The organism is Desulfosporosinus cupriresistens, from assembly GCF_001707885.1.
Classification (GTDB): domain Bacteria; phylum Bacillota; class Desulfitobacteriia; order Desulfitobacteriales; family Desulfitobacteriaceae; genus Desulfosporosinus.
In genome coordinates, this window is record NZ_MASS01000007.1 from 57672 (window position 1) to 109602 (window position 51931).

48 protein-coding genes, 1 riboswitch and 1 other annotated feature (1 of these 50 running past the window's edge) are annotated in these 51931 nt (G+C 41.8%); of the genes, 28 read left to right on the forward strand and 20 right to left on the reverse strand.

Annotated features, from left to right (window positions below):
* The 14 genes from hisZ to hisIE all read left to right on the forward strand — a co-directional run.
* Window positions 1–912, forward strand: partial view of an ATP phosphoribosyltransferase regulatory subunit gene (gene hisZ / locus DSBG_RS04390; protein ID WP_068963009.1) — the 3' portion only. 237 nt of this gene lie to the left of the window's left edge; only the last 912 of its 1149 coding nucleotides appear in the window; the start codon falls outside the window, past its left edge; the stop codon is at window positions 910–912.
* A gap of 422 nt (window positions 913–1334) precedes the next feature.
* Window positions 1335–2411 carry a 6-phosphofructokinase gene (locus tag DSBG_RS04395; RefSeq protein WP_068963010.1) on the forward strand — a complete coding sequence of 359 codons (1077 nt, stop codon included), beginning with the start codon at window positions 1335–1337 and terminating at the stop codon, window positions 2409–2411.
* A gap of 23 nt (window positions 2412–2434) precedes the next feature.
* A complete protein-coding gene (locus DSBG_RS04400) occupies window positions 2435–2917 on the forward strand; it encodes a type I restriction-modification system subunit M N-terminal domain-containing protein (RefSeq protein WP_068963011.1) in 483 nt (160 codons plus the stop codon).
* Window positions 2918–3053: 136 nt separating this feature from the next.
* Complete coding sequence (locus tag DSBG_RS04405) at window positions 3054–4229, forward strand: HD-GYP domain-containing protein (protein WP_083236725.1); 1176 nt, start codon at window positions 3054–3056, stop codon at window positions 4227–4229.
* A gap of 197 nt (window positions 4230–4426) precedes the next feature.
* Window positions 4427–5110 carry an ATP phosphoribosyltransferase gene (gene hisG, locus DSBG_RS04410; protein WP_068963012.1) on the forward strand — a complete coding sequence of 228 codons (684 nt, stop codon included), beginning with the start codon at window positions 4427–4429 and terminating at the stop codon, window positions 5108–5110.
* Between the two features lie 56 nt (window positions 5111–5166).
* The gene (hisD, locus tag DSBG_RS04415) at window positions 5167–6447 is read left to right on the forward strand and encodes a histidinol dehydrogenase (protein ID WP_068963013.1); all 1281 of its coding nucleotides are present in this window, start codon (window positions 5167–5169) and stop codon (window positions 6445–6447) included.
* A 20-nt stretch (window positions 6448–6467) separates the two neighbouring features.
* The gene (hisC, locus tag DSBG_RS04420) at window positions 6468–7553 is read left to right on the forward strand and encodes a histidinol-phosphate transaminase (protein ID WP_068963014.1); all 1086 of its coding nucleotides are present in this window, start codon (window positions 6468–6470) and stop codon (window positions 7551–7553) included.
* Window positions 7554–7616: 63 nt separating this feature from the next.
* Window positions 7617–8201, forward strand: coding sequence for an imidazoleglycerol-phosphate dehydratase HisB (gene hisB / locus DSBG_RS04425; RefSeq protein ID WP_068963015.1), 585 nt, complete (start codon window positions 7617–7619; stop codon window positions 8199–8201).
* 26 nt (window positions 8202–8227) lie between these two features.
* Entirely contained in the window at window positions 8228–8857 is a 630-nt protein-coding gene (gene hisH / locus DSBG_RS04430) for an imidazole glycerol phosphate synthase subunit HisH (RefSeq protein WP_068963016.1), read from the forward strand.
* Window positions 8835–9605, forward strand: coding sequence for a 1-(5-phosphoribosyl)-5-[(5-phosphoribosylamino)methylideneamino]imidazole-4-carboxamide isomerase (gene hisA / locus DSBG_RS04435; RefSeq protein ID WP_068963017.1), 771 nt, complete (start codon window positions 8835–8837; stop codon window positions 9603–9605). The genes hisH and hisA overlap by 23 nt, the downstream gene beginning before the upstream one ends.
* A 1-nt stretch (window position 9606) precedes the next feature.
* A complete protein-coding gene (gene hisF / locus DSBG_RS04440; protein ID WP_068963018.1) occupies window positions 9607–10371 on the forward strand; it encodes an imidazole glycerol phosphate synthase subunit HisF in 765 nt (254 codons plus the stop codon).
* Window positions 10368–10529, forward strand: a complete 162-nt coding sequence (locus DSBG_RS22860) for a hypothetical protein (protein ID WP_176716167.1) — start codon at window positions 10368–10370, stop codon at window positions 10527–10529. The genes hisF and DSBG_RS22860 overlap by 4 nt, the downstream gene beginning before the upstream one ends.
* 140 nt (window positions 10530–10669) lie before the next feature.
* Window positions 10670–10861, forward strand: coding sequence for a hypothetical protein (locus DSBG_RS22865; RefSeq protein ID WP_176716168.1), 192 nt, complete (start codon window positions 10670–10672; stop codon window positions 10859–10861).
* A gap of 83 nt (window positions 10862–10944) precedes the next feature.
* The gene (hisIE, locus tag DSBG_RS04445; RefSeq protein ID WP_068963019.1) at window positions 10945–11616 is read left to right on the forward strand and encodes a bifunctional phosphoribosyl-AMP cyclohydrolase/phosphoribosyl-ATP diphosphatase HisIE; all 672 of its coding nucleotides are present in this window, start codon (window positions 10945–10947) and stop codon (window positions 11614–11616) included.
* A 184-nt stretch (window positions 11617–11800) separates the two neighbouring features.
* On the opposite strand, the gene DSBG_RS04450 is transcribed toward hisIE, so the two are convergent.
* Window positions 11801–12088 carry a hypothetical protein gene (locus DSBG_RS04450; RefSeq protein ID WP_068963020.1) on the reverse strand — a complete coding sequence of 96 codons (288 nt, stop codon included), beginning with the start codon at window positions 12086–12088 and terminating at the stop codon, window positions 11801–11803.
* Window positions 12089–12368: 280 nt separating this feature from the next.
* On the opposite strand from DSBG_RS04450, the gene ilvB reads away from it, so the two are divergent.
* Together ilvB and ilvN are read left to right on the forward strand one after the other, a co-directional pair.
* Window positions 12369–14054 carry a biosynthetic-type acetolactate synthase large subunit gene (gene ilvB, locus DSBG_RS04455; protein ID WP_068963021.1) on the forward strand — a complete coding sequence of 562 codons (1686 nt, stop codon included), beginning with the start codon at window positions 12369–12371 and terminating at the stop codon, window positions 14052–14054.
* Between the two features lie 5 nt (window positions 14055–14059).
* Window positions 14060–14539 carry an acetolactate synthase small subunit gene (gene ilvN, locus DSBG_RS04460; protein ID WP_068963022.1) on the forward strand — a complete coding sequence of 160 codons (480 nt, stop codon included), beginning with the start codon at window positions 14060–14062 and terminating at the stop codon, window positions 14537–14539.
* A gap of 137 nt (window positions 14540–14676) precedes the next feature.
* On the opposite strand, the gene DSBG_RS04465 is transcribed toward ilvN, so the two are convergent.
* Window positions 14677–15108 carry a universal stress protein gene (locus tag DSBG_RS04465; RefSeq protein WP_068963023.1) on the reverse strand — a complete coding sequence of 144 codons (432 nt, stop codon included), beginning with the start codon at window positions 15106–15108 and terminating at the stop codon, window positions 14677–14679.
* Window positions 15109–15403: 295 nt separating this feature from the next.
* Window positions 15404–15630: a binding site (T-box leader), on the forward strand.
* A 164-nt stretch (window positions 15631–15794) separates the two neighbouring features.
* Here DSBG_RS04465 and ileS point away from each other — a divergent pair.
* Window positions 15795–18896, forward strand: coding sequence for an isoleucine--tRNA ligase (gene ileS / locus DSBG_RS04470; protein ID WP_068963024.1), 3102 nt, complete (start codon window positions 15795–15797; stop codon window positions 18894–18896).
* A 292-nt stretch (window positions 18897–19188) separates the two neighbouring features.
* Here the strand turns inward: ileS and DSBG_RS04475 are convergent, their stop codons facing one another.
* The 4 genes from DSBG_RS04475 to DSBG_RS04490 form a co-directional block, all read right to left on the reverse strand.
* Window positions 19189–19731, reverse strand: a complete 543-nt coding sequence (locus tag DSBG_RS04475; protein ID WP_068963025.1) for a DoxX family membrane protein — start codon at window positions 19729–19731, stop codon at window positions 19189–19191.
* 383 nt (window positions 19732–20114) lie between these two features.
* Complete coding sequence (locus DSBG_RS04480) at window positions 20115–20963, reverse strand: MetQ/NlpA family ABC transporter substrate-binding protein (protein WP_068963026.1); 849 nt, start codon at window positions 20961–20963, stop codon at window positions 20115–20117.
* Window positions 20964–21079: 116 nt separating this feature from the next.
* Complete coding sequence (locus DSBG_RS04485; RefSeq protein WP_068963027.1) at window positions 21080–21766, reverse strand: methionine ABC transporter permease; 687 nt, start codon at window positions 21764–21766, stop codon at window positions 21080–21082.
* A complete protein-coding gene (locus DSBG_RS04490; protein ID WP_068963028.1) occupies window positions 21756–22781 on the reverse strand; it encodes a methionine ABC transporter ATP-binding protein in 1026 nt (341 codons plus the stop codon). Before DSBG_RS04490 ends, DSBG_RS04485 begins: the two co-directional genes overlap by 11 nt.
* 89 nt (window positions 22782–22870) lie before the next feature.
* A riboswitch (SAM riboswitch) is annotated at window positions 22871–22969 on the reverse strand.
* Window positions 22970–23552: 583 nt separating this feature from the next.
* Here DSBG_RS04490 and DSBG_RS04495 point away from each other — a divergent pair.
* From DSBG_RS04495 to DSBG_RS04515, 5 genes are all read left to right on the forward strand, one after another.
* Window positions 23553–24278, forward strand: a complete 726-nt coding sequence (locus DSBG_RS04495; protein ID WP_068963029.1) for a metallophosphoesterase family protein — start codon at window positions 23553–23555, stop codon at window positions 24276–24278.
* A gap of 58 nt (window positions 24279–24336) precedes the next feature.
* Complete coding sequence (locus DSBG_RS04500) at window positions 24337–25125, forward strand: YdcF family protein (RefSeq protein ID WP_068963031.1); 789 nt, start codon at window positions 24337–24339, stop codon at window positions 25123–25125.
* A 77-nt stretch (window positions 25126–25202) separates the two neighbouring features.
* Window positions 25203–25739, forward strand: a complete 537-nt coding sequence (locus DSBG_RS04505) for an HD domain-containing protein (RefSeq protein ID WP_068963033.1) — start codon at window positions 25203–25205, stop codon at window positions 25737–25739.
* A gap of 404 nt (window positions 25740–26143) precedes the next feature.
* Complete coding sequence (locus tag DSBG_RS04510; protein WP_491005704.1) at window positions 26144–27667, forward strand: IMP dehydrogenase; 1524 nt, start codon at window positions 26144–26146, stop codon at window positions 27665–27667.
* A gap of 152 nt (window positions 27668–27819) precedes the next feature.
* The gene (locus DSBG_RS04515) at window positions 27820–28338 is read left to right on the forward strand and encodes a DUF2179 domain-containing protein (protein ID WP_068963035.1); all 519 of its coding nucleotides are present in this window, start codon (window positions 27820–27822) and stop codon (window positions 28336–28338) included.
* A gap of 73 nt (window positions 28339–28411) precedes the next feature.
* Here DSBG_RS04515 and DSBG_RS04520 read toward each other — a convergent pair whose 3' ends face one another.
* The 10 genes from DSBG_RS04520 to DSBG_RS04565 all read right to left on the reverse strand — a co-directional run bounded on the left by DSBG_RS04520 (window position 28412) and on the right by DSBG_RS04565 (window position 41017).
* Window positions 28412–29704 (reverse strand): aminotransferase class I/II-fold pyridoxal phosphate-dependent enzyme, encoded by a 1293-nt coding sequence (locus DSBG_RS04520; protein WP_068963036.1) that lies wholly within the window; start codon window positions 29702–29704, stop codon window positions 28412–28414.
* A 429-nt stretch (window positions 29705–30133) separates the two neighbouring features.
* Entirely contained in the window at window positions 30134–30829 is a 696-nt protein-coding gene (locus tag DSBG_RS04525; protein WP_242877403.1) for an ABC transporter ATP-binding protein, read from the reverse strand.
* Complete coding sequence (locus DSBG_RS04530) at window positions 30826–31563, reverse strand: ABC transporter ATP-binding protein (RefSeq protein ID WP_068963037.1); 738 nt, start codon at window positions 31561–31563, stop codon at window positions 30826–30828. The genes DSBG_RS04525 and DSBG_RS04530 overlap by 4 nt, the downstream gene beginning before the upstream one ends.
* 15 nt (window positions 31564–31578) lie before the next feature.
* Complete coding sequence (locus tag DSBG_RS04535; RefSeq protein ID WP_068963038.1) at window positions 31579–32553, reverse strand: branched-chain amino acid ABC transporter permease; 975 nt, start codon at window positions 32551–32553, stop codon at window positions 31579–31581.
* Window positions 32554–32569: 16 nt separating this feature from the next.
* Entirely contained in the window at window positions 32570–33448 is an 879-nt protein-coding gene (locus DSBG_RS04540; RefSeq protein ID WP_068963039.1) for a branched-chain amino acid ABC transporter permease, read from the reverse strand.
* 69 nt (window positions 33449–33517) lie between these two features.
* Entirely contained in the window at window positions 33518–34762 is a 1245-nt protein-coding gene (locus tag DSBG_RS04545; RefSeq protein WP_068963040.1) for an ABC transporter substrate-binding protein, read from the reverse strand.
* 362 nt (window positions 34763–35124) lie between these two features.
* Window positions 35125–37071, reverse strand: coding sequence for a sodium/solute symporter (locus DSBG_RS04550; RefSeq protein WP_068963041.1), 1947 nt, complete (start codon window positions 37069–37071; stop codon window positions 35125–35127).
* Window positions 37072–37265: 194 nt separating this feature from the next.
* Window positions 37266–39215: a sodium/solute symporter gene (locus tag DSBG_RS04555; protein ID WP_068963042.1), complete on the reverse strand. Its 1950-nt coding sequence runs from the start codon at window positions 39213–39215 to the stop codon at window positions 37266–37268.
* A gap of 36 nt (window positions 39216–39251) precedes the next feature.
* On the reverse strand, window positions 39252–39530 hold the full coding sequence (locus DSBG_RS04560; RefSeq protein ID WP_068963043.1) for a DUF485 domain-containing protein: 279 nt from the start codon (window positions 39528–39530) through the stop codon (window positions 39252–39254).
* Between the two features lie 302 nt (window positions 39531–39832).
* Window positions 39833–41017, reverse strand: coding sequence for an SAM-dependent methyltransferase (locus DSBG_RS04565; RefSeq protein ID WP_068963044.1), 1185 nt, complete (start codon window positions 41015–41017; stop codon window positions 39833–39835).
* 497 nt (window positions 41018–41514) lie between these two features.
* On the opposite strand from DSBG_RS04565, the gene DSBG_RS04570 reads away from it, so the two are divergent.
* The 3 genes from DSBG_RS04570 to DSBG_RS04580 all read left to right on the forward strand — a co-directional run bounded on the left by DSBG_RS04570 (window position 41515) and on the right by DSBG_RS04580 (window position 45218).
* Entirely contained in the window at window positions 41515–43392 is a 1878-nt protein-coding gene (locus DSBG_RS04570) for a DUF294 nucleotidyltransferase-like domain-containing protein (RefSeq protein ID WP_068963045.1), read from the forward strand.
* Window positions 43393–43418: 26 nt separating this feature from the next.
* Window positions 43419–44120, forward strand: coding sequence for a 3'-5' exonuclease (locus DSBG_RS04575; RefSeq protein ID WP_068963046.1), 702 nt, complete (start codon window positions 43419–43421; stop codon window positions 44118–44120).
* Between the two features lie 426 nt (window positions 44121–44546).
* Window positions 44547–45218 (forward strand): acetate uptake transporter, encoded by a 672-nt coding sequence (locus tag DSBG_RS04580; protein ID WP_068963047.1) that lies wholly within the window; start codon window positions 44547–44549, stop codon window positions 45216–45218.
* A 164-nt stretch (window positions 45219–45382) separates the two neighbouring features.
* Here the strand turns inward: DSBG_RS04580 and DSBG_RS04585 are convergent, their stop codons facing one another.
* Both DSBG_RS04585 and DSBG_RS04590 read right to left on the reverse strand, forming a co-directional pair.
* Window positions 45383–46303 carry a SufB/SufD family protein gene (locus DSBG_RS04585; protein WP_068963048.1) on the reverse strand — a complete coding sequence of 307 codons (921 nt, stop codon included), beginning with the start codon at window positions 46301–46303 and terminating at the stop codon, window positions 45383–45385.
* Window positions 46284–47036 (reverse strand): ABC transporter ATP-binding protein, encoded by a 753-nt coding sequence (locus DSBG_RS04590; protein WP_068963049.1) that lies wholly within the window; start codon window positions 47034–47036, stop codon window positions 46284–46286. The genes DSBG_RS04585 and DSBG_RS04590 overlap by 20 nt, the downstream gene beginning before the upstream one ends.
* A gap of 247 nt (window positions 47037–47283) precedes the next feature.
* Between DSBG_RS04590 and DSBG_RS04595 the strand changes: the two genes are divergently transcribed.
* Window positions 47284–47895, forward strand: a complete 612-nt coding sequence (locus DSBG_RS04595; protein ID WP_068963050.1) for a D-Ala-D-Ala carboxypeptidase family metallohydrolase — start codon at window positions 47284–47286, stop codon at window positions 47893–47895.
* A gap of 30 nt (window positions 47896–47925) precedes the next feature.
* Window positions 47926–48261 (forward strand): L,D-transpeptidase, encoded by a 336-nt coding sequence (locus tag DSBG_RS04600; RefSeq protein ID WP_068963051.1) that lies wholly within the window; start codon window positions 47926–47928, stop codon window positions 48259–48261.
* Window positions 48262–48539: 278 nt separating this feature from the next.
* On the opposite strand, the gene DSBG_RS04605 is transcribed toward DSBG_RS04600, so the two are convergent.
* Window positions 48540–49601: a cytochrome c3 family protein gene (locus DSBG_RS04605; RefSeq protein WP_083236727.1), complete on the reverse strand. Its 1062-nt coding sequence runs from the start codon at window positions 49599–49601 to the stop codon at window positions 48540–48542.
* Window positions 49602–49802: 201 nt separating this feature from the next.
* On the opposite strand from DSBG_RS04605, the gene DSBG_RS04610 reads away from it, so the two are divergent.
* Window positions 49803–50318 carry a cytochrome c3 family protein gene (locus tag DSBG_RS04610; protein WP_242877406.1) on the forward strand — a complete coding sequence of 172 codons (516 nt, stop codon included), beginning with the start codon at window positions 49803–49805 and terminating at the stop codon, window positions 50316–50318.
* A 579-nt stretch (window positions 50319–50897) separates the two neighbouring features.
* Here DSBG_RS04610 and DSBG_RS04615 read toward each other — a convergent pair.
* A partial coding sequence (locus DSBG_RS04615) for a S1C family serine protease (RefSeq protein ID WP_068963053.1) occupies window positions 50898–51931 on the reverse strand: 1034 nt, incomplete at its 5' end.

Sequence of the window (51931 nt, forward strand, 5' to 3'; positions counted from 1 at the left end):
CCTGAGCTAACAATGTCGATTGCCCGCCTGGTCAGCACACGCATGCGCGGTGGGGATTTTCCACTCCGTTTGTGTTACGGTGCTGATGTCTATCGAAATACCGCTGTTAGGCATAGAGAATTCCGCCAAGTGGGTGTGGAGCTCGTCGGCTCTGACCAGGAACTGGCCGATGCAGAAGTGATCGCCCTTGCTGTTGAAGCAATTGCGGGTTTGGGCTTGAAAAACTATCAGTTCAATCTTGGGCACATGGGGATTTTTTCAGGGCTTATGTTGGAAGCAGGGGTTGATGAGGGACTTCAATCTAAGCTGGAAGAAGCGTTGGCCCGTAAGGATATGGTAGGCGTGGAAAGGTGGGTCAGCCAAAGTCGATTACCTACGCGCGTGCAGGAGCTCTTGCTTCGTTTACCACATTTTCACGGGGGAGAGGAAATTCTCGATGAAGTTCTTGACTGGAGTGAACGACCGGCGATTCAGGAAGCTGTTGAAAGGTTAAGAAAAATTTATCGGTATTTGAATTATTTCGGAGTTCAAGAAAATGTGTCCTTAGATTTAGGAATATTACGAGGTTTTTCCTATTATACTGGGGCAGTTTTTGAGGGGTATGTTCCAGGTATGGGCTTCCCAGTGGTTGAAGGTGGACGTTATGATACGTTATACTCGGACTTTGGCGTTTCGTTACCAGCTACAGGATTCGCCATTCACCTGGGAACTTTGTTAGAACAATTTCCGCTTTCCTCCACGGAGAGTGCCGATATTTTGGTGTACGGATCTGATGCAGAGCAGGTCATTCGTCAGTGTCAAGCATTACGAGCTAAGGGAAAACGGGTAGAAATGGTACTCGGGAGGATAGAGAGCGACGTTGCTCAGAAAATGGCCTTTCAAAAACATATTCCGGAAATCTTATGTGTGTGAGGAAGTGTCTTAGCCCGTTCGCACACGCTGCATTGCTATTCGCTTGAGGCTAAAGCTAAAACGCAAAACCTATAGGTTGTTCTGCATGTGAACCGTTGCGTTTCTTAACGCTTTATCCTCTGCGCTCATTGACGCAATTCCGCTAAAGCGCTCACTAAGCTAAGAAACTTCCTCTGAGCTTGGGTCGACGGAATTTGGTACCACGGTGGTGTGCATGCAAGTAGGGACGGTTCTTGCTTGCATCATGTAGAGCAGTTTGCGGTTTGATGCAAATATGCCGATTTGCTTGTTCTCTAAGCATACATGTATTGCTGTTAATGTGAGGAATTTTCTTAGGCATGTATCTCGCTTTAGATGCTTATACTTTTGGGCAAAGGACTATAATAAGGTAATGCTACTATATAGAGGAAAGGAGTGTTAACATGAAAATCGCAGTCCTTACTGGTGGAGGGGATTGTCCGGGGCTTAATGCCGTGATTCGGGCTGTTGCTAAAAGCGCGCATCAAAATGGGATTGAAGTGCTTGGTATTAAAGATGGCTTTCGCGGAGCGGTAGAAGGGGATTTCATGCCCCTTTCGATAAGTGATGTCTCGGGTATTTTGCCGCGGGGCGGCACAATTCTTGGAACAACGAATCGAGACAATCCCTTTGCGTATGAAACGAAACTAAATGGAGTTACTAAGACAATGGACCGATCGGACGATGTCCTGCGAAATTTAAAAGAACATGGAGTCGATGTTTTAGTAGCGATTGGTGGAGACGGAAGTTTAAATATCGCGCTTAAATTTGCGAATAAAGGTCTTTCTGTTATTGGAATCCCTAAAACGATTGATAATGATTTAATGGCTACTGATCAGACGTTTGGTTTTCAAACGGCTGTGGAAACAGCGCAAGAGGCACTTGACCGTCTGCATACCACAGCGGAATCTCATCACCGAGTCATGGTTCTTGAACTGATGGGGCGCTATGCTGGATGGATTGCTTTGTATGCGGGTGTTGCTGGAGGTGCAGATGTCATCCTGATTCCGGAAATACCGTATAATTTAAATCGAGTAGCTCAATCCATCCAGCGACGAGCAAAACAAGGGAAGAAGTTTAGCATTATTGTTGTAGCAGAAGGTGCTAAACCTATGGGTGGAGAAATGGTGGTAGAACGCATGGTCGCGGGGCGATTTGACCCGATCAAATTGGGAGGCATTGGTGCTAAAATAGGCAATGATCTCGAAGAACAGTTTGGAATGGAAACAAGAGTGACGGTGCTTGGACATCTTCAGCGAGGAGGTTCTCCCAATTCGTATGATCGAGTGCTATCTTCCCGCTATGGCGTTGCTGCAGTTGATGCCGTATTAGAAAAGGAGTTTGGTATTATGGTCGCCCTTCAGGGCAGAGATATTGTACGTGTTCCCCTCCATCAAGCGGTCGATAAGCTTAAGCTTGTGCCATTAATTGATCCTCTGTTGTTAACGGCGCGTTCTCTTGGAATTGAGCTAGGAGATTAACCATTTGATAAGGAGAATGAATAATGAGTGATAAATTATCTCTAGCAGAATTTGAGAGTTTCTTAGATGAGACCTGCGATACTTTACGTGGTAATAGGGATGCCGCTGAATTCAAAGAATATGTCATTGCAATACTTTTTTTAAAGCGCTTAAACGATAGATTTAATTTAGAGCGAGAGGTTAGGCGAAATAAGCTCATAGCTAAGGGTTTATCTCCAAGTCAAATAGAAGAAGATTTAGAAAGAAGAGAGGTCTATCGCCTATTTGTACCTGAAATCGCCCGTTGGGAAAAATTGAAACTGAAAAAAGAAGATTTGAACTCATACCTAATGAAGGTTTTTGCGGAGACTGACGAAAAGAATAGGGGTTGCCTGGGTGCATTAAACGATATAGACTTTAATAAGACCTCTGCAAACGGAGAAAATTTTATTACTAATAGTGATTTAGTTGAGTTGATAAAAAAATTTGATAAAATGAAGTTGACGGATGAGGACTTAGATTTTTAATTTACTTGATTCTGCATAGGACTTCACTACTAAGAGACAAGCCTATCAATAAGGCTTGTCTTTTCTTTAGTACAAAAAAATAAACTATTGCTATTTGAGGATTGTGCTTGGATTTGAGATGGGAGATTGATCAAAGTTGAGTAATAATACTAAGGAGAAAATCTATGATCGCAATGAACTACTTCACGCCCTTTCTTTGGCTCTCGACTTAGCAGAGGGCCAGCCGTTTCATCATGCCACCCGAACAGCGTATACTGCTTTGCAGATATCGAGATCCCTAGAGCTTTCAGAAGAACTGGTTGAGAATATCTATATTGCTGCCTTTCTGCATGATATTGGCGCGACCGAATCACTGCGGAATGCATCTCCGAAGGATAGCAGTGTTTGGAAACACTCTGAGATTGGCCGAGAACTGATGAGATTAATGCCCTTTTCAATGCAAGCAGCAGAATTTGTTCTGTGGCATCATGGGTCGTGGGAAGGACAGAGTGAGGCTTGTAAGGGAGAGGCGCCGTTAGGTGCGCAAATTTTGCAGCTTGCCGATCAGCTGGAAACTCGTCATGATCGTCGCCAAAATTATTATGAGCAACGTTTAGAAATATGGAATTGGGTGCGAAAGCGAAAAAACCATTGTTTTTCTCCTGTAGTGGTCGAAGCGTTTCTCGAGGCTAGTGCCAAAGAAAAATTTTGGCTTGACCTTATCAACCCCAATCTAAAAGGTATACTAACAGAGATCCAACCGAATCTTACCGCTCAGATTAATCAACAAGAAGTGGAGCAAATTGCCAACGTTTTTGCGGCAATTATTGATAGCAAAAGTTCTTATACATATTGTCATTCCAAAGGGGTTGCGGAGATTATGGAACGTTTAGCCCCTCTATTTTTAGATTCAAAGGAAGATGTTTTTCAGCTTAAGATCGCTGCTCTACTTCATGATTTAGGTAAATTGGCGGTTCCCGGAGAAGTACTCGACAAACCTGGACGGCTTACACCTCAAGAGTTTGAAAAAATTAAAGCCCATCCATATTATACAAAAATGATTTTAGGGCGCGTACGGGGGTTTGAAGTTATTAAAGAGTGGGCTGGAAACCATCATGAAAATATCGACGGAGGTGGGTATCCCGAACGCAAAGCGGATTTATCGGTATCTGAACGTCTAATGGCCGTAGCGGATGTATATCAAGCTTTAACGGAGAAACGACCTTATCGTGGTTCGATGAGTTCAAAAGAGGCTATTCGGATAATGCAGGGAATGGTCCGTGAGCTAAAACTATGTCCTGCTGGTGTGACGTTGATTCAACAAGTAATTTAGAAAATCCTGTAAAGAATTAACCGGGCAGAGTAGCCTTTATTTTCATAGGGGGGTTGCCAGAGTAAAGGGGCATTGTTATAATATTAATAGATTAATGCTTTAACAAGATAAAGTGATAAATAGTTAAGGAATAATTGACTCGAGGGTGAAACATCTCTTGATTAAGATTAAACGGGTTAAGTGGAAGGGGATGCCTAGTGGAGAAAGATTTTTTGACGATTGCGTTGCCTAAAGGGAAGTTGCTTATTGACTCCATCCAAATATTAAGTCGCATAGGGATCGAATGTAGCCATGTTAATGAAGATTCCCGCAAGCTGTTTTATGATCTTCCCGATAGTAAGGTTAAAATCATTATTTGCCGCGCCACTGATATTCCAACGTTTGTTGAATATGGGGCCGCAGATCTGGGCTTTGTAGGTAAGGACACTCTGTTGGAAGAAAATAAAGATGTGGCCGAGTTACTGGACCTTAAATTCGGATATTGCCGGTTTGTGGTTGCGATGCCGGAGGCTAGCGTCCCACCCAAACTTTCGAATGGAGAGTATGATTTAAGTGGGCTTAATCATCAACGAGTGGCCACGAAGTTCCCTAGGGTTGCTGAAACTTTTTTTAGTGGGCTGGGCATGCAGGTTAGCCCCATTAAACTGCATGGGAATATTGAGCTTGCGCCATGCGTTGACCTAGCAGAAATGATTGTAGATATTGTTTCAACTGGAAAAACGCTTAAGGAAAACCACCTGGTCGAAATCGCGCCGATTCTTGAAGCGACTTCTCGTTTGATCGCGAACCGTGTGGCCTATCGCCTGAAATACGAACGAATTCGAAACCTAGTCGAGCGGTTGCGTGAAGATGTACAAGCGGACGTATTGGTCAGAAATTAGATAGAGATTATTAACAGACTTATAGAGTAAGATGAACAGAATGAGGTGCGAAATTCATGAAGGTTGAGAATCTGAAAGACATCGATTTAAGTCGTCTCACCCGTAAATCGTATGGAGACGATGAAACGCTGGAGCAGCGTGTTGCAGCAATCCTCAAGCGAGTCCGTGAGCTTGGGGAAGAGGCTATCTATCAATTCACTGAGGAATTTGATCACGTCAACCTGCGACAAAGCGGGTTGAGAGTATCTAACGACGAGATTCAAGAGGCCTACCACGAAGTGGGGGAAGAGTTTCTTCAAGCTTTGCGGACAGCTAAAGGAAATATCTTGCGGTATCATGAAAAGCAGAAACGCATCTCATGGTTGGAACCAGATCCTGATGGGAGTATTCTTGGCCAACTCCTGCTCCCACTCAAGCGCGTGGGTATTTATGTGCCAGGGGGAACAGCTTCTTATCCATCGTCGGTCTTGATGAACGCCTTACCTGCTGTTGTCGCCGGGGTTCAAGAAATTGTTATGGTAAGTCCACCCAGAGCGGACGGTACGCTTCTGCCTGAAGTTTTGGTAGCGGCTGCTGAAGCTGGGGTGACCGAAGTTTACAAAGTGGGAGGGGCTCAAGGGATCGCTGCGTTAGCCTATGGAACGGAGACTATTTCTCCCGTGGATAAAATAACCGGACCTGGGAACATTTACGTGACCTTGGCTAAAAAGCAAGTTTTTGGAACGGTCGATATTGATATGTTAGCCGGACCAAGTGAGATTCTAATCTTAGTTGACGAGAGTGGACGACCGGAAGAATTGGCTGCGGATTTGCTTTCCCAGGCTGAACATGATCGTTTAGCTTCGGCAATTTTAGTTTCGCCCTCTCGCCGACTCTTAGATGAGACTATAGCAGAAGTGGAGCGGCAGCTTGAAGACTTACCTCGCGCAGAAATTGCCCGAGCGTCCTGGGAAACCTATGGGGCTGCGATTTGTGTGTCCGATCTCCAAGAGGGAATGGATTTAGCCAACAAAATTGCTCCGGAACATTTTGAATTGGTGGTGGAGGATCAGTATTCCTGGTTAGGACAAGTGCGGAATGTCGGTGCTGTTTTTCTAGGACGTTATTCTCCAGAACCAGTTGGAGATTATTTTGCAGGACCGAATCATGTCTTGCCGACTGGAGGGACGGCGAGGTTTTATTCTCCTCTCAATGTCGATACGTTTATGAAAAAGGTCAGTGTGATCGGGTATTCGGAAACCGCCCTTAAGCGAGATGCCAGGCAAATCGCCTTACTTGCTCGCAGCGAAGGGTTGGAAGCACATGCCCGTGCAGTAGAGGTGCGACTTAAATCATAGTCGCGGAAGGAGAGAAAGAGATGGAAACTAGGTTATGTAAACCCACGAGTTTCGTTCGGCCTGAAGTTCGTCAGCTCGTTCCTTATGAAGTGAAACATATGCCTGAGTGTGTTAAACTCGATGCCAATGAAAACCCCTTTCCCTGGCCTGTGGGAATGCGCGAGGATTTGTTCTCTGAAAAACTAATGTTTAATCGTTATCCAGACGGAATGGCTCAAGACCTTAAAAATGCTATTGCAGAATATACAAGAATTTCATCGGCAGGAATTCTTGTTGGCAATGGATCGGACGAACTGATCCAACTCATCTTACTCACTTTTGGCGGTTTAGGAAAATCGATGATTATTCACCCTCCGACGTTTGGCATGTACCAGATTTCCGCTCATCTTACGGACACCGCAGTAGTGGAAGTTCCTTTGTTAAACGGCCTAGATCTGAACACTGAGCAGATGTTAAAGGCGGCCCTTTCCCCGGAGGCCCACGTGGTTATAATTTGTAATCCCAATAATCCTACCGGTACGCTGTTCTCCAGAGAAGAAATTCTTCAACTTGTACGGGAAAGCGGTAAAATCGTCGTTGTTGATGAGGCGTACGCTGAGTTTTCCGGGGAAACCCTGATTCCTGAGATTGAAAATTACCCCAACTTGGTGATACTTCGGACGTTCTCCAAATCTTTTGGAATGGCTGGCCTCCGCTTGGGGTATTTGCTAGGACAACCAGAGACCATTGCCTGGATCAATCGAGCTCGACCGCCATTTAATGTCAATTCGTTTAGTCAAAAAGCAGGGATTTTGGCCTTAGGTTATTTAAGTGAGTATCAAGTGCAAATTCAGAGTATTAAAGCCGAGACGCAAAAACTCTACGAGGGCTTAACTCAGGTTGCGGGTGTTGTGGTTTATCCTACGAAGGCGAACTTTATCCTCTTTAAACCGGGTGATCCCGACAGTTGGGCAGAGGAGTTGTTAAAAAGAGGGTTCCTTGTCCGTAACATGGGTGTGCTCCCCACTATAGGGAAATGCTTGCGTATCAGTGCCGGATTGCCGGAGGAAAATGACAGGTTTCTACGAGCAATTAGAGAGATTAGCATGGGCGTTACAGGCGTTTAATCTTGGTTGGTCTTTCAAGGTTAGAAATTATTCTTGGTACTATCGTTTCGAGAGGAGACCAGCATGAGAGAAGCTTATATTGAACGTAAAACAAAGGAAACCGAGATTCGTGTTCGTTTAAACCTTGACGGAACCGGTGAGGCTCAAGTCCAAACAGGGATAGGTTTTTTTGATCATATGCTGACTGCCTTTGCTCGCTTTGCCTATCTAGATCTTATCCTTGAGTCCAGTGGCGATCTAGAGGTAGATACTCATCATACGATCGAGGATTGTGGTATCGTTTTGGGGCAAGCTCTGCGGGAAGCATGTGGTGATAAAGCAGGGATCGAACGGATTGGTGAGGCCCTTCTTCCCATGGATGAGGCTCTTGTACAAGTAGCTTTGGATATTTCCAATCGCCCTTATCTAGTTTGGGATGTTCAGTGTCCAGATGGTATGGTCGGCGAGTTTCCGGTTGAGATGGCGGAAGAGTTTTTCCGGGCTCTGGCCGTGCAGAGCGGACTCACTCTGCATATTAGGTTATTTTCCGGAAGAAATCGTCATCATATTTTGGAAGCTGCTTTTAAAGGAGTTGGGAGAGCCCTTGGTCTGGCCTTACGCCTGAATACTCGGTATAGCGGTATCCTTTCGACCAAAGGGGTTTTATAAATAATCGAGTTCCAGGAGGAATGAAAGTGATTGGCATTGTAGATTATGGACGAGGAAACTTAAGAAGTGTTGAGAAGGCTTTGGAAAAGGTCGGGTTTGAGGCTTTGATTATGACGTCCCCAGAGGAACTGGCTAAAGTAAATGGAGTCATACTTCCAGGAGTTGGGGCCTTTGCCGATGCGATGGCGGCGTTAAATAGTGGCGAGTGGATTGAGCCTATTATCCAGTTTGCTCGCTCCGGACGCCCTTTTCTGGGAATTTGCTTAGGGATGCAGGTTCTCTTTGAGGTTGGAGAAGAACATGGTGAGCACGCTGGATTAGGACTCTTAGCAGGTCGAGTTGTTAAATTTCCGCCTGGCGGCAAAGTTCCACATATGGGTTGGAATAGTTTGAAGTTGGAACAACCTTCCCGTTTATTAGAAGGGATTCCGAATGAATCCTACTTCTATTTTGTGCATTCGTATTATGCAGAGCCCAGTGAGAAGAAGGATATTATAGCGACTAGTGATTATGGGGTCGTATTTCCGGCAGTCGTAGGCAAGGACAATGTCTGGGGAGCACAATTTCACCCGGAAAAATCTAGTCCTTGGGGACTTCAACTCCTGACGAACTTTGGAAAGTGGGTGAATGACGATGCTACTTTTTCCAGCCATTGATCTGAAAGAGGGGAAAGCGGTGCGCCTTTTACAGGGACGGATGGAGGATTCCACAGTTTACGCCGACAACCCTGTTGAAGTAGCGAAGGATTTTGAGAGTCAAGGTGCAGAATATTTACATGTCGTCGATCTGAACGGCGCCTTTACCGGAGAACCGGTGAATGATGAGACGATACGCAAGATTGTAGGGAGCGTCTCTTTGAAAGTTCAAGTGGGTGGTGGAATCCGTTCTATGGAGCGGATTACGGAACTATTAGAGTTAGGAGTCGAAAGGGTTATTCTAGGGACGATTGCTGTTAAAAACCCGGGATTGGTCGCTGAAGCAGCACGCAAGTACGGGAAACGGGTTATCGTTGGTATTGATGCCAAGGACGGTTTGGTTGCAGTCCAAGGTTGGGCAGAAACAACAGAAATGTTGGCTATCGATTTAGGTAAAGCCATGAAAACCGTAGGAATCAAAAGCGTAGTCTTTACAGACATCTCACGCGATGGAATGCTCCAAGGCCCTAATATCAAAAGTACCGTACAAATGGCTCAGGAAACTGGCCTATCAGTTATTGCCTCAGGTGGAATTTCTACCTTAGCCGACTTGAAAAACTTGCAGATGGAGTCGTTAAAAGGGGTCTCCATTGAAGGTGCTATTACAGGGAAAGCGCTCTATAGCGGGGCATTTAGCCTGAAGGAAGCCTTGGAGGCTGCTCGTTCAGAGGGGATTGACGAGAAAAATAATAGGAACGGGGGGGAATGATATGTTAAGTAAGAGGATCATTCCCTGTTTAGACGTCCATGATGGGCGCGTGGTCAAAGGAACCAACTTTGTGCAGTTGCGTGATGCAGGCGATCCGGTGGAACTTGCTGCACTCTATGACAGAGAAGGCGCCGATGAGTTAATATTCCTGGATATAACCGCTTCATCGGATAAACGAGAAACCATGGTAGATGTGGTACGTCGTACCGCTGAACAAGTCTTTATTCCCTTCACGATTGGCGGTGGATTGCGGACCATTGAGGATATCCGTCGAATGCTCCGGGCTGGAGCAGACAAAATCGCACTTAACACCTCTGCCGTTCAGAATCCGCGGCTAATTCAGGAAGGGGCTCATGCCTTCGGAAGCCAGTGTATCGTGGTAGCCATTGATGCCCGGAGCACGGCCCCGGGGAAATGGGAAGTGTATATTCACGGGGGTAGGACGGCGACCGGCAAGGATGTCTTGGAATGGGCTGAGGAAGCGGAATCTCTCGGTGCAGGTGAGATCCTCTTAACCTCCATGGACCGGGATGGAACCAAGGCTGGTTATGAGTTGGAATTGACGAGAGCTGTGAGTCGGGCGGTCTCCCTACCTGTCATTGCGAGCGGCGGGGTAGGAACTCTACAACATTTAGCGGAAGGTCTAACTCTTGGAGAAGCGGACGCCGTCTTAGCGGCTTCGATCTTTCATTACAAGGAGTACAGCATAGAGGAAGCTAAACGCTACTTGGCAGAGCAGGGGATTTTAGTTAGAGGACTTGTGTGAGGGACTTGTGTGACACCGCGCTCGGTCTTACGACGCAGAGCAAACTAACCGTTCAAGCTCCTTCTCTGGGGAGCGGGGTTCATCCTACGCCGGAAAGTATTCCTTTCGGGATCTCGGCTTCGGCGATACTAATCCTACGGCGCAAAAGTGTACGTTAATGGCTCTGCGCCTTCGGCGATAGTCTCCACTGGAGACTATCGTGCCAAAAGCGCCATCCGCTGGCCCACGAAAACACTGTTTTCGCACGGATTACCCTTCTAACAGACACGGTCTTCGCACGAATTAGCCTTTCTTGCAGATGGCGAGAAGGGACCTTGTGCGCTGCCCCGTATCTGGGGTTGGTCGCTTGAACGGAAGTTTGCTGGTCTGCTTACGTAAAGACGTCGCGCTCGTGTCACACTGCGTCCTGGGCTTGGGTCGAGGGGAACGGAAGAGCGGGGGGGGACGGCACATTACATGTGCACCGTCTGGCTCTGCTAGAGGGATTTGAGTGCAAGTCAGGGACGGTTCTAACTTGCACAACTAAGAACTATCCGCACTACACGAACTACGATATGGAAGGTAGAGATATAGATGGATGCAAATCAAATAGAAACCTTAGATTTAACAGGAATTAGCTGGGATTCTCGGGGGCTTGTTCCCGCGATTGTTCAGGATGTGGAGACCAAAGATGTTCTGATGCTTGCGTATATGAATGAAGAGTCTTTACGCCGAACGCTTCGGGAACGCAAGGCCTGTTATTATAGCCGGAGTCGGCAATCTCTGTGGTTGAAAGGGGAAACTTCTGGTCATTTTCAAGAGATTATTGATATCAAGTTTGACTGTGATCAGGATGCATTGCTCTTGACTGTAAAACAAACGGGGATGGCTTGCCATGAGAACCACTTTTCGTGTTTCCACTATGATTTGACAAGTGATGGATTTAAGGTCACTGGAGAAGCTGAAGTAAGGCCCGAGCCACCACTTGGGAGGACCTTAGAGCTGTTGACTGATGTGATTCATTCTCGAAACCTGGAGCGGCCGGAAGGGGCTTATACGACCTATCTGTTCGAAAAGGGAATTGATAAGATTCTCAAAAAGGTCGGGGAAGAGAGCGCAGAAGTTATTATTGCTGCTAAGAATGCTGATCCAGAGGAGATCAAATGTGAAGTGTCCGATTTGTTCTATCATGTGCTAGTGATGTTGGAAGAGCGCGGGGTTGGTGTTGGTGAGATTGCTAAGGAACTCCTGGCTAGGCAGAAGTGAGGGAGTTTAGATAATAATAATCGAGAAAACAAGGCTGGAAGTACTAGTGATCCAGCCTTTTTTCTATGTCACCACCTGAATTTAATACTGTAAATAGAGAAACAAGGTTAGAAGTCTAAAGCTTCCAACCTTGTTTCTCTACGTCAACTTAATTTTTATTAAAAAACTACTTATTCTTATATAATTACAGCCTTTCAAACTCACCGTTGGTATTCAGATATTGGATATCAATACAACCATAATACTCGCCATACATATCTAGCGGGTCAAAGCCACTTTTACGAGTGCAGTCATCCGAGTAGCCGATAAAGTAGACTTCTTGGTCTTGGTCTCGCATTCTGAATTTGAACTGTGGTTCAGACTCGAATTTTTTAACCAATTGTTCGAATTCCTCAGAACCTTTCTTGGCATCTGAAGTGAAGTATTCCGTCATAGATTTATTTTCTAGGCAATTCTCAGTTATTTTAAACATATAATAACCACCTTCACGTTAGTATTTTGATATTCTTCATAGCATTTATCATAACATAAATTTACCTAGGAGACCGTATCCAAATGGAATTCAGCATCAAGTTTAAATATAATGTAATTAAAAATTTTTTCTGAATAAACTGAAATTTCTTTCTTTTGAAGGAAGGTATAAATTGGATTTCGGCGAATTACGATCTAAAGACCATTTCGGGCCCTTGCCTGTGTCAATCGCCATGAAATGGACAACGACTAGATAAGTTAGGAGGGGGAGAGAGATAAGTATGAATGAAGGAAAAAAGAGATTAAAAGGGGCAACCATCTTATTAGAGGCCTTGGAAAAGGAAGGCGCTGACGTGATTTTCGGTTATCCAGGTGGAGTATTGCTTCCGCTGTATGATGCACTGCTTGACAGTCCTATCCGACATATACTTGTACGTCATGAACAAGGGGGAGTGCATGCAGCCGATGGTTATGCACGAGTAACTGGAAAAGTGGGGGTATGTCTAGCCACGTCGGGTCCCGGTGCCACGAATCTAGTCACAGGTATTACCAATGCCTATATGGATTCCATTCCTTTAGTTGTTTTGACTGGTCAGGTCGTTACCAGTCTGCTCGGAACAGACTCCTTTCAGGAAGCGGATATCACAGGGATCACCACGCCAGTTACTAAGCACAATTATTTGGTAAAGGACGCACGAGAGATTCCTCGGATTATCAAAGAGGCTTTTTATCTCGCTGGGACAGGTCGGCCAGGTCCTGTACTCATCGATCTTCCAAAGGACATTTTAGCTGCAGAAATCGAACCCTTTTCTGCTGATATGGACTTGAAAGGGTACCATGTACCTAGCAAAGGAGACAGTGATAAGATCGCTGAAGTTGCTAAAGCAATATCAAAATCTCGCAGACCAGTAATTTATGCTGGGGGTGGAGTGATTACGGCAGGAGCTGGAGGGGTCTTACGACAGTTGGCAGAAAGATCCTCCTTACCAGTGGTCACGACGTTGATGGGAATTGGGTGCCTCCCCTCTGGACATCCCAATCTCTTAGGGATGGTAGGATTGCACGGTGCTGTAGCGGCGAACTATGCCGTGGATGATTGTGATTTGCTGCTCGCCGTAGGGGTTCGCTTTGATGACCGTGTGACAAGCGGTCTGGGACATCTTTTTGCAACCAAAGCAAAGATTGTTCATATTGACATTGATCCTGCGGAGATTGCTAAAGTAGTAAGGACGCATATTCCCATCATTGGAGATGCTCGTTTGGTTCTGGAGGAACTGTCGAATGCCCTCGAGGGATATACTGTTGCTCAAGTGGGAGACTGGTGGGATCAATTGCGTGCTTGGAAAAAGGGTTACCCTATAAAGTATGACAAGGACAGACTAACCCCGCAGATGGTAATTGAATGTGTCGGGGAACTTGCCAACGAGGATACGATGGTAATTACTGATGTAGGACAGCATCAAATGTGGGCTGCCCAAGTTTATCCGATCATGAAGTCACGTAATTTTGCGACCAGTGGTGGGCTTGGAACGATGGGCTTTGGTCTTCCGGCTGCAATGGGTGCCCAAATAGCTCGTCCCGACGATATAGTTGTTTTGATCACTGGAGATGGTTCTTTTCAGATGTGTATTCAGGAACTGGCGACAATTGCTCATAATAAACTTCCGATTAAAATGGTACTTCTTAACAACGGAGTCTTAGGTATGGTTCGTCAATTGCAGAAATATTTTAGCGGCGAGCGGTATAATCAGATCGATCTCCAGGGCAATCCGGATTTTATCAAAATAGCGGAGGCCTATGGAATTCGAGGAATTCGTGTTGATTCTTTGGAACAGGTACGTGGCAGTATTTCGGAAGCATTTAAACATCCAGGCCCTGTTTTGTTAGAGTTTGCGATCTCTCCGAACGATGATGTTTTGCCGATAGTTCCACCGGGAAAACCAATTACTGAAATGCTAGGGAGGTAAAAAACATGTTGCATACACTTGCGGCTCTTGTAGAGAACCATCCTGGTGTTTTAACCCGGGTGGCTGGATTATTTGCTCGCAGAGCATATAACATCGATAGTCTTTCAGTTTGTCAAACGGACGATCCCAAGCTATCGAGAATGACCATTGTTGTTAATGGCGATGCTCAGATTATTGAGCAAGTTAGAAATCAACTCAATAAACTAGTAATCGTTCACTCAGTCACAGATTTGACTGCCGAGAGTGTTGTTGACCGAGAGCTGGCGTTAATACGTATTAAAGTAAGCTCGGAAACACGAGCTGAAGTACTCCAGACGGTCGATATTTTTCGAGGACGGGTTGTGGATATGGGGAGAACCAATCTTACAGTCGAATTAACGGGAGACGTTGAAAAAGTTGATGGGTTTGTCAAGGCGATCCGCCCATACGGGTTATTAGAGTTGGTTCGAACCGGAAAGATTGCTATTATGCGATCGGAAGTATAAATGGAAACAACTCATTTACATTCCCTATTGAACGTGCAAATGAGTATACATGGCCAGCGCATCAATGCTACTAAAGCTGGCGCCTTCATCAAGACTTGGCGAAGGCGCCAGCCAAGTTTTCTTTACCTATATAAAGTTTAATTTCTGCCATTTACAACTAGTACAGGGCATTGGGCATGGGCTAATACGCGTTGAGTGACACTCCCTAAAATTGCTCCAGCTATAGCTCCGTGACCACGGGTGCCCATAACTACCAAGTCAAATTCTCTTTTGATTTCGTCTATGATACTACTTGCCGGGTAGCCGGATGCATGTTTCTTTGATAAGGGCACGTTTTCGATATCAATGTCTCGCAAGGTAGTTTCGAATACAAACTCAGCGGTTTTTTCAATTTGCTCCGGAGTAAGGATAACGCTATATCCTACTCCTACACTGTAGGCTTCAAAGGTTGGGGTTACGTGGAAAAGCTCTATCTCTGAATTAAACTTCTTGGCTAGTTCCAGTGCATTGACAAGGGCATAACGTGAGGGGTCTGAGCCATCTGTAGGTACTAAAATTCTTTTGTACATTGTTTTCATCCTCCTTGTTGCTATGAGAACGTATTCAAATTTGGACAGTAACCGCAGGATAAGAGATATACATATTTCTGATTTAAATTGTTATCTAATTATACCAAAAACCTAGTGCTCATACGGTTTTATTTATTATTCTTTTGGGTTTGAAATTTTGAGACTATTATATTACCATATAATATATCTTGGATGAGAGACGTTGTATTTTAATTAGGTCCTTGACAATCTTCGTTTAACTGGAATATAATAATACTATTAAGGTTTAAGCTCGTGAACATTGGTTAAAATATTTACAACAACTATGAAAAGGATAGTAATAAAAAATCTGGTTTTAAGAGACATAATCCTCGGCTGAAAGATTGTGACGAAGGTTTTTTATGAAGATCACCTTGGAGTTGGGTAGCTGAAATTATCTAAGCTGCTCCGTAGGCATACGTTACATGTTTTAAGCGATTAATGGAGTGTATTAGAGCTATCCATTAATAACAAGGGTGGTACCGCGGATAATCCGTCCCTAAGTCATTGACTTGGGGATTTTTGTGTTATTTGTACTATAACAGAAAGTATAACTTCGTTACATACTTTCTGGAGCATAAGAGCAACTAAGGCGGCCGCCTGCGCAAGCTTGGCGCCAGCCAAGTTTTCTTTACCTGACATTAACTCAACGCGAAAGGAAGATGATTATGTCTATCTTTAAATCACTATCGGATCTACCGGTAGCAAAAAAGGAAAGTGAAATAGCCGATTACTGGGACGGAAATGAGATACTAAATAAAAGTATCGAAATCAGAGAGGGTAAAACACCCTTTGTATTTTATGAAGGACCTCCTACGGCTAACGGCAAACCGGGAATCCACCATGTCATAGCTAGAACCTTAAAGGATTCAGTTTGTCGCTATAAGAGCATGCAAGGTTATCAAGTCAAGCGAAAGGCCGGATGGGATACCCATGGTCTTCCAGTAGAAATCGAGGTTGAGAAACAACTCAAACTATCCAGTAAACTGGAAATTGAGGCTTATGGGATTGCGGATTTCAATCAAAAATGTCGAGAATCTGTATTCAGCTATGAGAAGCAATGGCGGGAAATGACCAAGCGAATGGGCTATTCGATCGATTTAGATCATCCATACGTCACCCTCGATAATAATTACATTGAAAGTGTCTGGTGGATTTTAGATCAGTTTTTTAAACAAGGTTTGATTTATGAAGGACACAAAATCTTGCCTTATTGCTCACGATGCGGAACAGGATTAGCCTCCCACGAAGTAGCCCAGGGCTATAAAGAAATAAAGAGTAACACCGTCGTTGTTAAGTTTAAGCGCAAGGATGCTGAAGAGTACTTTCTAGTCTGGACGACGACGCCTTGGACCCTGCCATCAAATGTGGCGCTGACTGTGAATCCTCAAGAAGTTTACTTGAAGGTTAGACAAAATAATGAGATCTACTATGTTTCTAAGACTTTGGCTCATAAAGTCTTAGGTGAAGAGTTTGAAGTCTTGGAAGAAATTAAGGGAAAAGATCTGGAGTACGTAGAATATGAGCAGTTGATGCCTTTTGTAAAAGCAGATAAGAAGGCCTTTTTCGTTACGGTAGGAGATTATGTAACGACAGAGGATGGAACGGGAATTGTTCATACTGCTCCAGCCTTTGGTGAGGATGATTATAATACGGGGCGTAGGTATAACTTGCCGGTGCTTCAGCCTGTCAATGAAACAGGGAAATTTGTAACCACACCCTGGGAAGGTAACTTTGTCATGGATGCAGATCTAGATATCATCAAGTGGCTGCATAGGGAAGGAAAACTCTTTAAAAAGGAAAAGATGGAGCATAATTATCCTCACTGTTGGCGATGTCAGACCCCACTCCTTTATTATGCGAAACCAAGTTGGTATATTGAAGTTACTAAATTCAAAGACAAATTAGTGGAAAACAACAATCGTGTTGAATGGTATCCTGATTATGTCGGAGAAAAAAGGTTTGGCAATTGGTTGGAAAATGCCAATGACTGGGCTTTGTCCAGAAGCAGATATTGGGGAACGCCACTAAATATCTGGAGATGTGAATGCGGGCATACCACATCTATAGGCTCTAGAAAAGAGTTGGTAGAAAACGCAGTCGAAACGCTGGATGAAACGGTTGAATTGCATCGACCCTATGTTGATGATATTCACATCAAATGTACAAAATGTGGAGCAGCGATGACCAGAGTGACGGATGTCATTGATTGCTGGTTTGATAGCGGCTCGATGCCTTTTGCCCAGCATCATTATCCCTTCGAAAATAGCGAAAATTTTGATCAACTCTTTCCCGCTGATTTCATCTGCGAAGGCATTGATCAGACCAGGGGTTGGTTCTATTCTCTAATCGTTATTTCAACCTTTATCAAAGGAGTTGCTCCCTATAAGCGAGTACTGGTAAATGATCTGATCCTGGATAAGGACGGGCATAAGATGTCCAAGTCTAAAGGAAATACGGTGAACCCCTTTGAACTGTTTGATCAATATGGAGCAGATGCTTTAAGATGGTATTTACTCCATGTTTCTCCGGCCTGGACTCCTACTAAATTTGACATTGAAGGGCTCAAGGAAGTTCAGAGCAAATTCTTCAGTACTATGAGAAATGTCTATGCTTTCTTCTCCTTGTATGCTAATACAGACCAGCTGGACCCAAGGACCTTCTTTATTGATTACCCGGATCGACCAGAGCTTGATCGATGGGTGCTCTCCAAGTATAACAGTCTTCTAAAAGGGGTTGAGTTAGATTTAAGCGTCTTTGATCTAACTAAAGCAGTGAGAAAAATTCAGGAGTTCGTCAATGAGGATCTTTCGAATTGGTATATAAGACGGTCACGCAGACGCTTCTGGGGCACAGAACTCACTGATGACAAGAAAGCAGTCTACAATACTACCTATGAAATACTTGTGGGACTGTCCAAGTTGGTGGCTCCTTTTGCCCCCTATATATCCGAAGAACTCTATCGAAGCTTGACCGATGAGCTATCAGTCCATCTCGCAGATTACCCGGTCACTAATTCATTGCTGATCGATAGTGAGTTGGAAATGAGAATGGACCTGGTAAGAAATCTCGTGGGCCTGGGCAGAGCGGCAAGGGAACAGGTCAAAATTAAAGTACGACAGCCTGTCCAACAGATCTTAATTGACGGTAAATACGAACAGCTGATAGATTATATGCTTCCTTTAATTCAGGAGGAGCTTAATGTTAAGGCAGTTGTGTTTGCCAAGGACTTAAGCCAGTATATGAACTTTAGCTTAAAGCCTAATTTTAAGGTAGTGGGATCTATCTTTGGACCCAAAGTAAAATCTTTCGGCAAAGCACTGGCAGCACTTGACGCTGCTTCCGTTGTGCCTAGATTAGAAGCTGGGGAAACACTTTCGATTGAGGTGGAGGGTGAACACTTAGACCTGGTTAAAGATTATGTAATCACCACTATCGCGGCTAAAGAAGGCTTTACAATGACCGTCGAAGATAATTTGTTTGTCATACTTGATACAACGCTTACTAAAGCGTTGATCAATGAAGGATATGCAAGGGAGTACGTTTCCAAGGTACAGCAAATGAGAAAAAATAATGGCTATGAAATGATGGACAGGATCAAAATATACTTTGATGGAGATGAGGAAATAGTTGAAGCAGTCAAAGTGTATGAGGACTATATAAAGAAAGAGACTCTAGCAGACTCAATTGAGAGAATCAACGATGCTAGCTTGGAAAAGCAGAATCTTAACGGTCATGAAACAGGTTTGAAGCTAGAAAAATTGGCATAATGTTCTGGAGGCACAGCTAAAGGGCGCTCAATTTTATATTAAGAGAGAAACAAGGGGATGTGTGAAAACTCAGTCTCCAAAATTTCAAGTGGTTACAACAATCAATAAGCGTCCTCATTTCACTATTAAAGTGGAGTGAGGACGCTTGTGTTTTGGCGATATAGAAGCAAAAGTGGGGATGTGAAAAATATAGTAACAAGTTTTAGTACATCCCCTTGTTAGTGTTATGATGGTAATTAGTTCGTGGTAACTCCCCTTGTTAACAATGGGCAGGGCATATGTTAAGTGATAGCTATTGTTCGACTGGAAAAGGAGTACGAAGCCAGCCTTTATTGAGGGATGGAAATGACGATGTAAGGTTCTTCATGAAGAACCGATCTATGCCAATTTCATAAGCAGCTGCCCCAAGGGAAATGATAATCAGAAACCCTAGGACCATTGGAGGATTGGTTGAAATGGTACCAGTTAATAAGAAGGCAAAGTTCATCGTCATCCCAAAAAAAGCGGCTAGAGTTGTAAAACAACCTAAAATCAATCCTAACCCAATGAGGACTTCGCCACTTTTAACAACTAAAGATAAAATCCCTGCGTTAGGGAGAAGAACGTGACTTATTAACCAGCCCCAGGTATCAGTGACATTTGGGTGAGCAGCTGCTGTGGCTCCTGACGTAGCGAGTAAAGCATCGTGAGTCTGAGCCAGACCGCCTTTCAAAAAACCAGTTACCGATTTGGCATTGAAACCAGTTTGCCATTTCCCAATGCCAGCAGTTAAGAAGTCATAACCTAAATAGACTCGGAGTAATAGAGCAATAATAGCTTTTATAGGATGTTTCATGTCCAGGCCTCCTTTTTAATAAAATTAGTTCCCTGATGTTGTTATAGAGTCTGTATTCTACACTATATAAACAATATCCTCTTTTATTTAATAATTATTATTCAATATTATTTTATCTTATAAGATATATATTAGAAATAGAAGTATCATTAATATTTTAGAAGGCTTAGATAAAAGAGCACTTGATTTTTTCAGCTATGCATTCCGTTCAAAAGGAAGACAATATGAGTATCAGATCAGTGTTGCTAAGTATAGGTGTTGGTGAACGCTGATTGAAAAGGTGTTTTATATAATATAAGCAGATAACAAGACTGGAAATAATGTTTCTAGTCTTGTTATCTGCTAGATTTGTCCAATGTAAGGACGATGCACCATATATATTTTTAGAATGCAGGAACAATAGAGCCTTGATATTTATCTTCGATGAATTTTTTAACGCTTGGAGAGGTTAAAGCTTTTGCCAGCTTTTGCAAAGCGGGATCGTTTTTCTGGCTGTCTTTGACGACCAGAATATTTGCATAAGGAGAGTCTTTGTCTTCAGTAAAGAGCGAATCTTTAGTGGGGTTGAGTCCGCCTTCGAGAGCATAGTTTGTATTGATGACCGCAGCGATGACTTTTGGATCTTGGAGGACGCGGGGAAGTTGAGGGGCATCAATAGGGGTGATTTTCAGCTGTTTAGGATTATCTATAATGTCATTGATTGTTCCTTTGATCCCGACCCCAGCTTTCAACTGGATCAGACTGGCTTTGGCTAGTAAGGCTAAGGCACGACCACTGTTGGAAGGATCGTTAGGAATGGCGATGGTATCTCCTGTTTTGAAGTCTGCGATTTTCGTGATTTTCTGGGAGTAGATTCCCATGGGCTCAATGTGTACTTTAGCAATTGAGACCAAACTGAGGTCATGGTCCTTATTAAAGGTATCTAGGTACGGGGTGTGTTGAAAAAAATTGGCGTCAATATCTCCAGAGTCTAAATCTAAGTTCGGACGCACGTAATCTGTGTAGTTGACGATTTTTAGTTCAACGCCTTCTTTAGCTAATTCTGGTTTAATGTATTCAAGGATTTCAGCATGAGGAACCGGGGTTGCGCCAACTTTGAGGACTGTTTTAGCAGGTGTTTCGGAAGCTGCATTCGAGGCAGCCGAAGTTCCGCATCCAGTAAGACCAAGGGTGAGAGCAGTCAAGATAACAAGTGAGGATGTTAAGTAGCGATGATTTTTGAGTTTAAACATAATTTTTACCCCCTAATAATTAATTCTTTGTGAATATTATTTATAAACCTTGCTCATTAAGGCGGCGAGAGCAGAGTTAGCCAATGGCATGGTGCGCGGAAATAGAATAATCTAGACTAATGAGAAAGCTTGCGTGCTAATGCAGTCCCCAGGGACTGTAAACCTTGAACGATTACGACTAGAATGACAACGGTGACAATCATTATATCGGTTCGGAAACGGTTGTAGCCATATTGAATGGCCAGATCCCCTAATCCCCCTCCGCCAACCGCACCGGCCATGGCGGTATACCCTATGACACTAATCGTAGTGATGGCGACTCCAAGAATAAGAGAAGCTTTCGCTTCAGGGAGAAGAACTTTCTGAATAATTTGTAGGGGGGATGCTCCCATAGATAAAGCTGCCTCAATGACGCCGTAAGGAACTTCCTTGAGGGAACTTTCTACAACTCGCGCTACAAAAGGAGAGGCAGAGATGACGAGAGGGACAATGGCTGCAGTTGTGCCAATGGACGTGCCGACAAGTGCTCGAGTAAATGGAATGAAAGCCACTAACAGGATAATAAACGGAGCGGATCGTAAGATGTTGATAAGGGTTCCTAAAGTGCGCTCGACCCACGGGTTAGGCAATATATGCCCAGGAGAGGTTACTACTAATATAACGCCCAAGGGCAGACCTATAAGGTAGGCAAGTATCGTAGAAACAATCACCATGTAAAGGGTTTCACCGATTGCTGGGGAGACAAGCTGCGATAAATCGCTCCAAAATGAGGCTTGGAGGAATAGTGCGGGCTCAAAGGGCACGTTGTATCACCTCCACCTTTAATTCGCGAGAAGCTAAATAGCGATGAGCCACATTAAGCTGGTCGGAGTTGCCCTGAAGTTCTAAAGTAAGGGTGCCAAACAGCGTGGATCTTAGATGGTCGATACTTCCATAGAGGATATTCGCTCGGACTTCGCAGGTGCGCAGTAAATCCGTAATGATAGGGTCGGAAGCTCGTGATCCGAGAAACTGAATGCGAATAATTTCTGAGTCATGGTGGGTCGCAAATTCCTTTAACAGGTCCGCCGGGAGTTCACTTGGAAATACAGTGGCAATAAATTCTTTAGCGATATCCGATTGAGGTTGAATAAAAACTGACTCGACGGGGCCATTTTCAACGATCCGCGCTTGGTGAATCACCGCGACATGAGTACATATTTCTTTAACAACTTTCATTTCATGTGTGATCATGACAATCGTTAAACCAAGTTTCTGGTTAATGTCACGAAGAAGGTTTAAGATAGAAAGAGTCGTTTGCGGGTCAAGCGCAGAGGTAGCTTCATCACACAAGAGGACCTCCGGTTGTGTGGCGAGCGCCCGTGCAATGCCCACCCGTTGTTTTTGTCCACCACTTAACTGAGAGGGATAAGCATCGGCTTTGTCTTCTAGACCGACAAGATGGAGCAATTCTTCAACACGTGTTTTGATTTCCCTTTTAGAAAGACCAGATATTTCCAGAGGGAAGGCGATGTTTTCGGCAACAGATCGTGATTGAAGAAGATAAAAGTGCTGGAAGATCATTCCGATCTTTTGGCGTGCTTCACGGAGTGCTCTACCTGAAAGTTGGGTCAGATTTTGGCCAGCAATAACGACCTGACCGCTCGTGGGTTTTTCGAGAAGGTTCAGGCAACGCACAAGCGTGCTTTTTCCAGCACCGCTTAATCCAATAATGCCGTATATGGCACCTTTGGAAATGTGCAGAGAAACATCGTCAATAGCTATGACGGTCTCTTGACGGGACGAGTACTTTTTTACTAATTGCTTGATTTGAATCAAGTGCGGACCTCCTTTGATAGGGATTCCAACGTTTTAAACACAACAAAAAACTCCGCGAAGAAAACCCGCGGAGTGACCATTCGGTTTTCCTCTTATCTCCCAGATTTCTCTGCAGGAGTTAGCACCGTGCATAAATGCCGGTTGCCGGGTTTCATCGGGCCAGTCCCTCCACCTACTCTGAATAAGAGTTTTTTATGCAATTTTATTGTGCTCAAATCTTGTGATGGATGTATTCTAGCACAAGAGGAAGGGAGTTGGCAAGCGGTAAAATTTAGACATTATCTAAATACATGTAAATTATTGTAGTGGGGCTAAATATAAGTATGGATTTATGAATTTTATGGAATACTTGTATTAATTTGCAATTGGGGGTATTTGAATATGGGAGACAAGAGTCCTAAGAACAAGGAAAAAAAGAAAAAGCGGGCAGAGAAAAAAGTTATCGCGCCAATACTTAAATAGTGTCCTAAACAATTTCCAAAAGGGCTTCGATTTTTATAGTCGAGGCCCTTTTAGAATTGATTAGGCATCTTTTAAGAGTCAAGCAACAAGGTTGAAAGTAATTATGCTTTTAGCCTTAATTATTGCATCAAGATGAAATTTGTTTTTACACAAGCAGGAACAGAGTGTGTTTTAGAGAATTATGCTGGATAGGTTATTGATTACGCAAGTGCATTGCCAAGTCAGGATATTTCATCATTACCAGCTTACGTTGTTTTAGTCCCATTACTAGGCAATTACCGTCAATTAAAAGATAATAAGGAGATCAGTATGGAGAGAATTGCAGTAATATCGGATATTCATGGAAATATGCCTGCCTTAGAAGCTGTACTAGAAGATATCGCTAACAGAAATATTGACAGAATTTTATGTCTCGGAGACTTAGCGGGCAAAGGTCCTAGTTCAGCTGAGGCAGTCGATACAATTAAAGAATATTGTCAAGTCGTAATTAAAGGGAATTGGGATTATTATTTAACAGAACAAGAGGGCAATGAAGTTTTAAGGTGGCATCAGAAAAAACTAGGCGTTGAGAGACTAAAGTATATGAAGGAGTTACCTGTCTATATAGAATTTTATATCAGTGGAAAGTTATTAAGACTTTGCCATGCTTCCCCAAATGATCTAATGCATAGAGTCTATCTTTCAACCGAACAGAGTAAGCGGATGAAATTATTTGAAGCGACACCAACGCTTAAACTTGAAGCAGATGTGGTAGGCTATGGTGACATTCATGGTGCTTATATAGATAGCTTTACTGGCAAGACTCTGTTTAATGTTGGAAGTGTCGGTAATCCCCTTGACATAACCCAAGCATCCTATGGGATCATTGAAGGACATTTGGATGATAAAAATGAAGGTCCTTTGGCGATAACGCTGGTTAAAGTACCCTATGATATAGAATTAGCTATTGACCAGGCGAATGCAACGGATATGCCAGAGAAACAAGAATATATTAACGAATTGAGGACAGCTATATTCAGAGGTCGGAAAACCTAAGCAGTTATGCATGGGTCAGAATAAAGAACAAACAAAGAGGATTATTAGGAGGGGCTATATGAGAATCAAGCAGATCTTGAGAGGGCTCCTTTTTTATTTGGGCATTTTAGGAATTATAGATACTGTATTACTCCTGCTATTTAATGGGGGAGTTAATCTGGGAACTATTTTACCTGGGGCTGCGGGAGGCTTATTGCTCTTTTCGTTATTAACCAAATCGTTTTTCCAGAAACTTATACCTGTAGGACTTACAAGACCATGGTTCTTAAAGATTCGGCAGTGTGTCATTTCCTTAGTCCTGATCGGATTAATTTCATTTCTGGTGGTCGAGGGGGCGATTATTAGAGATTCTCGCCCAGACCCAGTTGTTGAGGTGAATTATCTGATTATCTTAGGGGCGGGCCTGAATGGCGAACAACTTTCATGGACACTTTGGGAGAGAATGCAAAAAGGACTAGAATTCCTAGAGAGGTACCCCCAGGTCCAGGTCGTTCTTTCAGGAGGGCAAGGTCCTGGAGAGAAGATCTCTGAGGCCGAGGGTATGAGACGTTTCTTGCTGGATCATGGGATTTCAGACGAGCGTATCCTTAAAGAGGATCAATCTACGAGCACGATGGAGAACTTCCGATTTAGTAAAGAGATATTAATCCGGCAACCGAACTTTCAAAACCTAGAGAGGGTTGCTGTGATTACGAACGACTTCCATCTCTTCCGCTCGAAAATGTTGGCTCAGCGCAATGGATTAAACCCGGTGGGTATTCCGTCCCCTACCCCGTGGTATATCGTGCCTAATGTTTATTTAAGAGAGTATTTTGCGGTGGTCAAATCCCTGATTTTCGATTGGTGAATAGAAGGAATCTCTTGGATTTTACCGAATGGTAAGGAAGGGGTTCTTTAACCAAGTTACAGAAATGAGGGTGCATAATGTCCAATTATATACTGACTTATTCTAAAATTAAGTTTTACCCATTGGAGCCAGTGAAGGCTGATGTAAACATCGCAGATATCGCCCACTCCTTGTCGCTTATGACAAGAGCTAACGGGCATTTCGATCATTTTTTCTCGGTTGCTCAGCACTCAATTAATTGCTATAAGGAGGCCAAAAGCCTAGGGTATTCGGAAAGGGTGCAACTCGGTTGTCTTTTGCATGACGCAAGTGAAAGCTATATATCAGATATTACAAGACCTGTGAAGCAGAACCTATCCGAATACTGTATTATCGAAGAGAGGCTTCAAGGCATAATTTATGAACGTTTTGGTTTGGCCGATTTGTCACGGGAAGAACAACGGTTGATCAAAGAGGTTGATGATATCCTGCTGCACTTTGAGTTTGAAGTATTAATGGACCTAGGTATTTTAGACATACCTCCATCCAAGTCTATGGAGCATGATTTTTCACAGAAAGAATTCAAGAGTGTTGAGAAAGAATTTTTGACTATCTTCTGTAAATTAGCAGGCTAGATAAAATAAATAAGTAAGTAAGTAAGTAAGTAAGTAAGTAAGTATGACTCAACGTCATAAGGCTGGAAACAATCCTGTTTTCAGCCTTTTACCATTTTTTGGATTGAATTTGTTTTACATCCAAGAAGGTATAGATTATGATTTAGAGAATAATGAAGGATAGCCAAAATAGAACGGGGGATTTTAGATGATTGATCAAGCTTTAAGGGGAAAAAGACCATAGGGTGACGTCAAGGTACTCGGTTTTTTCACTTACCCTTATTTGATCTTAGATGAGTTCGGAAGAATTTTTGGGAAATTATAAGAATAAAGGCAAATCAAGAATGGGATGAGCAAGAAAATGAGCTTAAAAACATAATAGAATGCTTAATAATTATAAAACCTTATGTATAATAAAATTAAAAATGAAGAGCGAGGAAAACAAAGTGGCTTATTATTTTGAGGATGCTTCTAGAACTCTCAGTGAATACTTACTAATTCCCAATTTAACAAGAAGGGATTGTATTCCCAGTAATGTCAGTCTGACAACACCTATCGTTAAGTTCGAACGGGGAAAAGAATCCTCTTTGAAATTAAGAATTCCTTTTGTTTCTGCGATCATGCAATCAGTATCTGACGACAATTTAGCAATTGCTTTGGCAAAGTGCGGTGGTTTATCTTTTATTTTTTCTTCACAATCGATTAACGAACAAGTGGAGATGATTAAGAAAGTAAAGAAATTCAAAGCAGGTTTTGTAGTCAGTGACGCTAATTTAACTCCTGAACATACTTTGCAAGATGTCATTGCTTTGAAAAAAAAGACGGGTCATTCCACAATTGCTATTACAGAAGATGGATCTCCTCAGAACAAGTTGATTGGACTTGTGACAACGAGAGATTACAGAATCAGCAGAGATAATCTGGACAAAAAGATAGTGGAATTCATGACACCATTTTCAGAACTTATAATGGGAAAAGAAGGAATCAGTCTTAGTGAAGCTAATGATTTAATTTGGCAACATAAACTGAACTGTTTACCAATTATTGACGACAACCAAAACCTTTGTTATTTTGTTTTTAGAAAAGATTATGAGGAACATAAAAATAATCCTCTGGAATTGTTAGACGCAGACAAGAGATATATAGTTGGAGCCGGAATAAATACCAAGGATTACAAGGAAAGGGTACCTGAATTAGTGAAAGCAGGTGCAGATATTCTATGTGTTGATTCTTCGGATGGATATAGTGAGTGGCAGAAGGAGACTATCGAGTTTGTCAAGAAAGAATTTAATGATCGAGTAAAAGTTGGCGGTGGAAATGTTGTTGATAAAGAAGGTTTTTTGTATTTAGTGGAAGCAGGAGCTGATTTTGTTAAAGTAGGAATCGGTGGGGGGTCAATCTGTGTAACCAGAGAACAAAAAGGAATTGGGAGAGGTCAGGCCACAGCAGTTATCGAAGTGGCCAAAGCTAGAGATGATTATTACCAAAAGACAGGCAAATATGTCCCTATATGTTCCGATGGAGGAATCGTGCATGATTATCATACTGTCTTAGCAATGGCTATGGGAGCTGACTTTATTATGATGGGCAGATATTTTGCACGGTTCGATGAAAGTCCAGGTAAAAAAATAAAACTAGGAAACAATTATGTCAAGGAATATTGGGGTGAAGGCTCAAACAGAGCGCGCAACTGGCAACGGTATGATTTTGGAGAAGGTTCAAAACTTAGCTTCGAAGAGGGCGTGGATAGTTATGTTCCTTATGCCGGAAGATTAAAGGATAATTTAGATTTGACTTTGAGTAAAATCAAATCAACAATGTGCAGTTGTGGAGCCATTTCTATTGAAGAATTGCAGAAAACTGCCAGATTGACTCTCGTTTCTTCAACAAGCATTGTTGAAGGCGGGGCACATGATGTTATCTTGAAGGAAAACAATTATTTGGTCTAGGGATCATTGGATGTCCACTACAAAGAAGAATATTGAGTAAACAAACAAGGCTAGAAGCATGAGGCTTCTAGCCTTGAATGAGATTACTGTAATCGCAACTGGTATAAGGGGAACTGGCTAGATAGCTAATCTAGCTGAAATTGGAGGAGTGTATGAAACTTATTCTTACCATTATTGGAATTAACGTAGTCTATGTATCTTTATATACGCTACGTATGATTTTTGTTATCAAAGGCCAGAAAATCTTGGCAGCCATTCTTTCCGTGTTTGAAGTTTTTGTTTACATGTCAGGGTTGGGGATAGTTCTTAAAAACCTAGACAACCCTTGGAATCTAGCAGCCTACTGTGCTGGATTTGGCTTGGGGGTGTATACAGGTGGACGTATCGAGGAATATCTGGCTTTGGGTTATGTGACGGTCCAGGTTACAGTAGATTGTTTTGAACTCGAACTAACGTCTAAGTTGCGGGAATATGGGTATGGTGTTACTTCCTGGTTAGCAGATGGTAAGGATGGTCAACGTCTCATGATGCAGGTTTTAGCGAAAAGATGTAATGAACGTAAGTTAATGGACATCCTTGAGCAACTCTCTCCCAAAGCTTTTGTTATCTCTTATGAACCCAAACATTTAAAAGGTGGATTTTGGATTAAACGAGTAGCTAAGCATTTTTAAGAAAGTTCATTTTCCGTTCCATTTCATTATAAATTCAATTAATTAAAGTAAAAATATCTTTGTTATAAGCGGTTTATCGGGCAAGGTCCTGATAACCTTGATAAATTAGGTCAAATAGCTGTTTAAGTTCCGGTTCTTCAACACACGAGAAGGCAACGCGCACATCACTTTCCCCTAGTGCTATAACTCCGACACCGTATTGCTCCAGTAGGTGAAGGCGCAAGGCTTCTGCCCTCACTCCTTTGAGTTTAAGACACATGAAGTATCCTGAATTAAAGGGATAGTAGTCCCAGGCAGCGTTATATTCTCCCTGATCAAGAATCTCTTTAACTTTACAGGCACGTTTCATTAGAATTTCAATTTTTTCTTGTTTTTGTTTGTGGAAGTCTTTGGATTTAAGGGCTTCTAATACAAAAGTTTGTGCTGGATGAGAACTGCTAGAAATCGTTCCGCGGATAATACCCAATGTCTTATTTTCTAAGGCATTTAATATAGCTGGATATTTGGAGGCGTAGGTAATGAATCCTACACGAAAGCCCCACATGTAGTCCTCTTTCGTAGCGCCATCTACTTTGATAGCTAATATTCTAGGATGAATGTTGGCGATCCGGGCAAACAGTGATTCCTTGATAGAGTTCTCATAGAATAACCCAAAATAGGCATCATCGGTAACAACGGCTAGGTTCATGCCTTGTTGGGCGACTTCTTTTAGTACCTCAACGATCTCCGTAGCTTCTTGTTCAGTTGGTGTATACCCGGTCGGGTTATTTGGAAAATTAAGTAATAGAATTGCCTTTCCCTGGTCTTTCTGAGATAGTAAGGCTTCCTTCATCCCTACTGTATTATAGTTTCCTTTCTCAGTATAGAAAGGAAACGTTATGCTTTTGCCGCCACGACGAACTCCAAAGATAAGATTGTAATTACCCCATAATTTGTCGGGTAAAACCAAAGGGTCATTTTCGTCAAGAAATAGATCGGCAACTATACTTAAACCGTGTGTCAAGGCACTAGTAACAATGGGATTGCTAAAGGATTTATCTTTTAAAGACGGACTTTCGTTTAATAGCTTTTCGCGCCAAAGTCGTCTCAGCTCAGGTTTTCCTGCGGGAGGAGCATAGGGATAAAGATCATTAGGATCGTAATTGGTTAATGTTTTTTGGATTAATGGTAAGAACATTGGTTGATTATGTTCAGTTGCAATTCCTATCGTCGCATTATAACGGTGAGCCTTTTGTTTAGCTTCCGCAGTTTGAGTCAAGATCCCCTTGGGAAAGTATAAGTTTTTTCCGAGTTCGGATAATAAGTCATAAACATGGGGATTTTCTTGTTGTATCTGTTGATTTAAATCTTGAGCAAGCTCATGCATGGATCTTTCTCCCTTTCTTAGTCCAACCTATTTTGCTAAGTTGTCGGCTTTAGTATCTCTATTTAATGAGTGATGACGTTTACAATAATATATGAATTCCAACTTTCTTAATCTAGTATCATTCCCCTTTTAGTTTATAAAAACTAAGTAACTAAATTCTACACTAAAATGATTATTTCCTCCACTTTTAATCATAAGGTTATTATTTTTGACTGTCTGAGAATGAAATTTTGGCTTATTCAACAAACGATTTAGAGAGAGCAAGAACTATTATAAACTGTCAAATAATAGATAACGCCGATAAATCTGCAGCGTGTAGACTCATAGATGCTATTTCAACGTTTAAAGGTGCGAACAATAAATTGTAGGATCACTGAATTAGGCCCTGAACTATTACAGTTCAGGGCCTAATTGTCCCGATAATGTGGTTTATACTAATAAATATTTCGACCTGATTTCGTCATTATCAGCTAATTCCTCGACAGTTCCTTCAAAACGAACTTGCCCTCGTTCAAGTACATAACACCTATTGGCCAATTTCAAGGCGGATTTGAGATTTTGTTCGGCTAAGAGAATAGATATTCCGGTTGAACATAGTTCGAGAATTTGCTCTTCTAATTCTCGAACGATTAAAGGCGCCAGTCCTTCAGTTGGCTCGTCCAAAATTAGAAGCTCAGGATTCCCAAGAAGAGCTCTGGCAATACTTAACATTTGTTGCTCTCCACCGCTTAAGTTTCCACCCCGACGATTGGCGGTTTTTTTAAGTACAGGAAATAATGCATGGACTTTATCCAAATTCCATGTTCCGGTTTTAATCTCGTCTGCAATCTCGAGATTTTCACGCACAGACAAGTCTGGAAAAATTCTACGGTTATCAGGAACAAGACTAATCCCGATTTTGACCATTCGTTTGGTAGGGGTTCTTGTAATGTCCTGCTCTTTAAAAAAGATTTGACCGCTTTTTGGAGGGGTAATACCAATGATACTTTTGAGTGTCGTTGTTTTTCCTACTCCGTTACGACCAAGGAGAGATACAACTTCTCCTTGATTCACCTTTAAAGATAAACCAAATAAGACATGACTTAAACCGTAATAGGTATGAATGTCTCTAACTTCTAACATCATCCCGTTTCCCCCAAATAGGCATTTTGTACAGATTTATTGTTTCTGATGTCTTCAGGAAGTCCTTGCGCTATCGTACGACCTTGGTGAAGAACCATGATTTTTTGAGCAACGTCAAAAACCAAATCCATATCATGTTCAGTAAGCAATATCGTAAGACCTTCCTCCTGAGATAATTTTTTAATAAGATTTACGATTCTGCGTGTCTCATCGGGTGACATTCCAGCAGTTGGCTCATCTAAAAGAAGAAGATCTGGTTTACTTCCTAAAGCAATCGCTATTTCCAAGACTTTTTGATCTCCATAAGAAAGAGAATTGCATGAATGGTTTCTAAACTCAACAAGTCCAAAACTTTCCAAAACCCCAAGTGTTTCTTCAACAAGAAGTCTTTTGGCAGGTCTGAATAATTTCCTATCCAGGTGATGTTTGGCAATAACAGCAGTTTGGATATTTTCAAAGACTGTAAGACTGGAAAAAATATTTATCAACTGAAATGACCGCCCCACTCCTTGGTGACAAATTTTGTGGGGAGCCAAGTTCGTAATTTCCCTGCTTTTGAAACGGACATGACCTGAATCCGCCTGTAGATGCCCAGTTATTAAATTGAATAAAGTGGATTTGCCGGCGCCATTGGGTCCAATTACCGCCACTACCTCTCCCTTCGGAACAGAAAGGTTGGCATCTGTAATTGCCTGAAACCCATCGAACGCTTTTCTAAGTTGTTCAACTTGAAGCATTCAAATTCTCTCCTTTCACACTCCGCCTTTTTTATTATTACTCTTTATTAAATAACCAAGAATACCTTGAGGAAGGAACAGGACGAGGATGAGTAACAGCACACCAAGGACAAGAAGCCAGTATTCAGTGTAGAGACCAACAAACATTGACAAAACGACTAAAATGACAGCGCCTAATGTCGGGCCCATAAATACAGTAAGTCCTCCCATTAAACACATGATTAAAATTTCTGCCGATTTGTTCCAAGAGAGTAGGGAAGGGGCCACAGATCGTTCGATTAAAACAAATAATACACCGGCAAGTCCTGCAAAGAATCCAGCGATGACAAACGCTGTCAGCCGGTGTCTTTTGACGTGTATTCCTAGACTTTCAGAGCGCATGGGATTGTCACGAGTGGCAACTAATGTCAGACCAAAAGGAGATTTGCTAATCAGATAAAGAATTACTAGAGATATGCATAGAACAATCAGAGTCGTATAGTAGACTGAATTTACAGAAGTAAGAAATTCAGGAACAGGTATAGCATGAATTCCGTTGTCTCCATTCGTCAGCGCATTCCATCGATAAATAATAGCCCAAACCAACTGCCCTAAAGCTAACGTAAGCATACCAAAATATAGGCCTCTTAATCGTACGCAAAACCATCCAATCACTAAGGCTATAAGGGCAGCAACCAGGGGACCCAAGACAACCGCAACAGCAAATGGCCAAGAGGTTTTAGTCATAATAATTGCTACAGTATAGGCACCAACCCCATAGAATACTCCATGGTGTAAATGCAAAAGTCCTCCGTACCCTAAAACTAAGTTTAAGCTGGTGGCAAGTAAGGCTGTTGTAAAAACAGTTGCTAGCAAGTAAACATAATATTGGGAGATCAGAGTCGGCATCGCTAAAAGTATCAGAGTCCCAGTGGCTGACAACCCCAAGCCGAGATAGGCTCTGAACTTTCCCTGTGGAATCTTTAAGGTACTTGAGTTATTCGCTGACATAAATGTTTTCCTTTCTCTACCATGCAGATTTTAACAAACCAGAAGGTTTTAAAATTAGAAGAACACCCGCTATGACATAAGGAATAATGATGGCAACGCCTGGGATGAACAATATCCCAAATGCTTCCCCAACCCCCATAATAATAGAACTAATGAGTGCTCCCCATACATTGCCTAATCCACCTATGACTACGATTAGGAAAGCATAAATTATAATATTTGCATCCATACCCATCGAGATAGTAGTCGTTGGCGCTATCAAAGCCCCTCCCAGTCCTGCAAGCCATCCGCCCATCGCGAAAACTAGAGCAAACACTCGAGTGCTGTCAATACCTAATATATCAACCATCTCTCGGTCAGTAGCCGTTGCTCGGCATATCTTGCCAAGATGAGTTTTGGATAAAAAAAGCCATAAACCAAGGGCAACCATCGGGCCTACTATAAGAAGGAAGGCATTATACGACGGAAGGGACGCTCCCCAAAGATTAAAGGAACCCCTTAAAATCGTAGGAATATTCATAGATTTAAATTCTGTTCCCCAAATTATTTTGACAAGGTCCCCCGCGATAAGTACTAGGGAATAAGTCAAGAGCATTTGCATTAAATGTTCTTGGTTATAGATAAATCTAAGCAACCCGCGTTCGATTACAAGACTAATTAACATTACCGCGATAGGGGCAACCAACAGGGCTAACCAAAACCCATTTGGGCCTTGGCCAAAAAATATTGAGATTGAGTAAGCAATAAAAGCCCCTAACATATAAAGTGATCCATGGGCAAAATTCGTAATTCTTAAGACTCCAAATATGAGAGTTAACCCTGCCGACACGATAAAGAAAATCATTCCCCTGCTTAATCCTATAAAAAGCTGGCTGGCGAGTGTTGCGAAGTCCATGTGTCATCCCCCTGTCGTGTAAGATTACGTAAATGGGCGGTACCTGGCGGCCCGCCCATTAATCTTTTGTTATTGCTTTGCTCGAAGCTTTTGGATTTCGTCAATAGAGGGCATAATTTCTTCAGGACTGAGAGTGTGAAGATCTGAGGCTGTAATTTTCCCGTCTACCTTAGCTATCACACCATAGGTCATGGGAATTGCCACCTGATGGTCTTCTTTGCGTAAAGTCGCTTTGCCTACCGGTGTATCAATAACTAAGCCTTCCATAGCGTCAATGATCTTTTCCTTATCAGTACTGCCAGCCTTTTCAATCGCTTGACCTAGGAATTCTCCTCCCATGTATCCATACAAGGCAAACGCAGCGGGTTCACGATTATATTCCTTTTTAAAAGCTGCGACAAACGCCTTATTTTCAGCTGTATCTGGATAATTTGATAAATATGGATTTGTACCAAGAACATTTTCAGGCGCTTGATCACCCAAAGGCCTTAGGGTCGCAGGGTCATAGCTGGTATGTGCCCATACTGGAATTTCTTGGGGAAGTCCAGTTGCTTTGAGTGCTTTCATAAAGGCTACCATATCAGCTCCTCCAGTGCCAACTACAAGCACATCAGGTTTAGCACTGCGAATAGCGTTGATATATGGCGTGAAATCTGTTTCTCCAACACGCCACCAAGTTTCTCCCATTTTGTTAACGTCAGGTTCAAGTGCGGTTAAATTAGACCAAAGGTTAGAAATTACAGAATGACCATATTCATAATCACTGCCAGCTAACCAGACTTTTTTATAAGGCGTCTTGGAAAGTTGGACCGCGCCTGCTTTGCCGATAATTGCGGTATTGGGCAAAGTGCTGAATACATAGCGATGGCCTGCTGCACCTGTGACTTTGTCACTCATTCCGCCCCAGTCGATAAAGGGTACTTTATTCTCTTTAGCAAATTGTGAAACGGCAAGTGAGGCTGCACTATTCGTAGTTCCTGCTAGAAAGTCAACGTTTTCTTTCATCACGAGTTCTTTTGCCCAGCTTGTTGATTTGTCCGGCTTGAATTCGTCGTCACGGGTGACAAACTCAATCGTCGGACCCCCTTTAGCGGCAATTTCTTTTACAGCAAGTTTAAATCCATCTAAGGAGTCTTTAGCATAGACGGCAGCTCCGCCGGTATAAGTATCTACAATTCCAACTTTAATGGCCTTTTTGTCAGTCGTAGTGGTTGAACTATTTCCACACCCAGTAACTAATAATGCAATAATCAGGAGCATTGACCCTATCTTAACTAAATTACTCGATTTCATTTTGCCTGCCATACTAACCATTCTATCCCCTCCATAATGTTTTAGAAAACCCCATTTAGAGATATTTCCTTTTCTGAGTTGGCTCTAGGGCTAGTTTTTTCCGTTCTACCATACTTCCTTTCCCTTATAAATTCCTTTGAGTGCTCCTGCTAAATAAGTGTGATGTAAAGCACATCATATACTAAAGGATATTCTAAAATTATAACAGGTGTATTTAGGACAGACAATACTTATTTTGTCGTGTATTAAAACACTATCGTCTATATGATCGCATCTAGGCGAAATTATTCGTATAATGGAGCTGAGGAAAATAGCCTATTTGTTTTGATACGGAAAATAGAGGCTGCACTGATGCAGCCTCTATTTTCCTTAGGATTGATAGTTTAAGTTACAATCCGTGAAACCGATTTGATATCACTGCTCTTTTGAGTGAACAAGGAGACAACAATTAGGGTGATAAAGCTTAAGGGGACACCTACAAGCGCTGGGTTACTAAAGGCAAAGGGAGCTACAACACCAACAAGGTGGTAGACATTGCTGTATGTGTCCTGGGAAAATAAAATTATTCCTAAAGAAGTTATCAGTCCTACGATTATTGACCCGATCACTCCTGCTGCAGTTGTTTTTTTCCAGAAAAGTATCATAATAATCGAGGGGAAATTAGCGCAAGCTGCAACAGCGAATGCCCATCCTACAAGAGCAGCGACATTCATATTTTTGAAGAGAATTCCCAAAACCATGGCTATACAGCCTACGACTATTGCGGTGATTTTCCCGGCAAAAACTTTTTTCTTGTCGGTCAATTTCAGATTGAAGAACTTATCCATCAGATCATGGGCAATAGCCCCAGAAGCTGCGACAATTAGACCGCTGACTGTGCCAAGTACGGTAGAAAATGCGATGGCTGAGATCATGGCGAAAATCGCGATGCCAATAGACTTTGACAATAACGGAGCTGCCATATTTTCATTAGTAAGATCAAGAACTCCACCAGTCATGGCTCCCAAACCCATGTAGAGGGTAAGAATATAGAATAAGGCTATAGCTGCGATAGCAACAAGGGTAGATTTCCTGGCAGACGAAGGACTCGGAACAGTATAATAACGAATAAGAATATGAGGCAAGGACACTGTACCTAAAAACAACGCCAGCATTAAGGATACAAAATTAAACCTATCAGCTGATGTTGCACCTTTGGCAGGATCAACTTTGAACTTAAGACCAGGACTTAAGATATCCTTACCAGACATAGGAATCTGATAATAAACTGTTATTAGATTGGTCTCATCTGTAATTGTTTCATGATCCCAACGCACGACTACGCCATTACTAATCTTCGTTGCTAAGGAGAAAGGATTCAAAGAACCCGTTGTTATCGCAGTGTCTTTAGTAGCTTTTTGCCCGTCAATCTCACTCATTGTACCAACCTGAAAAAACTTGTTATTTGCTTTTGGTTCTCCATTGTAAAGCGTGGATCCATTCTCAAGCTGAGTGATTATTTCTGTTTCTTCCAATATATTCTGAGGTGTATTTAGGGTCCATAGGCTCTCAACATTATCTTTGGAGAGCTTTACATAACTCTTGGCCTTAGATTTAATGATCTTTAATACTTTATAGGAAGGATCATCAATTGTCACCATTGTATCACTTATGCTGGTGACTTTTAATTCTTTAAGATTATGATTGGCGATGTCCGCTTTATCCGGCGAAGTTGACAGCCCGCGTGAAAACACTAGGAATACCAAGATTAACGAAAATATAATTAACAAAGCTCCTTTGAAGAATTGGACGTAGGTGGTTGATGCCATACCTGCAGTTGCCACTATCGCAATAACAATAAATCCAACGATTACAACCCCTGCTTCATGAGGTAACCCGAGCAAAGGAGTTACCAATGTTCCCGCACCAACCATTTGAGGTATTAAATAAACCAAGGAAACCAAAAGGGTGCTAACTGCCCCCATAAGCCTTATTCCTTTAGAATTAAATTTGCGATCAAGCGCATCGGTAAAGGTATATCTCCCAAGTTGATTCATAGGTTCCGCTACAATAAACAATGCTACCATCCAACCCGCGAGAAAACCAATGGCATATAAAAACCCATCAAATCCATAAGTAGCTATCATTCCGCAGATGCCAAGAAAAGATGCAGCAGAGAGATAATCGCCAGCAAAGGCAATTCCGTTGATTGACCAGTGAATTGATCTACCGGCGGCATAGTAATCGCTTGCTGACCTTGTTTTGCGAGCAAAATGAAAGGATATGGAGAGAACGGAGATAATAAAACAAATAAGAATGGCGATAGCCCCTGGCGAAGCAGAATAATTCATCCCTTATAACCTCCTTTCAAATTATCGAGAATATCAATTAACTTAACCACTAACCACGATAATTTTTCTGCGCTTGTACAAATATGATTATAATAATGCCTAGAGAGAGGCCGCATTAATGCAACCTCTCTCTTCCTTAGTATTGGCTCATATAGAGAAGTGAGCCAACTTGACCGTGTAATAATTAAGCAGAGTTAAGATCCAATCTGCGAAACCGCCTTAAGATTAGTACTACTCTTTTGGGTGAACAAGGAGATAATAACAAGGGTAATAAAGCTCAACGGAACACCGACAAGTGCTGGATTACTAAAGGAAAAAGGAGCAGTTGCACCTATTAGTTGATAAACATTACTGTATGTGTCCTGGGAAAACAAAATTATTCCTAAAGAAGTTATCAATCCTACTAAGATTGACCCAATCACTCCTGCTGCAGTGGTTTTTTTCCAGAATAGGATCATAATAATCGAGGGGAAGTTAGCGCAAGCTGCAACAGCAAATGCCCATCCTACAAGAACAGTGACATTCATTTTTTTGAAGAGAATTCCTAATGCCATGGCGATACAGCCTACAATTATTGCGGTCATTTTCCCGGCAAAAACCTTTTTCTTGTCGGTCAACTTCATATTGAAGAACCTATCCATAAGATCATGAGCAATAGCCCCAGAAGCTGCGACAATTAGACCGCTGACCGTGCCAAGTACGGTGGAAAACGCAATAGCAGAAATCATGGCGAAAATTGCGACACCAATAGATTTTGCCAATAACGGTGCTGCCATATTGTCATTGGTAAGATCAAGAACCCCACCAGTCATGGCCCCTAAACCCATGTATAAAGTAAGAATATAAAAGATAGCCATGGCCGTGATGGCAACGAGGGTAGATTTTCTAGCAGCCGAAGGACTTGGAACAGTATAATATCGAATCAAAACATGCGGCAAGGATGCTGTACCTAAAAACAACGCAAGCATTAGCGAGACAAAATCAAACCTGTTAGTTGCCGTTGCGCCTTTGGCAGGATCAACTTTGTACTTAAGACCAGGACTCAAGATATCCTTACCAGACGTGGGATTTTGATAATAAACTGTTACTAGATTGTCCCCATCCTTAATTATTTCGTGACCCCAACGAGTTACTGTGCTGTTACTGATTTTAGCGATTAAGGAGAAAGGATTTAAAGAACCTGTTGATACAGCAGTGTTTCCAGTAGGTTTTTGACCGTCAATCTGACTTAATGTACCAACCTGAAAAAACTTGTTACTTTCTTTTGGCTCTCCATTGTAGAGAGTGGATCCATTAGCAAGCTTAGTGATTGTTTCTGTTTCTTCTAAGATATTCTTGGGTGCATTGAGAGTCCACATGCTCTCAATATTATCCTTGGAGAGCTTTACGTAACTCTTAGTCTTAGTCTTAATTAAACTCATTACTTTATAGGAAGGATCCTCGATTTTTACAGTAGTATCACTTATACTGCTGACCTTTAAGACTATAAGATTGTGATAGGCGGTGTCTGTTTTATCCGGTGAAGTTGACAGCCCGCGTGAAAGCACTAGGAATGTTAAAATTAACGAAAAGGTAATCAACAAAGCTCCTTTGAAGAATTGGACATAAGTGGTTGAAGCCATACCTGCAGTTGCCACGATGGCAATAACGATAATTCCAACCATTATCACACCTGCTTCGAAAGGCAAGCCGAGTAAAGGAGTTACCAGTGATCCCGCACCAACCATTTGAGGGATCAAATAAAACATTGAAACCAAGAGTGTGCTACATGCCCCCAAAAGCTTGATTCCTCTAGAATTAAATTTGCTATCAAGTGCATCAGTAAAGGTGTATTTTCCGAGCCGTTTCATAGGCTCTGCTACAATAAACAAGGCCACAATCCAACCTGCGAGATAACCAATGGCATATAAGAAACCATCAAAGCCATACGTGGCGATCATACCGCAGATTCCAAGAAACGATGCAGCAGAAAGATAATCCCCAGCAAAGGCGATTCCATTTATTGACCAGTGAATTGATCCGCCGGCAGCATAATAATCGGTTGCTGACTTTGTTTTGCGAGCAAAATAAAAGGATATGAAGAGAACGGATATGACAAAACAAATGAAAATGGCGACAGCCCCTGGTGAAACACTATAATTCATCCTTTATACCTCCCTTCAATTTATCAAAGAATATCATTATCGTTTACTAACGTCGGTCAATTTTTCGGCGTTGGTACAAATTTGATTGTAGATAATAGCCAGCACAAGTGCTAAAACAATGAGCCCAAAACCATACAGAATAGCTACGTTAAAGCTCCCAACACTAATTCGCATAACTTGACTATCCCATACATTGATATAAATAAATCCCGCGTAAATGACAGTATAGATAATAAACATGACTACTCCTAATCGGGCCTTCTTTTTTTCCAGAGTTTTATTCTCTTTCCATTCGGTTGCTGGTCCATGTGACATATCTTCACCTCCTTTCTAAACTCAATTTCAAGGGTGCAAGGATTATATTTCCCGCTTTTTATGGCGAGAAAGCTATTAAAGTCGTATGGGCCACAACGTTTCTTGAAACTGATTATCCATATCATATTCTGATAACAATGGAATTGCAACGTATTTTCTAAATATTCAAAATTATTAGAAAATATAACGGACCTTAGATAAGGACGTGAAAAGCGGAAAAGACTCCCAGGGGAAGTATCATCTATTGAAAAGCGTCTGGAGATAGGATTGGATGATTGAAATGTAAAGTGTCTCTGGAACGTTCACATTGAACTATAAATATAATTGCGGGTCCAAGGAAGGTTATTGAGTGGGCCCTTGCTGAATAATAACTGGTGCAGATCTATGTTGCCACTATTAAATGAAGCAGCACAGGAATTAAGATAGAGGCGCCACATCCGGATAAAAGTTTCGTCTTTATTCTCCCGAACTAGCGGGAGGGCCTGTTCAAAGTTTTGAGCCCAGTGTTCTAAGGTCCGAGTATAATGATTCCTCAGACTTTCGACATCATAGAGAGAAAATCCATCTTTCTCCATATGTTGGATTAGTTCGGGAACAGATGGAATGTAACCGCCGGGGAAAATATAGGTATTAATCCAAGAGTTTGTTCCGCTACCATCCCTTCCTGTAATACAGTGCAGCAGGGAAATTCCTTGATCATTAAGTAAATGTTGTACTGTGGAAAAGTATTCTTCTAAGTGCTCTTTTCCAACATGCTCGAGCATTCCTACGCTGACCACCCGATCAAATACTTGATCTCTAATTTCACGGTAATCTAGCAAGCGTACATCCACCAGTTCACTTAGGTTTTCACGATCAATTTTAAAGCGTACTCTATCATACTGTTCCTTGCTAAGCGTAATACCCAAAGCTTTAACTCGGTATTCCCGCGCAGCTGTTAGGATTAATTCTCCCCAACCACAACCAATATCCAGCAAGCTCTGCCCTTCATGTAAATTGAGTTTAAGTAGAATATGATCAATTTTGTTTTTTTGCGCTTGAGTTAGGGTATCTTCTGGAGAGCGAAAATACGCACAAGAATAGGTCATTGTTTCATCAAGCCACAATCTGTAAAAATCATTGCCAATGTCATAATGATATTGAACATTTTCCTTGCTTTTTCTAATTCCATTAGAAGAAATAAACTTGGTCATCTTCAAATAAGTGGGGTTTCTGTATAAAAAACTGTCTTTGTTATTAAAAAGGGATTCAACGACATCTCGGACACTTCCCTTAATTTCTAGATTGCCATGCATATAGGCTTCACCGAAAGCCAAGGAAGGATCCCTGACAATCTCCGCTTTAGGTATGGGCTTCCGCATAATAATATGAAATTGCGCGTCTCCTTCACCATACTGCACTACCTCTTCATCCCAGAATTCCACAAGGCAAGGAAGGGAAAATAGGTTCTTAAAAAGGTTTTTATAAAATAGTTTGTCGACATCCATGAAGAATAGCCCACCTTTCGTTAATTTAAATTTTTCTTAGCTGGTAAACATAAAAATAATTTTTAAACATAAGAAAATATTAACCGGATGGCTGTACCATTATGGACTAAAGTTCTACTAAGATATCCAAAAAACCTCCAAATATTCTGACTATTCAAAATTAATTAAATAATAAAAAAATTTAATTAATTTTGAGACACTCACTTCTTCAAGTGGGTGTTCCTTATTCTACTTCGGTAGACTCCCCCACCGAAGTCTCGATGTTCAGCTTTAGCTGAACGAGTTCACTTTACGAAAGACTTCACTGCAAAAGAAGTACACTTAAAACAGCCGCCATTAAAGTGAGCTTCTATAATAGTTTTATACGAGATGTATAAAGAATATTCATAACATTTTGACAAAGTAATGGTATACTATATAATCACAAACGTAGTTTCTCATGTTATCGAAGAAAAGCTGACCTGTGAACTATAATTAAAATTCGAGGGGGAATGGATATGCTGCTTTCTCTAAAACAATTTAAACCATTTGATCAGTTGCCTGAAAATGTTTTATTAGAGTTGAGCAAAACGATTCCAGTTAAGACCTATTCGACAGGTAGTTTTGTATTCATAGAAGGCGAAAAATCACTGGATTCATTATTTTTAGTTCTATCTGGAGTTGTGGAGATCATTACAGGAAACGGAGTGGTAAGACTAAGAAGTCAGGGAGACTTCTTTGGAGAAACAGTGATTCTTACTGGTAAACGATACCCCGCATCTGCAAAGGTAATTGCTGAGTTAACTTGTTACGTGTTGGGAAGAGAAGCCTTTGAGAATCTCTTACACAACTATCAGGAGGTTGCTCGCTATTTTAACCGCGTATTAACGGATCGAATGTGTGGGTTGTACGAAGAAATGCTCCAAGAACAACCTTATGAGTCGTTCGGTTTAGGATTTGAACGCTTCAAACAAAAGGTTTATGACATTATGTCCGCTCCTGTAGAAACCTGTCAGCCGCACACTCCGATCAACGACTTAGCTCGTTTATTCACAAAGAAAAAAATCAGTTCTATGGTTGTTACAGATGCCAATGGTAAGATGCTAGGTTTAGTTAGTGAACGGGATATTATTAGTAAAGTACTTGCCCGCGACGGCAACCCTTCGGTAGTTGTCGCTGTTGATATTATGCAACAAGACCCCCCAACGTTGATAGCTAATGCCTTCTTCTACCAAGCACTGCTTACTATGCTGAAAAGCCATGGCAAATATATTGTGGTCACGGATAAAAAACGACCCATTGGCATTGTCACTATTGGAGATTTAACTAGGGCAAGGATTACGAGTTCCTTAACGATTGTTAAAGACATAGAACTTGCCGGAAGTATCCCAGAATTGGCACAAGCTATCAAACAAATTAACAAAACAGTGGCTACGATGATCAGTGAAAAAGCCTCCGCTAGTGAAATCGGGGAAGTGGTATCAGAGTTATATGACATATTAACTCGAAGGTTGCTTTTGCTGGCGGAGAATTTGATGGTTGAAAAGGGTCTTGGTCGGCCGTCGGTTGATTATTGCTGGTTAACCATGGGCAGTGGCGGTCGTGAAGAGCTAACTCCCTCTTCGGACCAAGACAGTGCCATAATATATGCCGATGTTTCACTTGAAGAGGAAGGGAAAATTAAAGACTACTTTCGCGAACTGGCACAATATGTAACAGACGGATTAGACCTTTGTGGTCTAATTAAATGTCCTGGAAATATTATGCCCACAAATCCCGAATGGTGTCTGTCATTAACAACTTGGAAAAGTACGGTACTCCAGTGGGCAAGCACGCCTAATCCCGATGCTGTTCGTCAGTTTACAATTTTTTTGGACTTCAGACCGGTTTTTGGACAAGATTATTTGGCCCAGACATTACGTGATTATACGTTGCATTTGTTTCGAACCACTCCAGCCCTTCTTCATTTCCTTACAAGTGATGCGCTAAGCCATAGGGTACCTCTTAACCTATTCAAACACGTAATATTGGAAAAGAATAAAGACCATAAGAACGAAGTGGATCTAAAAAAATCTGCGTGCGTTCATATTGTGGACTGTATCCGTATTTTTGCTATGCGGGAAAGTATTGTTGAGGTTAATACTTTAGCGCGACTGAAGAAGCTAGTCCAATTTGAAGCCATCTCCGCCGATGATGCCGAGTACTACGAAGCTGCTTTTCAATCCCTTATGATGTTCAGGATGCGAGAAAACCTACGGAAACTGGGTCTAGGGTTCATCCCGGATAACTATATTAACCCAAATAACCTCAGCGAAAGAGAACGCTCTGTTATGCGCGAGAGTTTTTTGGCAGTTGACCGTCTTCAAACCGTAACCGGGTTGGCTTTCCAAGTTTAAGGCCATTTGTAAGGGAGGACTGAGAGATGACCAGTAAGATCAGTATATTCATGAATTTTTATAAATTCTGCTGCACGGTCGATGAGGAGGATTTTTGCCAAAGAGTAACCGCTTTTCGTCTGCGGAAATGGCCTTCCTTACCTTTAGATGGCAGCCGGTTTGTTGTGTTCGATACCGAGACTACTGGGTTTTATCCTCATAAAGGGGATGAAATTATTTCTGTCGGAGGGGTGGTTGTTGACAAGGGCCAGCTTACAGATGAGACGTTTCTCCAATTCATCAATCCTAACCGTGGAATTCCTCCACTTGTAACAGAATTAACCGGTATCACCGATGAAATGGTAGCAACAGCGCCGGATTTTATCGTAGTTTGTAATAAATTCATGGATTTTGTAGGGTCTTCAATGCTTGTTGCTCATTGCGGTGCTTTCGATTTTAGTTTTATTAATGCCCAATTGCAAAAAAACTGTGGAGAAAAGTTATGCCCTTTGGTTTTAGACACCTATTTAATCTCACATCTACTTTTTCCCGACCATAAAACCCATTCTCTCGACGATTTGGCTGAAGCTTATGGGGTGCCCTTAACGGACCGCCACACGGCGCTAGGGGATTCGATCATAACTGGCAGAATTTTTTTGGCAATGGTCGAGGACTTGAAGAAAAAAGGCATTAATACTACAACTGATTTGCTGTACAGTTTTAAATATCAGAAGTTTAGTACGCAGTAATCAGCTTAATTTAGCTCAATAGAGCAGCCATTCCCTCTTATTGGACAATCTTCCATCCTATGTTGATGGGCATATTCTGACACGAAGGCAGTAGGTTATTCCTAGAGAAAATAATTCTTATTTATATAACATCTCATAACATATCTGAATAAATTTATTAATAAAAATAGTTAAAATATTCGTACAAATTTGAATTGTTTGTGTTATTATGTGTTTAAGTCTTTGTGCAGAATTGTTAGTGTGAAGGTTGTTTGTGCGTTTGCGTGTTATATATACAATAACTTCTTAGAGCGAACCATAAACACGGCTGTTTAGAAGTAAAATTTAGATGAAGGGAGGTAGAGTGACGCATAAAATAATTTGTAAAGATAAAGACATATATAATATTACAGGTCAACTATCACAAACTAAGGAGGAAAATCGAAGATGAGTATACAAGAAGTAAAGGTTAATTATAGTGGTGCAGATCCTACGGCTTTTGGTGTTTTGGGTTTGGCGATGATATGTCTCATAGCTTCAACTTCCAAATTAGGTTTTACTGATCATAGTGCAACAGGTTTGCTTGTTGTGTGGGCATGTTTATTGGGTGGTATTGTTCAAATTATGGCTGCAAAAATTGACTTTCAGAAGGGCAACGTTTTGGGTGGCACAGCTCTGGGTGCTTATGGCTTTTTCTGGGTAGGTATGGCCTTTTCATGGTTAACTATGAACGGAGCGTTCGGCCCAGGCATGAAAGCTGCTGTTGACCCTAAAATGTTGGGATTTGTATTTTTGGGTTACCTTATTTTCTCTCTTTTTACAACAGTAGCTGCTTTAGAAGTGAACGTTCCTTTTGTTGTGTTGTTTCTGTTCATTGATGTGCTATTTTTCTCACTTTCGGCAGTTACATTTAATGTAGGTCCTGCTCCTATGTTTACTCAACTAGCTGGTTGGTCTGAATTGATTGTTTCCATCATTGGCTTCTATTATTCAGCGGCCATATTTTATAAGAACTTTTATGGACGTGAAATATTGCCTCTTGGTAGGCCACTTAACGTTATTAAAAAATCTGTACCTGCACCTGCTGTGCCTGATCAACGTCAGAGAGCTAGAGCCTAAGAAATTATATATTAAATTCTACGATGAAAAAGGCTCGAGAAATCTCGGGCCTTTTTTTCTACGTGCAACTAAAGCTGTCGCCTTCGCCGAGGCTTGGCGAAGGCGACAGCTTTAGTTTTCTTTAAATGCTAGAGTATGACGCTGCAGATTAGTCTAGGTATTATCTATTTAAGAAAGCCATTGAGAATGGTATCCTCTGCTTCCTTTTCCGAAAACCCGATTGACATTAATTTAATTAACTGTTCGGACTCGATCCGCCCTATGGCTGCCTCATGTACGAGTTGCGCTTCGCTATGATAGGCTGAAATTTTAGGGGTCGAAAGAACTTGAGCATTATGCATAATTATGGCGTCGCATTGTATATGACCACGGCCTTTATTTCGTCCTACTAAATCGAAATAGAATTCTTGCTTTGAATCGTCCTGGGCAACGGATCGTGAAATAATTTGGGCTGAAGAATCCGCACCTTGTAATTCGACAGTAATATTTGATTCTGCTTCTTGATCCATATAGGTCAAGAGCCGTTCTGTGACCACAAGCTTGGCATTATCCATAAGTCGGATCTCAGTATCCCTTTTAGTGCGGTCAATTCCTTTTATTTGAATAAGTTCAAGTTCGACAACAGAGCCTGCCTCTGCCTCAATAATGGTCTTTGGATTTAAAACCCGCTGACCCTGTCCTTCACCTTGTCCATAGTGCTTCTCTACGTACTTAAGTTTGGCACCTTTTCTCACAAAAAAGTTGTGTATTCCGTCGTGTTGTGATGCATGGTCTCCTGAATTATGGATTCCGCAGCCAGCAACGACCAACACGTCTGAGTATTCTCCGATTTCGAAGGTATTATAGACAACATCATTGATGTTCTCCTCAGTTACAATAACCGGAATATGGACACTTTCTCCTTTGGTATAAGGTTTTACAATTACATCAATGCCTGATTTGTCCTCTTTGGTTATGATATCAATATTAGCCGTTGTATTCCGCTGGACCCCTGCTCCATTCTTTCGAATATTGTAAGCTCCTTGGGGTATTTCATGAAGATCGGCCACTTTTTCCAGCATTAATTTATCCAATGCATTCAACATTCTGACCAACCCCTTTCTCACATTTAGTGCTACATGCACAAGCATCAGTATTTAAAATTCCAGCAAGAATTATATCCCTTTCGGATTGCGCGCTGATTGTCCCATTGGACATCAAAATGATTTCATCTGCAAGCTCCATAATACGTTCCTGGTGAGAAATGATAACGATCGTTGTATCATATTTCATATGGATATTTTTAAACGTTTCCGCAAGCTTCTGAAAGCTCCATAAATCAATTCCTGCTTCGGGTTCGTCAAAAACTGCAAGCTTTAGATTCCGTGCAAGCACGGTAGCAATTTCGATCCTTTTCATTTCTCCTCCTGAGAGACTGGTGTCAACATCTCTGTTGAGATAATCTTGGGCACATAAACCTACATCATACAACAAATCGCAAATATTAACTTTTTCAGGATTATACGAGGCAGCCATCTTTAGAAGGTCTTTGACTTTGATTCCTTTAAAACGAGGTGGACTCTGAAAAGCATACCCAATACCCAGACGAGCTCTTTCGGTGATATTCATGGTTGTAATGTCTTGCCCATCGAGTAGAATCTTACCTGTGGTAGTATTATAGACACCCATAATGATTTTGGCCAATGAAGATTTACCTCCGCCATTTGGACCGGTGACAACATATATTTTTTTATCATAGAATTTTAAATTTATATTCTTCAGAATCTCAACGTGGTTATCTCCATCTGTTTCTAGAGATACTCCCTGTATTTCAAGCATGACTATTCCTCCTTAATTGCTTATCCGTTGTCCATGTTCCAGAATATCATAATCCGACAATTTATTGTAGAAGATTTATTAATTATTTTTTTGAGCTTGGAGAATATATTTTTCCAAGCTTGTTTCTTATATACAAAAAGAGTATGGATTCTGGGGTGAAGAGTACCTGAAGTTTATATTATAACCAAATACGATCTCCTTACATATATTGCTTTAGTTAGATTGACGTTCGATAGGGGGGAATTACGTGGGCATTAAAGATACAGGGTGCCTTAATCACGTGCCCTATGGTTATGGAGTTTTACGTTCTTATAATGGCAAATGTCATTATTACCGGGATAATCAACACATCCGCCATAATTTCAAAATGAAGGAATTTAATCCTAAGAGAATCCATCCATATGGTGTCATGGAAAAACTGGTCGATGATTTGCAGAAAATGCGGTATTTATTAGGAGTACCCATTATAGTTACGAGTGGCTATCGCAGAGAATCAAACCCACATGGTGCAGGGCTGGCAGCTGATATTACAGTCCCAAGAAAAAGCTTTATTCAAGTTGCAGAAGCAGCGTATCATGCTGGTTTTCGCAGAATTGAAGTAATGAAACAATACGGAACTTCTTATGGGAACTTAATGAGTGTAGGAGGCCATGTGCACGTGGATGTATATGACGGCAGTGGGAATACCGCTTGGGGAACAGAATATGATTGCCCCTCATGTGATAGAATTCCCTGTTATCCTTGGTACGCTTGGGGAATTCAAAATTCATGGTCCGCAACGAGCCAGCCAAATACGTTTAATCAATTATTACACAACCTGAAGACTAACGCTCATGATACCGGCTATCGCGGATGCTGAGGAGAATAATCAATACACGGGGTGGTTTAAGTGGCGTATTCAATTATTGTTTCCAAAAGCAATAGGCAACTCTACTTGTTAAAGGATGGTAATGTGATTAAAACCTATCCCGTTGGCATAGGAAAGATGCTCACTGCAACACCTACGGGTACGTTTAGAATTATAAATAAGGCCCCCAATCCGGGAGGACCTTTTGGAGTAATGTGGATGGGACTAAGTAAACCCCACTATGGAATTCATGGTACCAATGATCCTCAATCCATTGGTAAACAAGTGTCCAAAGGATGCGTCAGAATGTTCAATTCGGATGTAATAGAACTTTCCAAGATTGTGCCGATTGGAGTAATGGTAACTATAAGAGCATAATCAAATATCCTAACCCGGGATTTAGTTGAAGCCAGCACAAAGTGCTGGCTTCAACTAAAAAAGTTTATTTATTTGGGTATACGATATATAGGCAGGTCACCGAACATTTTCAGGCTTTCTTCTTGGATCCAATCTCCCTGATTAGTTTCCTTTGGAAGCTAAGTTATCCCAGCGGACATGGTCGAGAGGTTTATGAATAAAATGGTTGATTTCCCAACCACACAAAAAAAGATCAAGACTTTGTCCTACGGACAAGCCTTGATCTTTCTTATTTCGTGTTACTTGGCTAGGTCTGGTAATGCTTTCTTAATCATGTCTAGAACCGTTGGATCTACAATTTCTACGTTTTTGGTTGTCGGATTGACCTTAGTAGCGGACTCTGGAACAGCAGTGAAACTGTGGTCAGCAGTCATATGACCGTGAGGATCAGACTTATTATCCCACATTATGGTCTTCACGTCGTAATTTTTCCCCGCATGGCAAGTTACACAAATGTCGTTGGGATTATCTTTCCGTAGTAATCGGCCAGTCGCGTTGGTACCGTGTGGGCCGTGGCAAGTTAAGCAACTATTGATCATACCAGTAGTGTTGTGTTTGCTGAAAGTATAGTCGCGTGTACCATAGTGGTTCGTCGCAATAATAGCACCTGACTTAGGATCTTTCGTTGGATCACTTTTGTGGCACGTTAAGCAAATCTCAGAAGTGGGCGACACCATAGTTGCTTTTTTCTGCTCGTTCGTTGTTGCGGCGACGTGCGCACTACCAGGACCGTGACAACCTTCGCAGGTTATTGTGTAATCAGGTGTTCCACCACCACCCATACCAGGGCTATGACACTTAGCACAGCTGTAATCTCCTGCTGACCAATTCTGGGTTCCAGTGACTAAGCCAGGACTATCGATCTTATACGTGCCGTCAGGGTTTTTGACGAGTTTGCCCACTCGATAGAACTGTTTTGCAAAACCAGCAGTTTTAGGGATTTCAGCCACTACATAGGTATCCATTTCTACCCCAAGGGCTTTGCTTAAATCTATTGTTGTTGACTTTGCATTATCGGCTGCACCGTCATATACGGTAATCGATCCATAGGTCTTATCTAGTTTATAAGCTGATAAAGGTTTAAAGGATTGATAATGGGGCGTTTTGTCGTAGTTTGTTTTCTGATGGCAACCTTGACAGGTTTTTTCACCAACATAGGTGGCAGTCACATTTGCAACCTGGGTTGCTGGAGTCGTTTGAGTTGAAGGTGTTGGAGTAGGTTGCTGAGTACTGCAGCCAGCTACTAACATGATAGTTACTAAAACTATTAGACTTAATACCATAATTCTAAGTCGATTCACTGAAAAAATCCCTCCTTCTCAGGTTCTTTAAACATAAATAGTTTGCCGAAAAAAATTCCTTTTATACTAACGACGAAATGTTATCCTGCCAAAATTTCATAAATTATTTCCTCGTAAATTTACATAATACATAAATTCTAAAGTTTGTAGTTACAATAAGATTGCGTAATGAAGAGTAGTATAAGTCACTAAAAAGGAGTGATGAGGTTGGCTTCAAGCGAGGGAAAACCTGCTAAAGCTAGCAGAACCCAAAAAACTGTCCTTATTGGATTAATAGTAGTTGTAGTGTTGATTATTGGAGCATATGCAGGGATGCACTACACCTCTCGACCACAATTTTGCACTTCTTGTCATGAGATCGCGCCTCGGGTTGCATCGTGGGAAACAGGGCCACACAAAGATGTCGAGTGTCTGAGTTGTCACGCTGCACCTGGTAATGTGGGCTACATAGTAAGGAAATTGAGTAGTTACAAAGAGGTTTATCTGCATTTCACTAATCAGGTCCCTGCTAAACTCGAATGGACGCCACATACGGATGCTTGTTTGTATTGTCATAGTGGTAAAGACAGCGCGTACCCAAAAGCCAAAAACATTACTCTAGCGCCTGGGTCTGCTTCGAATGCGCCACCAATAAGTCATCAACCCATGATTGATGGAAAGGTTAGCTGTATTACCTGTCACGGTAACGTAGGACACACCCCTAAAGCGGGGTCTTGACTCATTTTAGCAAAAAATATTCAGTCGGAAATGATAAAAAATTAAAGGGATAGGATTCATAGGTATTCCTGAATCGTATCCCATATTTCCAGCTTATTGAGAAAAAAGGAAATCCCGTTTAGAAATTAGTCTAAACGGGATTTTTACTTACTATTCATTTACTGCTAATACATTTAATACTTGGGCTAAATTCTCCAGCATCAATAGCCGTTTTCAAATTCTCTGTGATGCTCAGCATCTTTGTCACGCATGTTTTAATGGCTGAAGGCATATCGCGAAATTTTTGATTTTTGTTTTGCTTGTGATAAATGTCCTTGGTTTGTCTCCGTCAATGCTTTCTGCTGCTCAGGTAATTATAAATCTTTGCCAGCTTTTATCCCAGCATGGAAAAACACGATTGTTATTTTGAAAAACCTGTTAATTTGCCAAAGCAAAGGCAATGCAATTCTCTAATATTGGAACTGTAAAAGTTTGTCCATAGGCAACAGGCCGAATGTATTACTAATACTTTCAGCCTGTCTTATTTTCGACACAAACTGGAATTTTCGTTACTGCTTAGGGAGACTAAGTTTCACCCATTTACTGATTTGAGGAAATTTCTCCAAGCGTTGCCTGAACTTCTTTCGTTTGACCATCTCTGATATAGGTAATGGTTATTTTGCCTCCAACATTATATTTGTACAGTTCATGAATAAGGTCTGATGAATTCTGAACTTGAACATTATTTATCTTGGTGATGACATCCCCTTTCACAATTCCAGCTTTAGCTGCGGGGCCATTTTGCGTCACTTCTGAAATATAGGCTCCAAGAGGTTTATTATTGCTTTGCGCGTATAAGTTGTATTGATCGTCTGTACTCACTAAGAGTGCGGGATGTTTGGCGACACCTGAAGTGATCAATTGTTGTATAGTGGGGGTGGCGTCTGAAATAGGAATAGCAAAACCCATTCCTTCAAAGCCCGATTCTGCATATTTTGCCGAGTTGATTCCAATGACTTGTCCTTGATAATCCACGAGTGGCCCGCCACTATTTCCGGGATTTATTGCTGCGTCTGTTTGGATTAAGTTGAAGCTTGCCTCGCCTTGTATGTCAAGTGTGCGATTCGTCGCAGAGATGACACCAGTGGTCACGGAGCGTGCAAATTCTGTACCACCAGGGTTTCCAATAGCAACCACTGATTCACCAACTTCTATTTTTGAAGAATCTCCAAGCTTAACAGCAGTAAGGTTTTTGGTATCAGATATTTGTAATACTGCGAGATCTGTACGTGGATCGGCACCAATTATTTTCGCATCAAGATTACGTCCATCGCTCAAACTGACAGTAACTTTTTTGGCTCCATCGATCACATGATTATTTGTCACGATATAACCTTTTTGAGCATCAATAATAAAACCAGAACCGCTTCCAACTTCTTGAAGCCCTGAATCGCCGAAATAACTTCGGCTCGATTGGAAATTAGAAACGCCAACAACAGCTGGACCGATATCCTTAGCGATTTGCGCAACAGGGAAATTGGTTTGGGTGGTAGTAGGGTTGGTAACCTGGGCTATTGAAGGGGATTTGGATGAAGAATTAGCTGTTTGAATTGAGGAAACTGCGTTTGTCGGAT

Bases quoted from the DNA above. Each gene is read 5' to 3' on its own strand.
- DSBG_RS04395 (WP_068963010.1), top strand. From the start codon at position 1,335: ATGAAAATCGCAGTCCTTACTGGTGGAGGGGATTGTCCGGGGCTTAAT.
- DSBG_RS04400 (WP_068963011.1), top strand. From the start codon at position 2,435: ATGAGTGATAAATTATCTCTAGCAGAATTTGAGAGTTTCTTAGATGAG.
- hisD (WP_068963013.1), top strand. From the start codon at position 5,167: ATGAAGGTTGAGAATCTGAAAGACATCGATTTAAGTCGTCTCACCCGT.
- hisC (WP_068963014.1), top strand. From the start codon at position 6,468: ATGGAAACTAGGTTATGTAAACCCACGAGTTTCGTTCGGCCTGAAGTT.
- hisB (WP_068963015.1), top strand. From the start codon at position 7,617: ATGAGAGAAGCTTATATTGAACGTAAAACAAAGGAAACCGAGATTCGT.
- hisA (WP_068963017.1), top strand. From the start codon at position 8,835: ATGCTACTTTTTCCAGCCATTGATCTGAAAGAGGGGAAAGCGGTGCGC.
- hisF (WP_068963018.1), top strand. From the start codon at position 9,607: ATGTTAAGTAAGAGGATCATTCCCTGTTTAGACGTCCATGATGGGCGC.
- DSBG_RS22865 (WP_176716168.1), top strand. From the start codon at position 10,670: ATGGCGAGAAGGGACCTTGTGCGCTGCCCCGTATCTGGGGTTGGTCGC.
- hisIE (WP_068963019.1), top strand. From the start codon at position 10,945: ATGGATGCAAATCAAATAGAAACCTTAGATTTAACAGGAATTAGCTGG.
- DSBG_RS04450 (WP_068963020.1), bottom strand. From the start codon at position 12,088: ATGTTTAAAATAACTGAGAATTGCCTAGAAAATAAATCTATGACGGAA.
- ilvB (WP_068963021.1), top strand. From the start codon at position 12,369: ATGAATGAAGGAAAAAAGAGATTAAAAGGGGCAACCATCTTATTAGAG.
- ilvN (WP_068963022.1), top strand. From the start codon at position 14,060: ATGTTGCATACACTTGCGGCTCTTGTAGAGAACCATCCTGGTGTTTTA.
- DSBG_RS04465 (WP_068963023.1), bottom strand. From the start codon at position 15,108: ATGTACAAAAGAATTTTAGTACCTACAGATGGCTCAGACCCCTCACGT.
- ileS (WP_068963024.1), top strand. From the start codon at position 15,795: ATGTCTATCTTTAAATCACTATCGGATCTACCGGTAGCAAAAAAGGAA.
- DSBG_RS04475 (WP_068963025.1), bottom strand. From the start codon at position 19,731: ATGAAACATCCTATAAAAGCTATTATTGCTCTATTACTCCGAGTCTAT.
- DSBG_RS04480 (WP_068963026.1), bottom strand. From the start codon at position 20,963: ATGTTTAAACTCAAAAATCATCGCTACTTAACATCCTCACTTGTTATC.
- DSBG_RS04495 (WP_068963029.1), top strand. From the start codon at position 23,553: ATGGAGAGAATTGCAGTAATATCGGATATTCATGGAAATATGCCTGCC.
- DSBG_RS04500 (WP_068963031.1), top strand. From the start codon at position 24,337: ATGAGAATCAAGCAGATCTTGAGAGGGCTCCTTTTTTATTTGGGCATT.
- DSBG_RS04505 (WP_068963033.1), top strand. From the start codon at position 25,203: ATGTCCAATTATATACTGACTTATTCTAAAATTAAGTTTTACCCATTG.
- DSBG_RS04510 (WP_491005704.1), top strand. From the start codon at position 26,144: ATGAAGAGCGAGGAAAACAAAGTGGCTTATTATTTTGAGGATGCTTCT.
- DSBG_RS04515 (WP_068963035.1), top strand. From the start codon at position 27,820: ATGAAACTTATTCTTACCATTATTGGAATTAACGTAGTCTATGTATCT.
- DSBG_RS04520 (WP_068963036.1), bottom strand. From the start codon at position 29,704: ATGCATGAGCTTGCTCAAGATTTAAATCAACAGATACAACAAGAAAAT.
- DSBG_RS04525 (WP_242877403.1), bottom strand. From the start codon at position 30,829: ATGATGTTAGAAGTTAGAGACATTCATACCTATTACGGTTTAAGTCAT.
- DSBG_RS04530 (WP_068963037.1), bottom strand. From the start codon at position 31,563: ATGCTTCAAGTTGAACAACTTAGAAAAGCGTTCGATGGGTTTCAGGCA.
- DSBG_RS04535 (WP_068963038.1), bottom strand. From the start codon at position 32,553: ATGTCAGCGAATAACTCAAGTACCTTAAAGATTCCACAGGGAAAGTTC.
- DSBG_RS04540 (WP_068963039.1), bottom strand. From the start codon at position 33,448: ATGGACTTCGCAACACTCGCCAGCCAGCTTTTTATAGGATTAAGCAGG.
- DSBG_RS04545 (WP_068963040.1), bottom strand. From the start codon at position 34,762: ATGGTTAGTATGGCAGGCAAAATGAAATCGAGTAATTTAGTTAAGATA.
- DSBG_RS04550 (WP_068963041.1), bottom strand. From the start codon at position 37,071: ATGAATTATTCTGCTTCGCCAGGGGCTATCGCCATTCTTATTTGTTTT.
- DSBG_RS04555 (WP_068963042.1), bottom strand. From the start codon at position 39,215: ATGAATTATAGTGTTTCACCAGGGGCTGTCGCCATTTTCATTTGTTTT.
- DSBG_RS04560 (WP_068963043.1), bottom strand. From the start codon at position 39,530: ATGTCACATGGACCAGCAACCGAATGGAAAGAGAATAAAACTCTGGAA.
- DSBG_RS04565 (WP_068963044.1), bottom strand. From the start codon at position 41,017: ATGGATGTCGACAAACTATTTTATAAAAACCTTTTTAAGAACCTATTT.
- DSBG_RS04570 (WP_068963045.1), top strand. From the start codon at position 41,515: ATGCTGCTTTCTCTAAAACAATTTAAACCATTTGATCAGTTGCCTGAA.
- DSBG_RS04575 (WP_068963046.1), top strand. From the start codon at position 43,419: ATGACCAGTAAGATCAGTATATTCATGAATTTTTATAAATTCTGCTGC.
- DSBG_RS04580 (WP_068963047.1), top strand. From the start codon at position 44,547: ATGAGTATACAAGAAGTAAAGGTTAATTATAGTGGTGCAGATCCTACG.
- DSBG_RS04585 (WP_068963048.1), bottom strand. From the start codon at position 46,303: ATGTTGAATGCATTGGATAAATTAATGCTGGAAAAAGTGGCCGATCTT.
- DSBG_RS04590 (WP_068963049.1), bottom strand. From the start codon at position 47,036: ATGCTTGAAATACAGGGAGTATCTCTAGAAACAGATGGAGATAACCAC.
- DSBG_RS04610 (WP_242877406.1), top strand. From the start codon at position 49,803: ATGAGGTTGGCTTCAAGCGAGGGAAAACCTGCTAAAGCTAGCAGAACC.